General features: G+C 68.7%; 47 protein-coding genes and 2 tRNA genes (1 of these 49 running past the window's edge). 14 read left to right on the top strand and 35 right to left on the bottom strand.

Translation table 11 applies throughout. The features are described from left to right. Positions 1-21 precede the first annotated feature (21 nt). Entirely contained in the window at positions 22-1410 is a 1389-nt protein-coding gene (gene dinB, locus U4Y91_RS33415; protein ID WP_321808644.1) for a DNA polymerase IV, read from the bottom strand. A gap of 200 nt (positions 1411-1610) precedes the next feature. Here dinB and U4Y91_RS33420 point away from each other — a divergent pair, with 200 nt between their 5' ends. Beyond that, the gene (locus tag U4Y91_RS33420) at positions 1611-2303 is read left to right on the top strand and encodes an aspartate/glutamate racemase family protein (RefSeq protein ID WP_321808645.1); all 693 of its coding nucleotides are present in this window, start codon (positions 1611-1613) and stop codon (positions 2301-2303) included. 82 nt (positions 2304-2385) lie between these two features. Here U4Y91_RS33420 and U4Y91_RS33425 read toward each other — a convergent pair. Further along, positions 2386-2462, bottom strand: a tRNA-Met gene (locus U4Y91_RS33425). A gap of 181 nt (positions 2463-2643) precedes the next feature. On the opposite strand from U4Y91_RS33425, the gene xth reads away from it, so the two are divergent. Then, on the top strand, positions 2644-3420 hold the full coding sequence (xth, locus tag U4Y91_RS33430; protein WP_321808646.1) for an exodeoxyribonuclease III: 777 nt from the start codon (positions 2644-2646) through the stop codon (positions 3418-3420). Between the two features lie 25 nt (positions 3421-3445). Here xth and U4Y91_RS33435 read toward each other — a convergent pair whose 3' ends face one another. From U4Y91_RS33435 to glnA, 4 genes are all read right to left on the bottom strand, one after another. Beyond that, positions 3446-5563, bottom strand: a complete 2118-nt coding sequence (locus U4Y91_RS33435) for a prolyl oligopeptidase family serine peptidase (RefSeq protein ID WP_321808647.1) — start codon at positions 5561-5563, stop codon at positions 3446-3448. 80 nt (positions 5564-5643) lie between these two features. Next, a complete protein-coding gene (gene ntrC / locus U4Y91_RS33440) occupies positions 5644-7167 on the bottom strand; it encodes a nitrogen regulation protein NR(I) (protein ID WP_321808648.1) in 1524 nt (507 codons plus the stop codon). Positions 7168-7213: 46 nt separating this feature from the next. Then, entirely contained in the window at positions 7214-8356 is a 1143-nt protein-coding gene (gene glnL / locus U4Y91_RS33445; RefSeq protein ID WP_321808649.1) for a nitrogen regulation protein NR(II), read from the bottom strand. Between the two features lie 161 nt (positions 8357-8517). After that, positions 8518-9933 (bottom strand): type I glutamate--ammonia ligase, encoded by a 1416-nt coding sequence (gene glnA / locus U4Y91_RS33450; RefSeq protein WP_124557653.1) that lies wholly within the window; start codon positions 9931-9933, stop codon positions 8518-8520. Positions 9934-10338: 405 nt separating this feature from the next. Here glnA and U4Y91_RS33455 point away from each other — a divergent pair, with 405 nt between their 5' ends. Then, a complete protein-coding gene (locus tag U4Y91_RS33455) occupies positions 10339-10803 on the top strand; it encodes a rhodanese-like domain-containing protein (protein WP_321808650.1) in 465 nt (154 codons plus the stop codon). Positions 10804-10950: 147 nt separating this feature from the next. Here U4Y91_RS33455 and U4Y91_RS33460 read toward each other — a convergent pair whose 3' ends face one another. From U4Y91_RS33460 to hrpA, 5 genes are all read right to left on the bottom strand, one after another. Then, positions 10951-11766 (bottom strand): competence/damage-inducible protein A, encoded by an 816-nt coding sequence (locus U4Y91_RS33460; RefSeq protein ID WP_257771812.1) that lies wholly within the window; start codon positions 11764-11766, stop codon positions 10951-10953. Continuing rightward, positions 11763-12590, bottom strand: a complete 828-nt coding sequence (locus U4Y91_RS33465; protein ID WP_321808651.1) for an EI24 domain-containing protein — start codon at positions 12588-12590, stop codon at positions 11763-11765. Before U4Y91_RS33465 ends, U4Y91_RS33460 begins: the two co-directional genes overlap by 4 nt. A 111-nt stretch (positions 12591-12701) precedes the next feature. After that, the gene (locus U4Y91_RS33470; RefSeq protein ID WP_321808652.1) at positions 12702-13676 is read right to left on the bottom strand and encodes a sterol desaturase family protein; all 975 of its coding nucleotides are present in this window, start codon (positions 13674-13676) and stop codon (positions 12702-12704) included. A 16-nt stretch (positions 13677-13692) separates the two neighbouring features. Next, complete coding sequence (locus U4Y91_RS33475) at positions 13693-14682, bottom strand: beta-propeller fold lactonase family protein (RefSeq protein WP_321808653.1); 990 nt, start codon at positions 14680-14682, stop codon at positions 13693-13695. Between the two features lie 179 nt (positions 14683-14861). After that, on the bottom strand, positions 14862-19070 hold the full coding sequence (gene hrpA, locus U4Y91_RS33480) for an ATP-dependent RNA helicase HrpA (RefSeq protein ID WP_321808654.1): 4209 nt from the start codon (positions 19068-19070) through the stop codon (positions 14862-14864). Positions 19071-19093: 23 nt separating this feature from the next. On the opposite strand from hrpA, the gene argA reads away from it, so the two are divergent. Both argA and U4Y91_RS33490 read left to right on the top strand, forming a co-directional pair. After that, the gene (gene argA, locus U4Y91_RS33485; protein ID WP_321808655.1) at positions 19094-20473 is read left to right on the top strand and encodes an amino-acid N-acetyltransferase; all 1380 of its coding nucleotides are present in this window, start codon (positions 19094-19096) and stop codon (positions 20471-20473) included. A gap of 49 nt (positions 20474-20522) precedes the next feature. Beyond that, complete coding sequence (locus U4Y91_RS33490; RefSeq protein ID WP_006478357.1) at positions 20523-20798, top strand: oxidative damage protection protein; 276 nt, start codon at positions 20523-20525, stop codon at positions 20796-20798. Positions 20799-21107: 309 nt separating this feature from the next. On the opposite strand, the gene U4Y91_RS33495 is transcribed toward U4Y91_RS33490, so the two are convergent. From U4Y91_RS33495 to U4Y91_RS33505, 3 genes are all read right to left on the bottom strand, one after another. Next, a complete protein-coding gene (locus U4Y91_RS33495) occupies positions 21108-22520 on the bottom strand; it encodes an MFS transporter (protein WP_321808656.1) in 1413 nt (470 codons plus the stop codon). Between the two features lie 190 nt (positions 22521-22710). After that, the gene (locus tag U4Y91_RS33500; protein WP_321808657.1) at positions 22711-23940 is read right to left on the bottom strand and encodes a CoA transferase; all 1230 of its coding nucleotides are present in this window, start codon (positions 23938-23940) and stop codon (positions 22711-22713) included. After that, positions 23937-25691 (bottom strand): acyl-CoA dehydrogenase family protein, encoded by a 1755-nt coding sequence (locus tag U4Y91_RS33505; protein ID WP_321808658.1) that lies wholly within the window; start codon positions 25689-25691, stop codon positions 23937-23939. Before U4Y91_RS33505 ends, U4Y91_RS33500 begins: the two co-directional genes overlap by 4 nt. Positions 25692-25868: 177 nt before the next feature. On the opposite strand from U4Y91_RS33505, the gene U4Y91_RS33510 reads away from it, so the two are divergent. Further along, positions 25869-26771, top strand: a complete 903-nt coding sequence (locus U4Y91_RS33510) for a LysR family transcriptional regulator (RefSeq protein WP_124522172.1) — start codon at positions 25869-25871, stop codon at positions 26769-26771. 49 nt (positions 26772-26820) lie between these two features. Here the strand turns inward: U4Y91_RS33510 and U4Y91_RS33515 are convergent, their stop codons facing one another. The 4 genes from U4Y91_RS33515 to U4Y91_RS33530 all read right to left on the bottom strand — a co-directional run bounded on the left by U4Y91_RS33515 (position 26821) and on the right by U4Y91_RS33530 (position 31134). Next, positions 26821-28239: an amino acid permease gene (locus U4Y91_RS33515; RefSeq protein ID WP_321808659.1), complete on the bottom strand. Its 1419-nt coding sequence runs from the start codon at positions 28237-28239 to the stop codon at positions 26821-26823. Between the two features lie 92 nt (positions 28240-28331). Next, entirely contained in the window at positions 28332-29402 is a 1071-nt protein-coding gene (locus tag U4Y91_RS33520) for a porin (RefSeq protein ID WP_415750525.1), read from the bottom strand. Between the two features lie 100 nt (positions 29403-29502). Next, positions 29503-29889: a RidA family protein gene (locus U4Y91_RS33525; RefSeq protein ID WP_321808660.1), complete on the bottom strand. Its 387-nt coding sequence runs from the start codon at positions 29887-29889 to the stop codon at positions 29503-29505. Between the two features lie 30 nt (positions 29890-29919). Continuing rightward, a complete protein-coding gene (locus U4Y91_RS33530) occupies positions 29920-31134 on the bottom strand; it encodes an amino acid aminotransferase (RefSeq protein ID WP_321808661.1) in 1215 nt (404 codons plus the stop codon). Between the two features lie 191 nt (positions 31135-31325). Between U4Y91_RS33530 and U4Y91_RS33535 the strand changes: the two genes are divergently transcribed. Next, the gene (locus U4Y91_RS33535; protein ID WP_124488334.1) at positions 31326-31808 is read left to right on the top strand and encodes an Lrp/AsnC family transcriptional regulator; all 483 of its coding nucleotides are present in this window, start codon (positions 31326-31328) and stop codon (positions 31806-31808) included. An 83-nt stretch (positions 31809-31891) separates the two neighbouring features. Further along, positions 31892-31966 (top strand) — tRNA-Val (locus U4Y91_RS33540). Positions 31967-32123: 157 nt separating this feature from the next. On the opposite strand, the gene U4Y91_RS33545 is transcribed toward U4Y91_RS33540, so the two are convergent. From U4Y91_RS33545 to hutH, 10 genes are all read right to left on the bottom strand, one after another. Further along, a complete protein-coding gene (locus tag U4Y91_RS33545) occupies positions 32124-33560 on the bottom strand; it encodes an aspartate aminotransferase family protein (protein WP_321808662.1) in 1437 nt (478 codons plus the stop codon). A gap of 38 nt (positions 33561-33598) precedes the next feature. Further along, positions 33599-34936, bottom strand: coding sequence for a glutamine synthetase family protein (locus tag U4Y91_RS33550; RefSeq protein WP_321808663.1), 1338 nt, complete (start codon positions 34934-34936; stop codon positions 33599-33601). Between the two features lie 12 nt (positions 34937-34948). Beyond that, a complete protein-coding gene (locus U4Y91_RS33555) occupies positions 34949-35755 on the bottom strand; it encodes a gamma-glutamyl-gamma-aminobutyrate hydrolase family protein (protein WP_321808664.1) in 807 nt (268 codons plus the stop codon). A 728-nt stretch (positions 35756-36483) separates the two neighbouring features. Further along, positions 36484-37281 (bottom strand): N-formylglutamate deformylase, encoded by a 798-nt coding sequence (gene hutG / locus U4Y91_RS33560; RefSeq protein ID WP_321808665.1) that lies wholly within the window; start codon positions 37279-37281, stop codon positions 36484-36486. A gap of 60 nt (positions 37282-37341) precedes the next feature. Continuing rightward, positions 37342-38718 carry a formimidoylglutamate deiminase gene (locus U4Y91_RS33565; RefSeq protein ID WP_321808666.1) on the bottom strand — a complete coding sequence of 459 codons (1377 nt, stop codon included), beginning with the start codon at positions 38716-38718 and terminating at the stop codon, positions 37342-37344. Between the two features lie 151 nt (positions 38719-38869). Next, entirely contained in the window at positions 38870-40093 is a 1224-nt protein-coding gene (hutI, locus tag U4Y91_RS33570) for an imidazolonepropionase (RefSeq protein ID WP_321808667.1), read from the bottom strand. Between the two features lie 4 nt (positions 40094-40097). Further along, on the bottom strand, positions 40098-40709 hold the full coding sequence (locus U4Y91_RS33575) for a HutD family protein (RefSeq protein ID WP_321808668.1): 612 nt from the start codon (positions 40707-40709) through the stop codon (positions 40098-40100). Positions 40710-40711: 2 nt separating this feature from the next. After that, on the bottom strand, positions 40712-42400 hold the full coding sequence (hutU, locus tag U4Y91_RS33580) for a urocanate hydratase (protein WP_321808669.1): 1689 nt from the start codon (positions 42398-42400) through the stop codon (positions 40712-40714). Positions 42401-42439: 39 nt separating this feature from the next. Beyond that, entirely contained in the window at positions 42440-43135 is a 696-nt protein-coding gene (gene hutC / locus U4Y91_RS33585) for a histidine utilization repressor (protein WP_321808670.1), read from the bottom strand. A 4-nt stretch (positions 43136-43139) separates the two neighbouring features. Further along, entirely contained in the window at positions 43140-44663 is a 1524-nt protein-coding gene (gene hutH, locus U4Y91_RS33590) for a histidine ammonia-lyase (RefSeq protein ID WP_321808671.1), read from the bottom strand. A gap of 225 nt (positions 44664-44888) precedes the next feature. Between hutH and U4Y91_RS33595 the strand changes: the two genes are divergently transcribed. After that, the gene (locus U4Y91_RS33595; protein WP_321808672.1) at positions 44889-45809 is read left to right on the top strand and encodes a glutamate/aspartate ABC transporter substrate-binding protein; all 921 of its coding nucleotides are present in this window, start codon (positions 44889-44891) and stop codon (positions 45807-45809) included. Between the two features lie 21 nt (positions 45810-45830). Here U4Y91_RS33595 and U4Y91_RS33600 read toward each other — a convergent pair whose 3' ends face one another. Then, on the bottom strand, positions 45831-46583 hold the full coding sequence (locus U4Y91_RS33600; protein ID WP_321808673.1) for a 4'-phosphopantetheinyl transferase family protein: 753 nt from the start codon (positions 46581-46583) through the stop codon (positions 45831-45833). A 160-nt stretch (positions 46584-46743) separates the two neighbouring features. After that, complete coding sequence (locus tag U4Y91_RS33605; protein ID WP_321808674.1) at positions 46744-47805, bottom strand: alpha/beta fold hydrolase; 1062 nt, start codon at positions 47803-47805, stop codon at positions 46744-46746. A gap of 118 nt (positions 47806-47923) precedes the next feature. On the opposite strand from U4Y91_RS33605, the gene U4Y91_RS33610 reads away from it, so the two are divergent. The 3 genes from U4Y91_RS33610 to U4Y91_RS33620 all read left to right on the top strand — a co-directional run bounded on the left by U4Y91_RS33610 (position 47924) and on the right by U4Y91_RS33620 (position 50520). Next, positions 47924-48865, top strand: coding sequence for a LysR substrate-binding domain-containing protein (locus U4Y91_RS33610; protein ID WP_321808675.1), 942 nt, complete (start codon positions 47924-47926; stop codon positions 48863-48865). 309 nt (positions 48866-49174) lie between these two features. Next, positions 49175-50407: an MFS transporter gene (locus U4Y91_RS33615; protein WP_321808676.1), complete on the top strand. Its 1233-nt coding sequence runs from the start codon at positions 49175-49177 to the stop codon at positions 50405-50407. Further along, positions 50398-50520, top strand: coding sequence for a hypothetical protein (locus U4Y91_RS33620; RefSeq protein ID WP_321808677.1), 123 nt, complete (start codon positions 50398-50400; stop codon positions 50518-50520). The genes U4Y91_RS33615 and U4Y91_RS33620 overlap by 10 nt, the downstream gene beginning before the upstream one ends. Positions 50521-50560: 40 nt before the next feature. On the opposite strand, the gene U4Y91_RS33625 is transcribed toward U4Y91_RS33620, so the two are convergent. Then, positions 50561-52039 (bottom strand): deoxyribodipyrimidine photo-lyase, encoded by a 1479-nt coding sequence (locus U4Y91_RS33625; protein WP_321808678.1) that lies wholly within the window; start codon positions 52037-52039, stop codon positions 50561-50563. 394 nt (positions 52040-52433) lie between these two features. On the opposite strand from U4Y91_RS33625, the gene U4Y91_RS33630 reads away from it, so the two are divergent. Together U4Y91_RS33630 and U4Y91_RS33635 are read left to right on the top strand one after the other, a co-directional pair. Further along, positions 52434-52913, top strand: coding sequence for an SRPBCC domain-containing protein (locus tag U4Y91_RS33630; protein ID WP_321808679.1), 480 nt, complete (start codon positions 52434-52436; stop codon positions 52911-52913). 13 nt (positions 52914-52926) lie between these two features. Beyond that, positions 52927-53379 carry a nuclear transport factor 2 family protein gene (locus U4Y91_RS33635; protein WP_321808680.1) on the top strand — a complete coding sequence of 151 codons (453 nt, stop codon included), beginning with the start codon at positions 52927-52929 and terminating at the stop codon, positions 53377-53379. Between the two features lie 68 nt (positions 53380-53447). Here the strand turns inward: U4Y91_RS33635 and U4Y91_RS33640 are convergent, their stop codons facing one another. The 4 genes in view from U4Y91_RS33640 to U4Y91_RS33655 are tightly spaced (at most 40 nt apart) and all read right to left on the bottom strand, a layout consistent with a single transcriptional unit that may run on beyond the window. Then, a complete protein-coding gene (locus U4Y91_RS33640; RefSeq protein ID WP_321808681.1) occupies positions 53448-54434 on the bottom strand; it encodes an acetyltransferase in 987 nt (328 codons plus the stop codon). Between the two features lie 17 nt (positions 54435-54451). Next, complete coding sequence (locus U4Y91_RS33645; RefSeq protein ID WP_321808682.1) at positions 54452-55243, bottom strand: SDR family oxidoreductase; 792 nt, start codon at positions 55241-55243, stop codon at positions 54452-54454. A gap of 40 nt (positions 55244-55283) precedes the next feature. Beyond that, on the bottom strand, positions 55284-56477 hold the full coding sequence (locus tag U4Y91_RS33650; RefSeq protein WP_321808683.1) for a sulfotransferase: 1194 nt from the start codon (positions 56475-56477) through the stop codon (positions 55284-55286). Continuing rightward, positions 56474-57362 carry the 3' portion of a DUF1214 domain-containing protein gene (locus U4Y91_RS33655; RefSeq protein ID WP_321808684.1) on the bottom strand. Its footprint extends 221 nt past the window's final position, so only the last 889 of its 1110 coding nucleotides appear in the window; the start codon falls outside the window, past its right edge — the gene reads right to left on this strand; it ends in the stop codon at positions 56474-56476. The genes U4Y91_RS33650 and U4Y91_RS33655 overlap by 4 nt, the downstream gene beginning before the upstream one ends.

A 57362-nucleotide genomic window follows, 5' to 3' on the forward strand; every position in this document is an offset into this window, starting at 1 on the left:
TCGCTGCGGCGGTGCCTTTTTTCATGGCGCGGGGGAGTCGGTGTTGGCGTCGGTTGCGTCGGTTGCCCCGTTCGCGTGGTTCGCGTGGTTCGCGTGGTTCGCGTGGTTCGCGTCGTTCGCGTCGGTTGCCGCGTTGGCGTTGGCGTTGGCGTTGGCGTTGGCGTTGGCGTTGGCGTTGGCGTTGGCGTTGGCAGCGGCAGCGGCAGCGGCAGCGGCAGCGGCAGCGGCGTCAGGATCAGCCCCCTCGTCCGCATCGTCAGCTTCGTCATCGAACAGCGAGAATTGCCCGTGACGCTCGGCCGTGTCCTCGTCGATGCGCACGCCGACGCCGAGCAGCCGCACGGCCTGCGCGCGCCGTTGCAGCCCCTTCGCGAGCAGCGTGACGGCCGTCTGCGCATTCGTCGCGTCGGCCACGCACTCGACCGTCGTACGCTGAAAATCGGCGAAGCGGATCTTCACGTAGAGCTTGCGGATCGTGCGGGCCGCGCCCGCGCGCGCGATCCGCGCGTCGAGCTGCACGACGAGGCGGCGGATCTCGTCCGCGCATTGCTCGAGCGTCGTCAGGTCGGTCACGTAGGTCGTCTCGACGCTGACCGACTTGCGCTCCTGGTCGGCCCGCACCGGCCGCTCGTCGATTCCGCGCGCGAGCTGGTACAGCCGCCGGCCGAACGCGCCGAACTCGCGATGCAGGTCGATCAGCGACCAGCCGCGCAACTGCGCGCAGGTCTGGATGCCGAGCCGGTCGAGCCGCGCGGCCGTCACCTGGCCGACGCCGTGCAGCTTGCGCACCGGCAGCGCCGCGACGAACGCATCGACTTCATGCGGGCGCACGACGAACAGGCCGTCGGGCTTGTTCCAGTCGGACGCGATCTTCGCGATGAACTTGTTCGGTGCGACACCCGCCGACACCGTCACGCCGACCGTGTCGTACACGCGCTGGCGAATCTCCCGCGCAATCAGCGTGGCGCTGCCCTGGCACAGCTGCGAACCGCTGACGTCGAGGTACGCCTCGTCGAGCGACAGCGGCTCGACGTCGTGCGTGTAGTCGCGATAGATCGCCATGATCTGCCGCGACGCCGCGCGGTACTTGTCCATCGCGGACGGCAGGATCAGCAGGTCCGGACACTTGCGCATCGCGAGCGCCGACGACATCGCGGAATGCACGCCGTAGCGCCGCGCCTCGTAGTTGCAGGTCGCGATCACGCCGCGCTGGTCGGGCCGGCCGCCGACGGCGAGCGGCCGGTTGCGCAGCGACGGGTCGTCGCGCATCTCGACCGACGCGTAAAAGCAGTCGCAGTCGCAGTGGATGATCTTGCGCACGCGCGACGGCGCGTCGCCGGGCGGCGACCCGCGCGGATCGGCAGGCGGGATGATGGTCGGATTCACGGTGCCGATACTGTACAAAAACACAGTGCCCGTTTCAACTGTCGCGTGCTGCCGCGTTCGGCCGACGCCCGGCGCAGCCGGAACGCCTCGGATCGCCCCGCCGCTCGCCGGCCACCTCCGACCGGCAATGCCGTACCGGTCCGCTTCGCGCGGATCGTACCGCCGCGCGCCCGGGCCGGCCCCTATACTCGTCTGCCACGACATATGAAACGCACAGGTGACGGATGAAAACGATCGGACTCATCGGCGGGATGAGCTGGGAATCGTCGGCCGAGTACTACCGGATGATCAATCGCCATTCGAAGGCGCTGCACGGCGGTCATCACAACGCGAAGAGCGTGCTGGTCACGGTGGATTTCGCGGAGATCGAAGCGCTGCAGCGCGCGCAGGACTGGGCCGCGCTCGGCGAACGGATGGCCGATGCCGCGCGTCGGCTCGAAGCGGCCGGCGCCGATCTCGTCGTGCTGACGACCAACACGATGCACCGCGTGCACGGCGCGATCGAGGCTGCCGTATCGCTGCCGTTCCTGCACATCGCCGATCCGACCGGCGCCGCGCTGCGCGCCGCGGGCGTCGAGCGCGTGGCGCTGCTCGGCACGCGCTACACGATGGAGCTGCCGTTCTATGCGGAGCGCCTGCGCGACAAGTTCGGCCTCGACGTGCTGGTGCCGGACGAATCCGCGCGCAACGACGTGCACCGGATCATCTACGACGAGCTGTGTCATGGCGTGATCGATGCCGGGTCGCGCGCGACCTACGTGTCGATCATCGAGGAACTGGCGAAACGCGGCGCGCAGGCGGTGATACTCGGCTGTACGGAAATCACGCTGCTGATCGGCGCGGACGATGTGCCGCTGCCGGTGTTCGATACGACCGCGCTGCATGCGAAGGCGGCGGTCGAGTGGGCGGCGGGCTGAAAACAAAAAACCCGGCACGGGGCCGGGTTCCTGTCGACGAAGCGCGCATCGGTCACTTGCGCTGCACATCGTCTGGTGTGCTTGGTTGCGGGGGTAGGATTTGAACCTACGACCTTCGGGTTATGAGCCCGACGAGCTGCCAGACTGCTCCACCCCGCGTCAGAGAAATAAATTATAGGGTGATGAAGCACTCACGTCAACACTTTTGTCACAAATTCTTCTCAGGCCGCAGATATCGCGACGCACGGCACCGGCTTCGCATCGTGTGTCGCGCGCGTTCGCGCCCCGTGCTCGCGGTAAGATGGCGGCCTTCGCATTCACCCCGCACGCATTCCCGTTCATGAAAATCGCCACCTGGAACGTCAACTCGCTCAACGTCCGCAAGCAGCACGTGCTCGACTGGCTCGCGCAAAGCGGAACCGACGTGCTGTGCCTGCAGGAACTGAAGCTGCCGGACGAGAAATATCCGCGCGCCGATCTCGAAGCGATCGGCTACCGCAGCTGGTTCGCGGGCCAGAAGACCTACAACGGCGTCGCGATCCTCGCGCGCGACACGCTCGCCGTCGACGAATCGGACGTCGTGCGCAACATCCCCGGCTTCGACGACGCACAGCAACGCGTGGTCGCCGTAACGGTCGAAGGCGTGCGCATCGTGTCCGCGTATTTCCCGAACGGCCAGGCACCCGACTCCGACAAGTTCGTCTACAAGATGCAGTGGCTCGACGCACTGCAGGCGTGGCTGGGCACCGAGATGCAGCGCTACCCGAAGCTCGCGCTGCTCGGCGACTACAACATCGCGCCGGAAGACCGCGACGTGCACGACCCGGCGAAATGGGAAGGCCAGAACCTCGTGTCGCCGCAGGAGCGCGCGCACTTCGCGAAGCTGATCGAACTCGGCTTCGTCGATGCGTTCCGCCGCTTCGAGCAGCCCGAGAAGACCTTCACGTGGTGGGACTACCGGATGTTCGCGTTCCGCCGCAACGCGGGGCTGCGCATCGACCACATCCTGCTGTCGCCGGCGCTCGCCGAAACCTGCACGTCGTGCGAGGTCGATCGCGTGCCGCGCACGTGGGAACAGCCGTCCGACCACACGCCCGTCATCGCGGTCGTCAGCTGAACGCCCTGCCCGCTCGCGCCTGCGCTCAACCGCGCGCCGGCGCGGGCCCGAGATGCGCCCACAGGAAGCCGAATTCCGCCGCATCGGATTCGGCACGCTCCAGATCGTCGGCGCTGCCGTGGCCGCCGTCGGTGTTCTCCCAGTACCACACCCGTTCGTGTCCGAGCGCATGCATGCGCGCGGCCATCTTGCGCGCATGCGCGGGATGCACGCGGTCGTCGCGCGTCGACGTCGTCAGCAGCAGCGGCGGATACGCAACGCCTTCTCGCACGCGGTGATACGGCGAGTAGGCGGCGAGCGCCGCGCCCTCGCGCGCATCGTCCGGATCGCCGTACTCGTCGAGCCACGCGGCGCCCGCGTGCAGCTTCGGATAGCGCCGCATGTCGAGCAACGGTACGCGGCACAGCACCGCGCCGAACAGTTCCGGACGCTGCACCATGCATGCGCCGACCAGCAGTCCGCCGTTGCTGCCGCCCTCGATGCCGAGTTGCGCGGCCGTCGTCACGCCGGTGCGGATCAGGTCCTCGGCCACCGCGATGAAGTCGTCGAACGAGCGCTGCCGATGCTCGCGTTGCGCGTCGACGTGCCAGCCCGGTCCGAATTCGCCGCCGCCGCGGATGTGCGCGAACGCCGCGACGCCGCCGCGTTCGAGCCATGCGATGCCGAGTGCATCGCTGTAGCCCGGCAGGTTCGGAATCGCGAAGCCGCCATAGCCTGACAGCAGGCACGGCCGCGCGACGCGGGCGCTGCCGTCGGGATGCGCCAGGCCATCGAGCGCGTCACGCGGCCCGATCAGCGTGTACGGCACGACCGTGCCGTCGCGCGAGCGGGCATTCGCGCGACGCACGACGAGCCCGGCCGCATCGAACCGCACCGGCGGCCGGTCGAGCAGCACGCGGCGCGACGGCGCATCGGCCGCGCGATCGGCCAGATCGGCGAGCCAGCATTCGGGCGGATCGAGATAGGTATCGACGTCCACGTACACGTCGTCGTTCAGCGTCGACTCGACCGGCTCGACGTCGATCTGCGCGTCGCCCGGCCATTCGAACGGCCGCGCGTCCCACGTCCATGCGCCGTCCTCACCCTGGCGCGGCTGCCACAGCATCGTGCGGTTGTGCACGTCGTCGAGCCAGCTCGCGATCAGCAGCGTGCGCGTGTGCGTCCACGTGCAAGCGGACGTCGTCGGTCGCGGCTCGAACAGCGTCGTGAGCTCGCGCGCCCCGGCGAGGAACGCCTGCTCGCGGATCGCGAGCAGCGAGCCGCCCGCGTGACGCACGCCGCCGCAGTCCCAGTCGAGCCGCGGCTCCAGCATCAGCCAGCCTTCCCAGAAACCGACGTCGACATGCGTCGGCACGTCGTAGCGCGCCCACTCGCCCGCGTCGGTCAGCCGGTATGCATGCGCGTCGAAGAAATCGACACTGCGCCACGCGACGTGGCGGCCGTCGATCGGATCGAACCCCGCGCCCGCGCTGATGTCGTCGGGTTCGCCGCGGAACACCACCGGCGCATCGGCGAGCGGCGTGCCGCGTACCCAGCGGCGCGCATCGTACGGATAGCCGGCGGCGGTCGTATAAGCCTCGCCGCGATCCCAGCTCACGTAGACGGTATCGCGGTCGATCCAGCCGACCGTGTGATTCCCGGGCACGTCGATCGTGAAGCCGCCGTCGACGAAACGGCGCTGCACGAGGTCGAATTCGCGCACGACGACCGCGTCGGCGCCGCCCGGCGACAACGACAGCAGCGCGCGGTCGCCGTCCGGGTACAGGATCGCGTCCTGCTCGAACACCCACGACTCGCCCTCTTGCGCGCCGAGCGCGTCGACGTCGAGCAGCGTTTCCCACTCGGGCCGGCCCGCGCGCCAGTCGTCCCAGCGCGCGCGGCGCCACAGTCCCTTCGGATGGAGATCGTCCTGCCACAGGTCGTACGCCCAGTCGCGCCAGCGGGTCGGAATCACCGGGCGTTCGCGCGGCAGATACGCCTGCGCGAGCCGCGCGGTCAACGCGCGATACGCATCGTCGTCGCGCAGCGCGACCCGCGTGCGCGCGTTCTGCTCGTCGACCCACGCACGGGCACGCTTGCTGTCGAGCGCTTCGAGAAAACGGAAGGGATCGGCCCCGGCGGGCCAGCGGAAGGAATCGGACATGACGGGAGCGCACGTGACGGCAAACCGCGATTATGTCCGATCGCGGCATGCGCGACGCACGCGCATGCCGCGACAGAGGCTTACGGCTCCAGATGCAGTTCCTGGATCTTGCGCGTGATCGTGTTGCGGCCGATGCCGAGCCGTTCCGCCGCCTCGACCTTGCGGCCGCGCGTGAAATCGAGCGCCTCGCGGATCACGGCCGCCTCGAAGCGGCGCGCGAGCTCGTCCATCACGTCGGCCGAATTCTCGCGCAACAGCCGCGCGACTTCCGTGCGCAGCCCGCTTTCCCACATCGGATAGCCGGCCGGCGCGCCGTTCGGCGCGGCCGCGACGGGCGCAGCCGTCAACGGCGCACCCGCCGCCGGCTGCACGCGTGCGATGTCGCCACCGCCCACGCCGGTGCCGGCGTGCGCATCCACGCCGTCGGCCGTCGCCGTCACCGGCGCGCCTGCCGGCACGAGGTCGGGCGGCAGGTCCTTGATCTCGACCGTCTGCGCGGGCGCCATCACGGTCAGCCAGTTCGCGAGGTTCTCGAGCTGGCGCACGTTGCCGGGAAACGTGAGCGACGTCAGATACGCGAGCGCTTCGTCGGACACGCGCTTCGGCTCGACGCCGAGATCGCGCGCGCTCTTCTGCAGGAAGTGGCGCGTGAGCAGCGCGATGTCCTCGCTGCGTTCACGCAGCGGCGGCAGCCGCAGCCGGATCACGTTGAGCCGGTGGTAAAGGTCCTCGCGGAACAGCCCCTGCCGCACGCGCGACTCGAGATTCTGGTGCGTCGCGGCGATCACGCGCACGTTCGCACGCAGCGGGTTGTGGCCGCCGACCCGATAGAACTGGCCGTCCGACAGCACGCGCAGCAGGCGCGTCTGCAGGTCGAACGGCATGTCGCCGATTTCGTCGAGGAACAGCGTGCCGTTCTCGGCCTGCTCGAAGCGGCCCTGGCGCGTCGTCTGCGCGCCGGTGAACGCGCCGCGCTCATGGCCGAACAGCTCGGATTCGAGCAGGTCCTTCGGAATCGCCGCGGTGTTCAGCGCGATGAACGGCCCGTTCGCGCGCGGGCTGTGACGGTGCAGCGCCCGCGCGACGAGCTCCTTGCCGGTGCCCGACTCGCCGGTGATCAGCACGGTCGCGGCCGAGTGCGACAGGCGGCCGATCGCGCGGAACATGTCCTGCATCGCGGGCGCCTGGCCGAGCATCTCGGGCGCTTCGGCCACACGCTCGTCCTGCGGCGCGCCGCCGCGCAGGCTCTCCTCGACCGCGCGGCGGATCAGCTCGACCGCCTTGTCGACGTCGAACGGCTTCGCGAGATATTCGAACGCGCCGCCCTGAAACGCCGCGACGGCGCTGTCGAGATCGGAGAACGCCGTCATGATGATGACGGGCAGGCCCGGCAGGCGCTCGTGCATCGCCTGCAATAGCTCGAGGCCGGAGCCGCCCGGCATCCGGATGTCGGACACGAGCACCTGCGGCGTCTCGTGGTCGAGCGCGGCCAGCGCGTCGCGCACGTTCGCGAAGCTCTTCGTCGCGAAGCTGTCCCGGGCGAGTGCCTTTTCGAGCACCCAGCGGATCGATTGATCGTCGTCTACTATCCAGATCGGCTTCATAGGTCGGTCAGGTATGGGTGAATCCGGTGAATCGCCATGCCGCCGCTCAATGATCGAGCGGCAGCAGGATCTGAAATTCGGTACGACCGGGCCGGCTCTCGACCTCGATCATCCCGTCGTGCTGCTGCACGAACGTCTGCGCGAGCGTGAGGCCGAGGCCGCTGCCGTCGTCGCGCCCGGACACGAGCGGGTAGAAGATCCGGTCGCGGATCTCCTCCGGAATGCCGGGCCCGTTGTCGACCACGTGCAAGTCCAGTGCCAGCTTGTACAGGCGCTTCGCGATCGTCACCTTGCGCGCGATGCGCGTGCGCAGCTCGATCTTCGCATCGCCCTGCGCGATCCGCTCGCGCAGCGCCTGCGCCGCGTTGCGCACGATGTTCAGCAGCGCCTGGATCAGTTGCTCCTTGTCGCCGCGCAGGTCCGGCACGCTCACGTCGTAGTCGCGCTCGATGGTGAGCCCGCGCGGAAATTCCGCGAGCATCACCGCGCGCACGCGTTCGCACACTTCATGAATGTTCACGTCGCCGACGATGTGCGGATGCCGGTGCGGCTCCAGCAATCGGTCGACGAGCGTCTGCAGGCGGTCGGACTCCTTGATGATCACCTGCGTGTATTCGCGCAACTCGCCGCGCTCGCGCTCGCTCAGTTCGAATTCGAGCAGCTGGGCTGCGCCGCGAATGCCGCCGAGCGGGTTCTTGATCTCGTGCGCGAGGTTGCGGATCAGTTGCTTGTTGACCGCGGTCAGGTCGTGAATGCGCTCCTCGCGATCGGTGCGCGACTGCCGTTCGTTCTCGAACAGCTCGACGAGCACGAAATCGGGCGCGGTCTCGAGGAAGCCGACGATCGCATGCACGTGCAGCGGCTCGCGGCCGGGCCGGTCGAGCACGGTATCGAGATGCGTCGCGTGAAAGCGCTCCTCGCCGATCGCGGTGATCGTCGACGCGAGTTCGTTCGCATTCGGGAAAATCTCGCCCCACGGACGCTGCGCGAGCTGCCGGCGCGAGATGTCGAGCATCGCCTCCGCGGACGGGTTCGCGAACGCGACCCGCAGCGTCTTGCGGTCGAGCACGATCACGACCGTCGGCAGCGCTTCCAGCCCCGCAAGCAGGCCCGAGCGCGCGAGCCGCTCGTCTTCCGTCAGTCGCTCGGGCTGCCCCGTCTTCGCCTTGATGAGATTCTTCAGAGCCATCGTGCGTGTCGTCGCGCGTTACCGGGTCGGAAATTGGAAATTTTCGGAACAAAAAAGGGACGGCTGGACGCCGTCCCCCTTCAGACTCCGCGGTTCCCGCCGCAGGCCGCGCGACGGGAACGAACCGGCATGACGGCGCTGAATCGAAGCGCCATCGCCGATTACAGCGAGTAGTACATCTCGAACTCGATCGGATGCGTCGTCATGCGGAACTTCGCCAGCTCCTGCTCCTTCAGCGCGAGGTACGCGTCGATCATGCCGTCGGTGAACACGCCACCGCGCGTCAGGAACTCGCGATCCTTGTCGAGCGCTTCCAGTGCCTGGTCGAGGCCTGCGCAGACGGTCGGGATCTTTGCATCCTCTTCCGGCGGCAGGTCGTACAGGTTCTTGTCCGCCGCTTCGCCCGGATGGATCTTGTTCTGGATCCCGTCGAGGCCGGCCATCATCAGCGCCGTGAAGCACAGGTACGGGTTCGCCATCGGATCCGGGAAGCGCGTTTCGATACGGCGACCCTTCGGGTTCGACACGTGCGGAATGCGGATCGATGCCGAACGGTTGCGTGCCGAGTACGCGAGCTTGACCGGTGCTTCGAAGTGCGGGACCAGACGCTTGTACGAGTTCGTCGTCGGGTTCGTGATCGCGTTCAGCGCACGGGCGTGCTTGATGATGCCGCCGATGTAGAACAGCGCCAGTTCCGACAGGCCCGCGTAGCCGTTGCCCGCGAACAGGTTCTGGCCGTCCTTCCAGATCGACTGGTGAACGTGCATGCCCGAACCGTTGTCGCCGACGACCGGCTTCGGCATGAACGTCGCCGTCTTGCCGTACGAGTGCGCGACGTTGTGGATGATGTACTTCGACCATTGCGTCCAGTCGGCGCGCTGCACCAGCGTCGAGAACTTCGTGCCGATTTCGTTCTGGCCCTGGCCAGCCACTTCGTGGTGGTGCACTTCGACCGGGATGCCGAGCTGTTCGAGCAGCAGGCACATTTCCGAACGGATGTCCTGGAACGTGTCGACCGGCGCGACCGGGAAGTAGCCGCCCTTCGTGCCCGGACGGTGGCCCGTGTTGCCGCCTTCGAACTCCTTGCCAGCCGACCACGGTGCTTCTTCCGAGTTGATCTTCACGAAGCAGCCCGACATGTCCGTGTTCCACTGGACCGAGTCGAAAATGAAGAATTCCGGTTCCGGACCGAAGTACGCGGTATCGCCGATGCCCGTGCTCTTCAGGTACGCTTCGCCGCGCTTCGCGAGCGAACGCGGGTCGCGCTCGTAGCCCTTGCCGTCGGCCGGCTCGACCACGTCGCAGGTCAGCACGAGGGTCGACTCTTCATAGAACGGGTCGACGAATGCGGCGCTCGGGTCCGGCATGAGCAGCATGTCCGACGCCTCGATGCCCTTCCAGCCGGCGATCGACGAGCCGTCGAATGCATGGCCGCTTTCGAACTTGTCTTCGTCAAACGCCGAAACCGGCACCGACACGTGCTGTTCCTTGCCGCGCGTATCCGTGAAGCGGAAATCGACAAACTTGACGTCCTCGTCCTTCACGAGCTGCATGACGTCGGCGACGGTTTTACTCATAACCTCTTCTCCTGATTGAACAATTCCGGCGGACTGGGAACCGCCTCGTTTATCGAGCTGCCCGGAGTCTGGCTTTGGCGCAGCGTGCCCCGGGTCGACCGAATTCTATATAGCAGCTTCCGTGCCAACCATCGCAAAACCGACGCGAATCACGCCGACCCGCGCCGTAGCGGGGCCTGGCTGCGCGATTCCGGGGCCGGGCACCGCACCGACGGCGGCACACTCGCACCGCAGCGGTGCAATCTCGAGGAAGCGACGGCGACACCGAATCATTCTGGTGCATTCGTGCCATTCTGCACTCTTTTGGTGAGCGCGTGGGCGGTGCATGCGCCACCGGGCACGCGGACATCCGCGCGGCGCCGCCGCGCTAGAATGTTCGTTTGACCGATACGGAGACCTCCTGCCATGAGTACGCTCGACCAGCTTTACGCGAAGGCCGAAGAACGCCGCGCCCAAGGCGCGCTCAACTATGCCGGCGCCCTGCTGCCGGTCGAGGCGTTCGAACTGCTGCAGCTCGACCCGTCGGCGCGCCTCGTCGACGTGCGCACCCGCGCCGAGCTCGACTGGATCGGCCGCCCGCTCGTCGGCGACGGCCAGTACCTGCACCTCGAATGGACGCGCTATCCGGGCGGCGTGCCGAACGCCGAATTCGTCGATCAACTGAAAGCGGCCCTCCCGGCCGACACACCCATCCTGTTCCTGTGCCGCAGCGCCGCGCGCTCGAAGCTCGCCGCGGTCGCGTCGACGCAGGCCGGCTTCACGAAGGCCTTCGACCTGCTCGAAGGCTTCGAGGGCGGCAAGGATGCCGAAGGCCATCGCAAGACGGTCGACGGCTGGTGCTTCCGAAAACTGCCGTGGATCGGCGCCTGACGGCGCATCCGCCCAGGCACGCCCGACTGCCACATCGTCGAGCCGGGCGATGACATCCCGATGACGGGCCGCGTTGCGCGGCCCGTGGTTTTTGTGCGGCCGTTCCACGGCCCGCATGCGCGATCGATGCGCGCGGCCTTCAGGCCTTCAGGCGCGCGGCGCCTCCGGTTCGACCACGTCGCCGCCGAGCAGGTGCACGCCTTCGCGCAGCTTCACGAATGCGGCCGCGACCGCCTCCGGCTCGCCCTTCACGCCGAGGTCGATATGCCGGCGCGCATAGATCCCGCCGCGCTCGGCATCGCCGACGCTCGGCAGGCTGAACACGCGCACACTCGGGAAATCGCGCTCGATCTTCTCCATCAGCGGCGTGAGCGTCGACTCCGGCAGTTCGAACACGTACAGCGAGCGCTCCGCGTGCGGCGTCGCGTGATGCAGATGCTCGTATTTCGTGTCGAGCACCCATTCGATCATCGGCCACGCCATCACCGGGAAGCCCGGCACGAAATGGAGATCGCCGACCGAGAAACCGGGAATCCGGTTATAGCCGTTCGGGATGATCGTCGCGCCCGCCGGAAACACGCCCATGTTGAAGCGGTGCTGGTTTTCCGGCGATTCGAAGTCGACCGGCGTGGCCGCATCGGTGTGCGTCTCACGAATGCGCTCCGAGATCAGCGCCTTCGCTTCCGGATGCAGCGCGAGCGGCACGCCGAGCGCGGCGGCCGCGCACTGGCGCGTGTGGTCGTCCGGTGTCGCGCCGATCCCGCCCGTGGAGAACACGATGTCGCCCGACGCGATCGCGCGCGCGAGCGTCGCAGTGATCCGCGCCGGATCGTCGCCGACGTATTCGGCCCAGTCGAGCGCGAGGCCGCGCGCGCCGAGCAGTTCGATGACCTTCGCCAGGTGCTTGTCCTGCCGGCGGCCCGAAAGGATTTCGTCGCCGATGATGATGATGCCGATGCTCATGCCTGCCCCATGTCGATTGCGGTGGCGCGCGACTTCGCGCGCAGGTCGTCCAGCGCGCGCAGGCAATAGTGCCCGAACCACAGCGCCGAGAAGACGAGGATGAAAGCGTAAACCCAGATCATGGCCGCCGCCACGAACGGAAACAGCACCATCATCCAGACCGACGACACCCACACGAAGGTCGGCACGGTGCCGAGCAGCCCGGTCGCGACGCCGATGCCGATCAGCGGCCAGCGATGCTGGCGCACGAGCGCGCGGCGTTCGTCACGGCTCGCGTGCTGCGCGAGCGCGTCGTAGGTCATCACGCGGTACGTGAGCCAGCCCCAGATCACCGGCGGCAACAGCGCGAAGAACGGCGGGATCAGCCACAGCGGAATCGTGACGACGAGCAGCACGACGCCCACGATCGCGGCGCCGAGCGAATTGAACACGCTGCCGAAGAACGTGCCGCCCCGCTTCGCCTCCAGCGCGGCGAACTGCCGGTTCGACAGGTGCCTGATCACGACCGGCATCGAGATCGTCGCGATCAGCAGCAGCACGGTCAGCACGATCAGCGGAATCGCGAGCGACACGACGACGAACGGCGCGACGACCGCATGCAGCTGCGACATCCCGAGCGCGTCGAACGCGCGGTACAGCGCGGCGGTCAGCACGAAGCCGTCGAGCGCGCCGCGCGCGGCGTCGATCAGCGTCTGCCACGAGAACCACAGCACGACGCCCCACAGCAGCGCGGAGACGACGAACGGCATCAGGGTGAGCCACAGCATGCGCGGGTGCAGCGCGCTGGCGAACGCCCGGACGAAGGAGCGCAGCAAGTCGTTCATGCGAACCTGTATCGACGATGAAAAACGGGAAAAGGATAAACCACACGGCCCGCATGCGCCAAAGCGCATGCGGGCCGTGCGGGAAAGCCGTTCAACGGGAAAGTGACGCGCTCAGGCGGACGCCGCGCCGCGCTTCGCGGGAACGAGGCGCCGGAAGATCCGCACGAACGCGAGGCCGTGCTGCGCCCAGAAGCCTTCGCCGTAGGACACGCCTTCGACCTGCTCGCGGATGCCGGTCGGCTCGACCGTGCGGTTCCACGACGCGGTGCCGAACATCATGTCCCACCACGGGAACAGCACGCCGAAGTTGCAGCCGTACTTGGTGCCTTCGTGGCCGTAGCCGACCGCGTGGTGGCGCCGGTGGAAGGTCGGGCTCACGAGCAGGCGCTCGCCGAGCCAGCCGAACGACAGCCGCGCATTCGTATGCTGGATGCTCTGCATGAAGTTCGTGACCGCGGTCAGCACGACGAACTGCGACGGCGTCACGCCGATCACGAGTGCGATCGCCGCAAAGAAGCACGATTGCAGCACGTCGTCGAGCAGGTGGTTGCGGTCGTCGCACCACAACGACATCTGCCGCTGGCTGTGATGCACCGCGTGCAGCTCCCACCAGATGCCGAACTTGTGCTGCCAGCGGTGATACCAGTAGCCGGCGAAGTCGAGTACGACAAGGTAGATCGCGAACGCGACGATCGGCTGCGAGGTCACGCCCGGCCACAGATAGTCGAGATTGACGTTCGCAACGCCGTGCATTCGCAGCCACGCCTGGAAGTTGTCGAACACCGGCTGCAGCGCGAAGAAGAAGAACAGCGTGTAGATGCCGAGCTTCGAGATCGCGGTATAGATCACGTCGACCCGCACCGCGCGGCGGTTCTTCCAGCGCTCGACGGGCGCGAGCGCCTCGAGCGGGCGCAGCAGCGCGAACATCAGCACCATCTGGAGCGCGCCGATGATCACCCAGTACAGCGCGTCGTAGGTGTCCTCGTCATAGTCCATCAGGTTGAACTTGAAGAGGAGCGGCTGCACGACGTCGACGTACAGCCAGGTCTGGATGTCCGACACGAACGCATCGATCAGGTGCAGCATCGTCCGCCTCCGCCCGTCACGCGCCGTTCGCAGCCTTCCACGGCGCGCGGTCGTAGAAGTAGATGCCGTGCGGCGAACGGCCGACGGAGATCGTCTGCACCAGCTTGCGCGACGCCAGATCGATGATCCCGACCTTCTTCGCGAAGCGGAACGTCACCCACAGCGTCTTCTTGTCGGCGGACAGCTCCATGTCGTCCGGGCCCGGCAACAGGCCGGTGATGTCGCCGACTTTGGTGAGCGAGATCTCGTCGATGATGCTGATCGTGTTCGCGACCCGGTTCGTGATCGCGACGTGCGTGCCGTCGGCGAGCGAGCGGAAGTTGTGCGCGCCCTTGCCGGTCTGGATGGTCTTCACGACCTTCTGATTGCGCCAGTCGACGACCGCGACGTAATCGGCGCCCGTCATGCCGACCAGCAGGTATTTGTCGTCCGGCGTCATCCACAGGCCCGCCGGCACGTTGCCGACCGGCATCTTCCACTTGACCGTCTGCGTCGCGAGGTCGACCGCCGCGATCTCGCCGGACACCTGCAGCGACACGAGCACGGTCTTGCTGTCTTTCGTGAACGCGATGTGGCTCGGCATCACCGCGAGCGGCAAGCGCTTCACGAGATGCAGGTCGCGGCCGTCGTAGCTGTAGATGTCGAGCCGGTCGAGGCGCAGCCCGGTCGACACGAACCACTTGTTGTCGGGCGAGAAGCCGAGCTGGTACGGATCCTCGATGCCTTCGACGGTGCGCTGCAGCTTGCCCGTCTTCGGATCGACGAACATCAGGCTGTTCGAGACCGAATTCGCGACGATCAGCGACGAATTGTCCGGCGTCGCCATCAGGTGGTGCGGCTCCTTGCCGGTCGGCATCGTGCCGACGACCTGGCGGGTCTGCTGGTCGATCAGGGAAAGCGTCGCTTCGGCCGAATTGAGGATGATCACGTTATTCGCGTGCGCGGCGGGCGCCAGCACGGCGGCGGCCAGCGCAAGCGTGCGGCCGAAGGAAAGGAAAGTGCGCATGAAGACTCACGTCGTGGAACAGCAGTCATTGTAAAACGCTCGACCGGCCCTGCCGGTTGACGAGAGTCGGCCTTGCGCCACTTCGACGCACGCCGCGGCCGCCATGCGGCCCGCCGCGGCAGGCGCCGCGCGCCCGGCCGGGCCGGCAGCCGGTGCGGGCCCGGACAACCGCCGTTGCGCTAGCGCTGCATCGACTCCCAGACCTTGTGCAGACGCTTGACAGAGACAGGCATCGGCGTGCGCAGTTCCTGCGCGAACAGCGAAATTCGCAGTTCCTCCAGCAGCCAGCGGAATTCCGCGAGCCGCGGGTCGGCGACGCCGCCGCGCTGCGACACCGCGCGCTGGTACTGCTGAACGAGCGGCAGCAGCTCGCCGGACTGCTTCGCGTCGCGCGCCGGGTCGGCCTTCAGCTTGTCGATCCGCAGCGCGATGCCCTTCAGGTAGCGCGGGAAGTGTGCAAGCTGCACGTAAGGCGTGTCGATCACGAAGCGCTTGCCGACCAGCGCGGCGAGCTGCTGCTGCAGATCCGCGTGGGCCTGCGCGAACGGCTTCGCCTGCGCGAGCTTCTTCGCGAGCCCCGCGTACTCGGCGAGGATCTGCCCGACGAGCCGCGCGATCTCCTGCGCGAGCAGGTTCAGGCGGCTGCGGCCTTCGTCGCGGCGCGCGTGGAAGCTCGCGTCGTCGTCGGGCAGCGGATCCTGCAGGCACGCGCGGTCGAGCGCCGTGTCGATCAGCTGGTCGCGCAGCTCGTCCTGCGTGCCGAGCGACATGTACTGCATCGCCATCTCGCGCAGCCCCGGCAGGTTCTTCTCGAGGAACTTGATCGGCTCCTTCAACTGCAGCGCGAACAGCCGCCGCAAGCCGGCCCGGTGGATCCGCGCGGCCTCCTCCGGCGAGTCGAACACCTCGACGTCGCAATGCGTGCCGCGATCGACGAGCGCCGGATAGCCGTACAGCGTCTGGCCGCGGCGGCGGATCTCCAGCAGCTCGGGGAGCTTGCCGAAGTTCCACGTCGTCAGGTTCTCGTACAGCGCGGTCGCGCCGGCTTCCGCCGGGGCGGCCGTGTGCGGTGCGACGCCCTTGCCCGGCTTGCCGCCCTTCGCCGCCGAAGCCGCGGAACCCGCTGTGGCGGCCGGCGCCGGCGTGGTGCCTGCGTCGTCCGCGCCGGCTTCGCCGCCGCCGGGCGCGATCGTCGACGCCGCCGCGATCTTCTGGAACTGTTGCTGCGCCTGCGCGCCGAGTTCCTGGCGCAGTTGCGCGAGATTGCGCCCCATCGCGAGCTGGCGGCCGTGCTCGTCGATCACCTTGAAGTTCATGAACAGGTGCGCGGGCAGCGTCTCGAGCTTGAAGTCGGCCGTCTTCATCGCGACCTGCGTCTCGCCGCGCACGTCGGCAATCAGCGCCTCGACGAGGCCGCCCGCGCCGAAGCGCTCGCGGCCCGTGCGCTCGACGAAGCCGGCCGCGTACTCGGGCAGCGGCACGCAATGCCGGCGCAGCTTCTGCGGCAGCGACTTCAGCAGCAGCTGCACCTTTTCCTTCAGCATCCCCGGCACGAGCCATTCGCAGCGGCGCGCGTCGACCTGGTTCAGCGCATAGAGCGGCACCGCGAGCGTCACGCCGTCGCGCGGCGTGCCGGGTTCGAAATGGTAGGTCAGCGCCATCTCGACGCCGGCCATCGTCGCGCGCTTCGGAAACAGCTCGGTCGTCACGCCAGCCGCCTCGTGGCGCATCAGGTCGTCGCGCGACAGGTACAGCAGGCGCTGCTTGTCTTCCGCCTGGCCGCCCTGCTTCACTTCGTCCCGATACCAGCGCTCGAACGCGACGCCCGTGTGAATTCCTTCCGGGATCGCCTGGTCGTAGTACGCGTAGATCAGCTCGTCGTCGACCAGCACGTCCTGCCGGCGCGACTTGTGCTCGAGCTGCTCGATGTCGGCGAGCAGCTTGCGGTTGTGCGCGAAGAACGGCAGCTTCGTGTCGAATTCGCCTTCGACCAGCGCGCCGCGGATGAACAGCTCGCGCGCCCGCGCCGGATCCTGCTGGCCGAACGCGACGCGCCGGCGGTGGTAGATCGGCAGCCCGTACAGCGTCGCGCGCTCGAACGCGCTGACCTGCGCGGGACGCTTTTCCCAATGCGGCTCCGACAGCGATTTCTTCAGCAGGTGGGCGCCGATCTTCTCGACCCACTCCGGCTCGATCTTCGCCAGGCAGCGCGCATACAGCCGGCTCGTCTCGACGAGTTCGGCCGCCATCACCCAGCGGCCGGCCTTCTTCGCGAGCGCGGAGCCCGGCCACAGGTAGAACTTGATGCCGCGCGCGCCGAGGTAGTGCGGATCGTCGTCGGCCTTCATCCCGAGGTTGCCGAGCAGGCCCGTCAACAGGGCCAGATGCACCTGTTCGTAGGTCGCCTCGACCTCGTTCAGACGCCAGCCGTGCTCGCGCACGACCGTCAGCAGCTGCGAATGGACGTCGCGCCATTCGCGCAGCCGCAGGTGCGACAGGAAGTTCTGCCGGCACGCGTCGATCAGCTGGCGGTTCGACTTCTTGTGCGCGACGGCCTCTTCGAACCACGCCCAGATCTTCAGCCACTGCAGGAATTCGGAGCGCTCGTCGGCGAACCGGCGGTGCGCCTGGTCGGCCTGCTCCTGCGCTTCGATCGGCCGGTCGCGCGGGTCCTGCACGGACAGCGCGCTCGCGATGATCAGCACCTCGCGCAGCGACTGCTGGTCGCGCGCGGCGAGAATCATCCGGCCGACGCGCGGGTCGAGCGGCAGCCGCGCGAGTTCGCGGCCGAGCGGCGTCAGCGCGTTGTCGTCGTCGACCGCGCCGAGTTCGTTGAGCAGCTGGTAGCCGTCCGCGATCGCGCGGCCGGGCGGCGGCTCGAGGAACGGGAACGATTCGATCGCCGTCAGGTGCAGCGATTTCATCCGCAGGATCACCGACGCGAGCGACGAGCGCAGGATTTCGGGATCGGTGAAGCGCGCGCGCGCCTGGTAGTCGCTTTCCTCGTACAAGCGGATGCAGACGCCGTCGGCCACCCGGCCGCAGCGGCCCGCGCGCTGGTTCGCGGCGGCCTGCGAGATCGACTCGACCTGCAGCTGCTCGACCTTGTTCCGGTACGAATAGCGCTTCACGCGCGCGAGGCCGGTGTCGACGACGTAGCGGATGCCCGGCACCGTCAGCGAGGTTTCGGCCACGTTGGTCGCGAGCACGATGCGGCGCGCGTTCGACGCCTTGAACACCTTGTCCTGGTCGGCCGCCGACAGCCGCGCGAACAGCGGCAGGATCTCGGTGTGCGGCGGGTGGTGCTTGCGCAACGCCTCGGCCGCCTCGCGGATCTCGCGCTCGCCGGGCAGGAACACCAGCACGTCGCCGGGGCCTTCGCGGCACAGTTCGTCGACCGCGTCGACGATCGCGTCCATCAGGTCGCGCTCGGCCTCGCGCGCGGTCTTCACGCGATCGCGGCCGCCCGTACCTTCCGCATTCTTCACGGCCGGCCGATCTTCGGCTACCGGCCGATAGCGCATCTCGACCGGATACAGCCGCCCGCTCACCTCGATCACGGGTGCCGGGCGCTCGTCGGTGCCGAAATGGCGCGCGAAGCGGTCGGCGTCGATCGTCGCGGACGTGACGATCAGCTTCAGGTCGGGCCGCCGCGGCAGGATCTCCTTCAGGTAGCCGAGCAGGAAGTCGATGTTCAGGCTGCGCTCGTGCGCCTCGTCGATGATCAGCGTGTCGTACGCCTTCAGCAGCGGATCGGTCTGCGTCTCGGCGAGCAGGATGCCGTCCGTCATCAGCTTGACGGATGCGCCCGGCGCGAGATTGTCGGTAAAGCGCACCTTGTAGCCGACCACCTCGCCGAACGGCGTGCCGAGTTCCTCGGCGATCCGGCGGCCGGTCGATGATGCGGCCAGGCGCCGCGGCTGCGTATGGCCGATCAGGCCCGTGCCGCCGGCGCCGAGGCCGCGGCCGAGATCGAGACAGATCTTCGGCAACTGCGTGGTCTTGCCCGAACCCGTCTCGCCGCAGACGATGACAACCTGATGACCGGCGATCGCGCGCGCGATTTCGTCGCGCTTGCCCGACACGGGCAGGCTTTCGGGGTAAGTGATCGGCGGAACGGGATTCGGCGGGACGGTGGCGCGCGGCGGACGCTCGCGGCGCGGAGCGCGCTCGCCGGTGGCCTGCGGTGCGCCCTTCGCGGACGGCTGGCGCGCATCGCCACGCCGTTCGTCGCCGCGCGGCGCGTGGGCCGGCTTGCCCGCCGGCTTTTCCTGCTGCTGGCGCGGCGGCTGGCCCTGCTGCTGACGCGCATCGGCCGCACCATCCGGGTGCTTCGCCGACGGCGCTTTGGCCCGCGTCGGCGCGGGACTTTTAGGTACATTCGACATGGGGGCGCATTATAATCCCGCCCATGAATTCCCAAACCGACCTCCCTCCCGCCCAGACCGGCGCCGCGACGCCGCCGGCCGCCGACGATTCGGCCGCCAGCCACGCGCAGTTCGTCGACTGGATGCGTTCCGTCGCGCCCTATATCCACAAGTTCCGCAACAGCACGTTCGTCGTGGGGTTCGGCGGCGAGGTGGTGCAGCAGGGGCTGCTGAACGCGCTCGTGTCCGACATCGCGCTCTTGCAGGCGATGGGCATCCAGATCGTGCTGGTGCACGGCTCGCGGCCGCAGGTCGAGGAGCAGCTGAGCCTGCATGGTGTCGAATCCGAGTTTTCGCACGGGCTGCGCATCACCGATGCGCGCGCGCTCGAATCCGCGAAGGAAGCGGCCGGCGAAGTGCGTCTCGACATCGAGGCCGCGATCAGCCAGGGTCTGCCGAACTCGCCGATGGCGCACGCGCACATCAGCGTCGTGTCCGGCAACTTCGTGACCGCGCGGCCGGTGGGGATTCTCGACGGGGTCGATTTCGCGCACACGGGCATCGTGCGCAAGATCGACGCCGAATCGATCCGTCATTCGCTCGCGAGCCGCAAGCTCGTGCTGCTGTCGCCGCTCGGCTTCTCGCCGACCGGCGAGGCGTTCAACCTGTCGATGGAAGACGTCGCATCGGCCGCCGCGATCGCGCTGCGCGCCGACAAGATCATCTTCCTGACCGAAGCGCCCGGCATCGTCGACGACGAAGGCGGGCTGATCCGCGAAATGTCGCTCGACGCGGCCGCCGAGCTGCTCGATTCCGGCAACGTCCAGGGCGACGACGCGTTCTTCCTGAAGCACTCGATCCGCGCGTGTCGCGGCGGCGTGACCCGGGCCCACCTGATTCCGCAGTCGCTCGACGGCAGCATGCTGCTCGAGCTGTTCCTGCACGACGGCGTCGGCACGATGATCTCGTACGAGAACCTCGAAAGCCTGCGCGAAGCGACGCCGGACGACGTCGGCGGCATCCTGTCGCTGATCGAGCCGCTCGAGTCGGACGGCACGCTGGTGCGGCGCGGCCGCCACCAGATCGAACGCGACATCGACCACTTCTCGGTGATCGAGCACGATGGCGTGCTGTTCGGCTGCGCGGCGCTGTATCCGTACCAGCAGGAAAAGATCGGCGAGATGGCGTGCCTGACGGTCGCGCCGGAAGCGCAGGGCTCGGGCGACGGCGAACGCCTGCTCAAGCGCATCGAGCAGCGCGCCCGGGCGCGCGGCCTCACGCACATCTTCGTGCTCACGACGCGCACCGAGCACTGGTTCCTCAAGCGCGGCTTCGTCAAGGTCAGCGTCGACGACCTGCCGGAAGACCGCCGCAAACTCTACAACTGGCAGCGCAAGTCGCTCGTGCTGATGAAGCAGCTCTGAGCGCAGGCACGACTGCCCTCCCCCAGACCGATTACAGGAGAAGTACACGATGGCTCGAATGATCCAATGCGCGAAGCTCGGCAAGGAAGCCGAGGGTCTCGATTTCCCGCCGCTGCCGGGCGAACTCGGCAAGCGCATCTACGAAAGCGTGTCGAAGGAAGCGTGGCAAGGCTGGCTCAAGCAGCAGACGATGCTGATCAACGAGAACCGCCTGAACATGGCCGACCCGCGCGCGCGCCAGTACCTGATGAAGCAGACCGAGAAGTATTTCTTCGGCGACGGCGCCGACCAGGCGTCCGGCTACGTGCCGCCGACGGAAGGCTGAAGCCGCGCGGCGAATCGTCCGGGCCAGGCCGGCCGCGCCGGCCTCGCGCGAAGCAACGCAAAGCAAACGGCACCGTGTATCGCACGGTGCCGTTTGCTTTTGGGACGCGTGATTTGGCGCGAGTCAAGGCCACGCGACGCACGATCCGTCCGGCGCGCGATGCCTCCGGAGCGCGATGCCTCCGGAGCGCCGAATTACCGCCTCACCGAATTACCGAATTACCGAATTACCGAATTACCGAATTACCGAATTACCGAATTACCGAATTACCGAATCGCCAGCGTGCCGAATCACGCCGGCCTCCCCGGCTCACCCCGCCGGTTTCAACGCACCGCGGTCGCCCGGCTGCGCGGTCTCGCCGGCCGGACTTTCAGCGCTCGCGCCTTCGGTGCCCCACTCGGCCGCATCGCTGCGCTCGGCCGTCGACAGCTCGTCCGCGCGGTAGCCGGTGCGATTCAGCAGCGCGAGCATGCACGCGAGCGACACGAGCGCGTACAACCCCGACGCGATTGCGACGCCGACGATGCTGCCGGTCGCGTTCAGGATCGCCTGCGCGAGCACCGGCGTGCCGCCGCCGACGACGAGCGCGCTCAGCTGGTACGCGAGCGACAGGCCCGTATAGCGGATGTTGGCTGGAAACACGCGCGCGAGCACGCCGCCGACCGCACCGTAGAACATCGCCGACGGAATCGTCGAGATGCACATGCCCGCGACGGCGACCCAGTACGAACGCGTCGCGAGCGCATGGAACATCACCGGCATCAGCACGATCTCCGGGATCAGGATCCAGCACATCGCGCGCCGCATGTCGACTTTCGACACGAACCACGCGCCGACCGGCTGCATCAGGAACTGCACGACGAGCGAGATCGACAGGATGCCGAGGAACGTGCCCTGCGCATAGCCGAGCTCCCTGGTTGCCCACGACAGCGCGAACGTGCTGCGGAAATACGTGACGTTGATCACCGGCAGCGTGCCGGCCGCGAGCAGCACGACGGGCCAGTGGTCGCGCACGACGTCGCGCAGCGGCAGCTTCACCGTGCGCTTGCGCGCGAGCACGCGCTGCATGTCGATCGATTCCTCGAGCCGCAGCCGGATCACCATCCCGATGATCACGAGCACCGCCGACAGCAGGAACGGAATGCGCCAGCCCCACATCAGGAACGACGGCGTCGGCAGCGCGCTCAGCGCGAAGAAGGCGGCGGTGGCGAGCAGGTTGCCGGTGGGCGAACCCTGCTGCGCGAACGCCGCATACAGGATGCTGCGATGCTTCGGCGCGTTCTCGCTCGCGATCAGCACCGCGCCGCCCCACTCGCCGCCGACCGCGATGCCCTGCAGCACGCGCAGCACGACGAGGCCCGCGGGCGCCCACACGCCGATCGACGCATAGCCGGGCAACAGGCCGATGCCGGTCGTGGCAAGCCCCATCATCACCAGCGTGATCACGAGCGCGGTCTTGCGGCCGACGCGATCGCCGAGATGCCCGAACACGATGCCGCCGAGCGGCCGCGCGGCGAAGCCGGCCCAGAACGTGACGAACGCGAGCAGCGTCGCGACGCCGGGATCCATCGTGCTCGAAAAGAACACCTTGCCGAACACGAGCGCGGCGGCGGTGCCGTAGATGTAGAAGTCGTACCACTCGATCGTGGTGCCGACGAACGCCGCGAGGGCGGCACGGCCCGGACGCGGCTGCGCGGCGGACGGGGATTGCGGACGGCTCATCGATGTCTCCATGTTTGTGATCGGCGGTGCGACTGTCGCGCGCGTTGCCGGATGGCCGGCCTTGCGCCGCCGGCTGGCGGGGTTGCGTTACGAGCGATTGCTCGACGCGGGGCTGCTTTACGCTGCCCCACGTCGCTTTACGTCGCGATCTGTCGGTCCAGGTCGCTCACCTGCAGGGCCACTCGTCCGGTCACGTCGGGTCCGGCGCGACCTTCAGCACGCCCGCGTCGAGCAGCTGCTGCTGGAGCGCGGGATCGACGCCGAGGCGGTCGAGCACCGCGCGCGTGTCGCGGCCGAGCGCGGGCGGCGGCGAACGATAGGTCGCCGGCGTGCGCGACAGCTTCACCGGCGATGCGGTGCCGCGATACGCGCCGATCTCGACGAACAACTCGCGGTGCAGCGCATGCGGGTCACGCGCGACGTCGGCGACCGTACGCACCGGCCCGCACGGCACGCCCGCCGCCATCAGGTCGCGCGCCAGCGGCTCGCACGGATGCGCGGTGAGCCGAGCCTCGAGTTCGGCCTTCAGTTCGGGCCGGTGCGCGCAGCGGCTGCGGTTGTCGACGAAGCGCGGATCGCCGGCGAGCGCCGGCGCGCCGAGATGCGCGACGAGCCGCGCGAACTGCCGGTCGTTGCCGACCGCGAGGAAGATCGGCACGGTGGCCGTGCGATAGCTGTCGTACGGCGCGATGTTCGGATGCGCGTTGCCGCTGCGCTCGGGCACGCGCCCCGAGCCGAAGAAGTTCGGCAGGTGCGGATGCAGCAGCGACACGCCGCAGTCGTACAGCGCGATGTCGATCGACTGGCCCTGCCCGCTCTGCTCGCGCTCCGCGAGCGCGAGCAGGATGCCGGCAAGCGCGTTGAGCCCGGTGACCATGTCGACGATCGGCAGGCCGATGCGCGTCGCGTCGCCGTCGCGCTCGCCGTTCACGCTCATCAACCCGGCCATCGCCTGGATCACCGCGTCGTAGCCGGGCAGCCCGCCGAGCGGGCCGTCGTCGCCGAAGCCCGTCACCGCGCAGTGGATCAGGCGCGGGAAACGCGGCTGCAGGTCGCGCGCGTAATCCATGCCCCAGCGCGCGAGCGTGCCCGGCTTGAAGTTCTCGACGAGCACGTCGGCGCTCTCGAGCAGGCGCCACAGGATCGCGCGCCCTTCGTCGCGGGACAGGTCGAGCGCGACGCCCTCCTTGTTGCGGTTCACGCCCATGAAGTACCACGCTGTGTCGCCGAGGAACGGCGGCCCCCAGCCGCGCGTCTCGTCGCCGTCGGGCGGCTCGATCTTGATCACCGTCGCGCCGTGGTCGGCGAGCGCCTGCGTGCAGTACGGGCCGCCGAGCACGCGGCTCAGGTCGACGACCTTCAGGCCGTCCAGTGCGCCGCGTGTCGCGTTGGTCGCATTCATCGCTTCCGTCGTGCTCATCGTTCGACCTCCGGCAGCAGGTCGAGCGCCATGTCGAGCGGTACCGGCGTGCCGCGCAGCAATGCATCGAACGCCGCTGCCTCGTCGTCGCGCGACGCCGGCGCGAGCGGATCGACCGGCAACAGCTTGTGACGCACGATCAGGTGCGCGAGCGCGAGGCGCCGGTAATCGGGCGCGAGCTGCGCGCCCTCGCATGCCATCAGCACGGCCGCGCTCGCGTAGTACAGCGCCGACGCGGCCTGCCGCACGCGCGCGTCGTCGCCTTCCGCCGCGACCCGGTCGAGCGCATCGCACGCGCGCGCGAGAATGCGCCGCAGTGCCGCGCGGCTCGCGTCGGGCAGCGGCGCCGCGCCGAGCCGGTCGCCGAGGAACGTGCGCAGCGCATCGAGCGCCTGCTCGCGCTGCGCGGCGCGCGCGACGTCGAGCGCGACGATGTTGCTGGTGCCCTCCCAGATCGAGCCGAGATGCGCATCGCGCACGAGGCGCGCATCGCTCCATTCCTCGATGTAGCCGGTGCCGCCGCGCACCTCCATCGCGTCGCCCGTCACACGGCGTGCGTCGCGGCACGCGCGGAACTTGATCAGCGGCGTCAGGATGCGCACGCAGCACGCGGCCTGCTCGTCGCCCGCATCGGCCTGCGGCAGCAGCAGCGCGATCTGCATGAACATCGCGCGTGCGGCCTCGGCGGGCAGCAGCATCTTCATCAGCTGGCGCTGCATCAGCGGCATCTCGATCAGCTTGCGGCCGAATGCGGCGCGGTGGGCGGCCACGTGCAGCGACTCGTTCAGCGCGCGCCGCATCAGGCCCGCCGCGCGCACGCCGTTCGACAGCCGCGACATGTTGATCATGTCCGCCATCTGGTGAAAGCCGCGGCCGATCTCGCCGATCAGCCAAGCCTGCGCGCCTTCGAGCGCGATCTCGCCGCTCGCCATCGAACGGCTGCCGAGCTTGTCTTTCAGCCGCACGATCCGGTAGCGGTTGCGCGTGCCGTCCGGCAGCGTCTTCGGCAGCAGGAACAATGCGAGCCCCTTGATGCCGTCCGGCGCGCCGTCGGGCCGCGCGAGCACCATCGCCAGATCGGCGTCCGCGTTCGAGCAAAACCACTTGTCGCCGTACAGGTGCCACACCGCCTCGCCCTGCGCGTCGGCTTCGCGCACCGCGCGCGTCGCGATGCGGCCAACGTCGGAGCCGGCCGCCTGTTCGGTCATGAACATCGCGCCCTGGAACAGCGTGTCGAAATCGCGCGATGCGAGCATCGGCAGATAGCGCTCGACGAGTGCCGGGTCGCCGAAGCGGCGCAGCGTGCGCGTCAGCGAATCGGTCATGCTGACCGGGCAGCACAGCCCGAATTCGGCCTGCACGAACAGGAACGTCAAAGCGTACTTGACGAGCGGCGCGACCGCCTCGGGCTGGTGGCTCAGCGACGCAAGCCCGAGTTCCGCATACGCGACGCGTTCGAGCGCGATGTATGCCGGGTCCTTGTCGATTCGCTGCACGGCTTCGCCGCGCCGGTTGCGGTGCTCGAGCACGGGCGGGTGCTTGTCCGCGCGCGACGCCCATTCGTCGAGTTCGCCCGACACGCGCGCGCCGAGCGTCAACAGCTGCGGTTCGAGTTCCGCGTAGCGTGCTGCGCCCAGATGCAGTTTCAGCAACGCGCCGAGATCGGGATCGGCCGTGAAGAAATTGATGCCTCGGCTATCGGGGATGTTGTTGGCCGTGCCGGTGTCCGGCGTGCGAGTGGTGTCGTTCATGCATGCGTCTCCAGGGTGGCCCGGCTGCCGGCCGGCGCCCGCGCCGTGGCGGGCGGCGCGGCCGGCTGATGCCAGGCGTTCAGCAGAGCGTAGGCGCGCGATCGATAAGCGTCCAATACAGGATTTATCCGGTACGATAGACAACGCTTATCGACGCCGATGCGGGAAGGAGACAGCATGGAACTGAGGCAGTTGCGCTACTTCGTGGCGGTCGCCGAGGAACTGCATTTCGGGCGCGCGGCGAAGCGCCTGTTCATCTCGCAGCCGGCGTTGAGCTTCGACATCCGCAAGTTCGAGGACGCGCTCGGCGTGCAGCTCTTTTCGCGCACCAACAAGACGGTCGCGCTGACCAACGCAGGCGCAGTGCTGCTCGGCGAAGCGCGCCGGCTGCTGCTGCAGGCGGCCGAGGCCGAGCGCCTCACGGTGCGCTCGGCGTCCGGCCTCGCGGGCCGGCTGCGGATCGGCTTCGTCCATTCGATGCTGTATCGCGGGCTGCCCGATGCGGTGCGGCGCTTCGAGGCCGATTACCCGGGCGTCGAGATCGTGCTGAGCGAGATGAACACGCAGGCGCAGGTGCAGGCGATCCAGCGCGGCCAGATCGATCTCGGCTACGCGCACTGGGGCCACTGCCCGCCCGAGGTCGAATCGGCGCCCGTCTACGCGGAACCGTTCGTCTGCTGCCTGCCGGCCGCGCATCCGCTCGCGCGGCGCCGTCAGGTCGCGCTCGCCACGCTGGCCGAGGAACCGTTCATCCTGTTTCCGCGCGACGCGGCGCCGCACTATCACGACCTGATCATCGCGCAATGCGTGAACGCGGGATTCAGCCCGCTGATCCGTCACGAGGCGCGGCTGTGGCAGACGATCCTGTCGATGATCGAGTTCGGCATGGGCATCGCGCTGGTGCCGCGCGTGCTGCAGCAGGTGAAGAGCGACCGGCTCGCGTTCCGGCCGCTGAAGGATGCGTCACTCGAATCGCGCACGCTCGAACTGAAGCGCAGCGGCACCGCCGAACCGGTCGCGCTGCGCTTCGCCGACTACGTGCGCGCATCGATCGACGCGCTGCCCGCACTCGCGGGCTGAGCCGGCGCGCCCGCATTTCGCGCCGGCATTTCGCGCCGGCACTTCCCCGTTACTTCGCTTCCGGCTGCAGCACCGGCTGCGCGCGTCGGTACCACACCGCGTACACGACGGACAGCGCGATCAGGAACGGAATGCCGAAGATCAGCGTCATGTGGAATTCGGCCGTGAAGTAGGTCGTCACCATCACCGCGAGCATCAGCGCCGCGCCGAGCAGCGTCAGCAGCGGAAAGCCGCGCATCCGGAACGCGGACGCCGGCAGGCCGAGCGCCGCGCGACGCCGCCGGAAGCAGTAATGCGTGACGAAGATCATCATCCACGTGAACAGCGCGCCGAACATCGACACCGCCATCATGATCGTGAACGACGCGTCCGGGTACAGCACGCTCAGGACCGTCGCGAGCGCGATGCCGAGCGTCGACAGCAGCAGCGCGCCGAACGGCACGCCGCGCGCGTCGACCTCGCCGAGCGCCTTCGGCGCATAACCCGCGCGCGACAGGCTGAACATCATCCGCGTCGTGATGTAGAGCTGGCTGTTCATCGCGGACAGCGCGGCGATCAGCACGACGAAGTTGATCAGCCCGGCCGCGCCCGGCAGGTGGATCGCCTCCATCACCTTCACGAACGGGCTCTCGTCGCGCCCCGCCGCCGTCCACGGCACGATCGCGAGCATCAGCGCGAGCGTGACCAGGTAGAACAGCACGAGCCGCACGATCGTCGAGCGGAACGCGCGCGTCACCGCGCGCTCGGGATCTTCCGCCTCGCCCGCCGCGACCGCGATCATCTCGATGCTCAGGTAGCTGAAGATCGACACGATCACCGCGACCCACATCCCCCACATGCCCTTCGGGAAGAAGCCGCCGTGCGCGGTGTAATGGTGGAAGCCCGCGCGGGCCGCACCGTCGCCGACCAGCGCCGGATTGCCGAACACGACGTACGCGCCGAGCACGATGAAGCCGACGATCGCCGCGATCTTCACGACCGAGAAGCCGTATTCGACCGCGCCGAACACGTCGACGCTGCGTGCGTTGACGAACACGAGCAGCGCCGAGAAGCCGACGATCCACAGCCAGCCCGGCACGCCCGGGAACCAGTACTTCATGTACAGCGCGATCGCGGTGACTTCGGTGCCGACCGCGAGCACGATGCACGCCCAGTACGCATAGCGCACGAGGAACCCGGCCCACGGGCTCACGTAATGTTCGGCGTATGCGCCGAACGACCCGGAGGTCGGATGCGCGACCGTCATCTCCGCGAGACAGCCCATCAGCAACAGCGAGATGAACGCGCCGATCGCGTAGCTGACGAGCACGCTCGGGCCCGCGAAGCCGATCGCGAACCCGCTGCCGAGAAAGAGACCGGTGCCGATCGCACCGCCGATCGCGATCATCGCCATCTGCCGTGCGGAAAGTGTACGGCGCAGACCCTGCTCGCGCGCCGCGATGTGCTGGAATTGCCCTTCTGGTTGCATCGAATGACCTCGTTCGAAAGCGTGGGTCCGGCCGAAACGTCGACGGCGCACGGACCGGTGCCGGACCGCACCGGCCACCGCGCGCCGCATGCTCAGAACAGGTGGCGCAAGCCGGCCGCGATACCCGTCTGGTTGCCGCGTCCGGGCATTTCGGTGAACGCGCCGCCGGTCACCCGGTTGTAGTCGACCGTCGCGTAGACCTGGGTTGCCTTCGACAGCGCGTACTCGGCCTCGAGCACGCCCGTGTAGCGCTTTCCGCCGTTACCGGCGATGCCGTTGATGTTGCGGATGTCGTCGTAGTACGCGACGCCCGTCACCGAAACCGCGGGCGTGATCTGCACGCTCGCGCCGGTATAGAAGATCATGTCGCGGCGCGGGTTGTCGGCGAACGAACCGTAAGTCACGTCGCGGCCCGGTGCGTTCAGCAGTTGCCGGTCGAGCATGCCGGTGCGGTCGATGCCGCCGAGATAGCCCGCGTACAGCGTCGCCGCGCCGAACGCATAGCGTGCGCCCGCGCCCCACGCCTGCTGCGCGCGGCTCGTCAGGTCGCGCACCTGCTGGTAGGTCGCGCCGACCATCAGCCCGCCGAGCGTGTACGACACGCGCGTGCCCCAGTACGCATTCGCGCCGAGGCTGCCCGCGACGCCGCCGAAGCCGTAGCTCGCGCCGACGTTCAGCCCGCCGAACGTGCCGTCGTAGCTGACCACGTTGCTCGCGCGGCCCTGCGTGAGGAAGTACGGCCACATGTTGGCCGTGTAGTTGCCGACCGTCAGCGGATCGAGATCGCCGAACAGGTTGAACGCCTCGGTCGCCTGCCGGCCGAGCTTCACGGTGCCCCAGTCGCTCGCCAGGCCGACATACGCGTAGCGGCCGAACAGCGCGCCGTCGAGCTGCCCGTTCTGCGGCTCGAAGCCGCTCTCGAGCCGGAAGATCGCCTTCAGCCCGCCGCCGAGCGCTTCGCTGCCCTTCAGGCCCCAGCGGCTGTTGGTGATCGCGCCGTTGGTCATCTGCACGCTCGCGTCGTTCGACGCGTTCGCATGCGTCGTGTAGCGAATGCTCTGGTCGACGATGCCGTACAGCGTCACGCTGCTCTGCGCCATCGCGCCGCTCGCGGCGAGCAGGCCCGCCATCGTCGGTAGTGCGAATCGATTGATGCTCCTCATCTTCGTCTCCATCCTTGTCTGAATTGTTGATGTTTGCTGGGGTGTGTTGGTGCTTGTCGGGAATCGTGGGTGCTGCAATCCTCGCGAAGTCGCGTGCCGGCTAGCCGCGTGCCGCCGGCAACGCGACGTACGCGACGAGTTCGACGCGCATGGCGGGATGCGCGAAGCCCTGCACGCCCACGCACGTGCGGTTCGGGTACGGTTCGCGGAAGTGGCGCCGGTATTCGGCATCGAATTCGGGCATCGCCTTCACGTCGGACAGGTAGACGAGCACCTGCGCGACGTCGTCCATCGTCGCGCCGGCCGCCACGACGGCCTTCGCGAGATTGCCGAGCGTGAGGCGCGCCTGTCCGGTCATCGTGTCGCCTGCGATCGCGCCGGACGCATCGACCGGGCCGTGGCCGGTAAACATCAGCCCACCGGCGCGGGTCGCCCACGAGAACGGCTGCGCGAGTTGCGGCAAGTCGACCGGGATCGTGTCTGCCATCGTATCCTCCTTCGGTTCGGGATCGGCCGCTCAGGCAGCCTGGCGCGACGTGCCGCCGAGCACGTCGGCGATCGCGTTGGCGACGTGGTCGACGTTCGCGTCGTTCAGGCCCGCGATGCACATGCGGCCCGAACGCAGCAGGTAGACGCCGTGCGACGCGCGCAGCCGGTCCACGTCGGTCGCGGCGATGCCCGTGTAGCTGAACATGCCGCGCTGCGTGACGAGCGCGTCGAACGCGGGCCCGGCCAAGCGCGCGTCGAGCCGCGCCTTCAGCGCACCGCGCATGCGCTTGATGCGCATGCGCACCTGGGCCACCTCGTCTTCCCAGCACGCACGCAGGACGTCGTCGTTCAGCACCGCCGACACGAGCTGCGCGCCGAACAGCGGCGGGCTCGAGTAGGTGCGGCGCACGCCGGCCTGCAACTGGCTCAGCACCGTCGCCGCTTCGCCCGCACTCGCGCAGACGATCGACAGGCCGCCGACGCGCTCGCCATACAACGAGAAATTCTTCGAGAACGAGTTGCTGACGATCGCCGGCAGCCCGGCTTCGACGATCGCGCGCACGGCCCATGCGTCGTCGTCGAGACCATCGCCGAAGCCCTGGTACGCCATGTCGAGGAACGGAATCAGCCCGCGGCGCGCGAGCACGTCGATCACCGCGCGCCATGCGTCGCGGTCGAGGTCGAGGCCCGTCGGGTTGTGGCAGCACGGCTGCAGCAGCACGATGCTGCGCGCGGGCAGCGCGTCGAGCGCCGCGAGCATCGCATCGACGCGCAGGTCGTTGCGCGCGGCGTCGTAGTACGGATACGTGTGCACGTCGAGGCCGGCCGCCGCGAAGATCACGCGATGGTTGTCCCACGTCGGATCGCTGATCCAGATCGCGCTGTCGGGGAAATAGCGCTTCACGAATTCCGCGCCGAGCCGCAGCGCGCCCGAGCCGCCGAGCGTCTGCAGCGTCGCGATGCGTCCTTGCGCGAGCGCCGCGCATTCGGCGCCGAACACGAGGCGCTGCACGCCCTGCCGATACGCAGCGAGCCCTTCCATCGGCAGATACGTATGCGGCGCGCCGGCTTCGCGCAGACGCTCGGCCGCGAGGCGCGTGCTCTCCAGCACGGGGATCCGGCCCGCGTCGTCGTAATAGAGGCCGATGCTGAGGTTGACCTTGTGCGGATGGGCATCCTGCTGGAACGCCTGGAACAGCGACAGGATCGGGTCGCCCGGATAGGCGGGAATGTGTTCGTACATGGCGGAATGACGGTCGGGGTTGAAGGCGGCGATACGGCCGGCGGCGTGACAGCACGTCAGGCCGTGCGGTCGAGGCATGGGGCGCATGTTATCGAGGACGAAATAGAATGAGCTTCACTTTTCGATGACGAATCCCGCCGATTGCAGTAGAGTCTGCGCCTACCATCTCAAAAATGACGGGATTCTGCGAAATGAATCTGGATCGAACCGACATGCGGATCCTCCGGCACCTCGAGCGGGACGGACGCATCAGCAATCAGGACCTCGCGAACGCGGTCGCGCTGTCGCCGTCGGCGTGCCTGCGGCGCGTGAAGCTGCTCGAGGAACGCGGCGCCATTTCCGGCTACCGCTGCACGATCGAGCCGAAGAAGGTCGGCGTCGCATTCGAGGCGCTCGTGCACGTGTCGATGCGGCCGGACGTGCCCGAATGGCACGACCGCTTCGTGGAGGCGATCCAGCAGTGGCCGGAAGTCATCGCCGCGCAGATCGTGACGGGCGGCTCGAACTACGTGCTGACGGTGCGGGCGCGCGACCTCGACCACTACTCGGACTTCGTGATCAACCGGCTGCATCGCGCGACGGGCGTGATGTCGATCAATTCGAGCATCGTGCTCGCGACGCTCAAGCGCGACGGCTCGATTCTCGATCTCGTCGAGCCGTCGACGGCCGGCTGACGCACCTTTTGCACCGGCCTGAAAAATATTTGAAGAAAGTGCTTTACGAACCCGAAAAGCTCTGACATAATTTCAGCTTCTTTGGGCGGTTAGCTCAGCGGTAGAGCACTGCCTTCACACGGCAGGGGTCACTGGTTCGATCCCAGTACCGCCCACCAAAGAATTCAAGGGCCTGCGTCTCACGACGCAGGCCCTTTTCGTTTTGCGGCCGCGTTTCCGCGGCTCGCCTCCCCTGCCCGCTTCCTTGCGCGCGCGAACGCGTTCGACGGGCAACGACGCATCGGCCACATGCAATCGAAGCGTCGCGACGACTCGCTACCCTGCCCGCCCGACCCGTTCCGCCGTCGCATCGAACGCGCGCTTCGCCTTGTCGACGATCTCGTCGACCTCCGCCTCCCGGATCACGAGCGGCGGCGACAGCAGCATCCGGTCGCCGGTTGCGCGCATGATCAGATTGCCGTTGAAGCAGAAGTCGCGGCAGATCGTGCCGATATCGACGCTGGCGTCGAAACGCTCGCGCCGCGCGCGATCGCGCGCGAGCTGCACGCCTGCGACGAGCCCTGCCCCGGCAATCTCCCCGACGATCGGATGATCCGCGAGCGCGTCGCGCAGCCGGCGCTGGAAATACGGCCCGATGTCGTGCTTCACGCGCTCGACGATCCCCTCGTCGCGCAGCAGCTTCAGGTTCGCGACCGCCACCGCCGCCGCGACCGGGTGCCCCGAGTACGTGAGGCCGTGATTGAATTCGCCGTTGTCGATGATCGGGCGCGCGATGCGTTCGTGGATGCCCACCGCGCCCATCGGCACGTAACCCGAGGTCAGGCCCTTGGCCATCGTGATCAGGTCCGGCTCGAAGCCGAAGTGCTGGTGCGCGAACCATTCGCCGGTGCGGCCGAAGCCGCCGATCACTTCGTCGGCGACGAGCAGGATGTCGTACTTGCGGCAGATCCGCTGGATTTCCGGCCAGTACGTCGACGGCGGGAAGATCACGCCGCCCGCGCCCTGGAACGGCTCGCCGATGAACGCGGCGACGTTCTCCGCGCCGAGTTCGAGGATCTTCGCTTCGAGCTGCTGCGCGCGTGCGAGGCCGAATGCTTCCGGCGTTTCGCCGGCTTGCGCTTCGCCGAAGAAATACGGCTGGTCGATGTGCACGATGTTCTCGACCTTCGACGGCATCTGCTCGTGCATGTAACCCATCCCGCCGAGCGTGCCGCCCGCGATCGTCGAGCCGTGATAGCCGTTCCTGCGCGAGATCACGAACTTCTTCTGCGGCTTGCCCTGCACGCGCCAGTACTGGTGCACGAGGCGCAGCACGGTGTCGTTGCCTTCCGAGCCGCTGTTGCAATAGAAGAAGTGGTTGAAGCCGGCGGGCGTGACTTCGGCGAGCATCGCGGAAAGCTCGATCACCGGCGGGTGCGTGGTCTTGAAGAACGTGTTGTAGAACGGTAGTTCCTGGAGCTGGCGATATGCGGCGTCGGCGAGCTCCTTGCGGCCGTAGCCGACGTTCACGCACCAGAGGCCGGCCATCCCGTCGATGACCTTGTTGCCGTCCGAGTCCCACAGGTAGACGCCGTCGGCCTTCACGATCACGCGGCTGCCCGCGCGGTTGAGCGCACCCATGTCCGAGAACGGATGGATGTGGTGCGCGGCGTCGAGCGCGCGGTATTCGGCGGTCGAGCGTGCCTGCGTCGTGCGCGGTGCGGCGGCCGGCGCGGCGGGCTGGATCCACGCGGATTCGTTGCGGTAAGTCATGTTTCCTCCGTCGTTCCTTGATGCGGTCGTGCACACGCTCACACGTGCAGCAGCAGATGACGGCGTTCCCACGAACTGATCACGCGGAAGAACGCCTCGTATTCGGTTTCCTTCAGCGCCAGGTACGCCTTCACGAACTTGTCACCGAGAATGCCGGCGAGCGGCGTGCACGCGGCCATCAGCGAGATGCCTTCCTCGAGGTTGCGCGGCAGCTGGTACGGCAGGTCGTAGCCGTCGGACGCGATCGGTTCGGTCGGCGCGAGCTGCTGCGTGAGACCGAGATAGCCGGCGGCAAGCGTCGCCGCGAACGCGAGGTACGGGTTGCAGTCGACGCCCGGAATGCGGTTCTCGATGCGCCGCGCGACCGGCGTCGACTGCGGGATGCGAAAGCCGACCGTGCGGTTGTCGTAGCCCCACTGCACGTTGATCGGCGCGGCCATGAAGCGCGACAGGCGGCGATACGAGTTGATGTACGGTGCGAAGATCGGCATCAGCGCGGGCGTATATTTCTGCAGGCCCGCAAGATAGCTGTGGAACATCGGCGATACGACGCCGCCGTCGTCGGCGAACAGGTTGCGGCCGGTGTGCACATCGGCGAGGCTCTGGTGGATATGCATCGCGGAGCCCGGCTCGTTTTCCATCGGCTTGGCCATGAACGTCGCATACATGTTGTGGCGCAGCGCCGCCTCGCGCACCGTGCGCTTGAACAGGAACACCTGGTCGGCCAGCGACAGCGCGTCGCCGTGCACGAAGTTGATCTCCATCTGCGCGGCGCCGACCTCGTGGATCAGCGTCTCGATGTCGAGGCCCTGCATCTCGCAGTATTCGTAGATGTCCTCGAACAGCGGATCGAACTCGTTGACCGCCTCGATCGAATACGACTGACGGCCGGTTTCCGCACGCCCCGTGCGCCCGACCGGCGGACGCAACGGCAGGTCGGGGTCGGCGTTCATGTCGACCAGATAGAACTCGAGCTCGGGCGCGACCACGGGCTTCCAGCCCTTTTCCTTGTACAGGTCGAGCACGCGGCGCAGCACGTAGCGCGGCGAGATCTCGACCGGCGAGCCGTCGAAATGCACGCAATCGTGGATCACCTGCGCGGTCGGATCGACGGCCCAAGGAATCAGGCAGATCGTCGACGGATCGGGCACGCACACCATGTCGGGATCGGTCACGCCGGTCAGCGTGCCGTCCTCCGGATAGTCGCCGGTGACGGTCTGCACCATCACGGCCTGCGGCAGGCGCATCGATTCGCCGGACTCGAATTTGTTGCGCGGAATGATCTTGCCGCGCGCGATGCCGGCCATGTCGGGAATGATCGCCTCGACTTCGGTGATGCGGTGCTGGCGCAGGAATTCGCTCAGTTCGGGTTGCATGATCGGCCTCGTTCAGTCGATGTCGGATGCGGCCGGCGACGGCATGGTGCCGCCGGCCGCATGAATGCGGTGTGACATGCGCGCGCGGCACGCCGCGCCGAATGCCGCGAAGATGTCGCGCGACAGCGGTTGCTCCGCGTGGCGCCATTCGGGATGCCACTGCACGCCGAGCGCGAACGCACGCGCGCCGCGCACGCTCACGGCCTCGATCAGCCCGTCGGGCGCGCTCGCCTCGACCGCGAGTCCCGCGCCGAGCCGCGCGATGCCCTGGTCGTGCAACGAATTGACCAGCGCGTCGTGCGCGCCGCGCGCGATCCGTTGCAGCAGGCCGCCCGGCGCGAGCTGCACGCGGTGCGCGGGGCCGTACTGCCGCTCGAGCGGATCGCCGTCACGCTCGCGATGATCGTGGAAGCCGGGGCTCGCATGCAACCGCTGATGCAGCGTGCCGCCATACGCGACGTTCAGCTCCTGCATGCCGCGGCAGATCGCGAGCACCGGCACGCCCGCATCGATCGCCGCGCGGATCAGCGGCAGCGCGGTCGCATCGCGCGCGGGATCGTGCAGGGTATCGGGCGCGCTCGCCGGGCCGCCGTAGTGATGCGGCTCGACGTTCGAATAGCTGCCGGTCAGCAGCAGCCCGTCGATCGCCGCGACGATCGCGTCGACCGGCTGCCGCGCACCCAGCGCGGGCAGCACGAACGCCAGCGCGCCGGCACCGTCGACCAGCGCGACGAGATACTTCTCCCCGGCCGTGTGGTTCGGATGGGCGCCGCGCATGACGCGATCGGCGGTGACGGCTACGAGCGGGCGCGGTCGCATGATCGCCTCCGCGATAAATGCGCGATGCGTGCGGATGCGCAGGACGATGGCAGCCCGCGATGGTGCTGCACGCGTCCACGAGCGATCGTGCCGCTCGGACGTTGCGGCAACAGGCGGTGCGATCCGATGCGAAAGCGGAAAAGGACGCTAGGGCAACAATGAAGCGCTGCCGTCGCACTGCACCGCGCTGAACACGTGCGCGGTCACGACATTGAAGCGGCGCAGGCCGCAATGGGGCACAGCGAAGAAGCGGGGCTCGCGTATGGGGGCGGCGCGCGTGCCGCGATCAGCATGCCGGATCGGCCCGGCCTGAGGCGGCGCGCCCGCCGACGGACTTCGGGTCCGGCGTATCGAAGGGCTGGCGGCTTTCACGATCGTACTCGACTGACTGATGAAGGCAGGACACGTGTCGCGATGAAGCGGGGGCGGCAATGCCGCGCGACGACACGTCGGCAAGGTGTCTCGCAACGGATTCCGGCGCGGTGCGACGCTGATCGACGCCGTCGCGGCCGGTGCGCGCGTGACGACTTCCTGACATTCAGCTTATATCACCTAAAAATTGCGTCAAATTTTCAGGTACCGATCCCGACATCGATCAGACGAAAAAAAACGGCATCGACCGCTCGGGTCGATGCCGTTTTGTGCGATGCATCAATGCGCTCATGGCCCGCCGGCAGGCCGTGGCGCGACATCGCACCGCGCCGCCGCACGCAGCGCGCGCCGACGGATCAGCGATGCGCGAGCGCGGTTTCGACGAGCGTCTGCAGCAGCGGCACGATCCGCGCGGCGCGCGCTTCGTCGTACGCATACGGACGCGTCTCTTCCATGTAGGTGATCTGCGACAGCTCCAGCTGCAGGGCTTCGACGCCGGTCGCGGGCACGCCGTAGTGACGCGTGATGTAGCCGCCCTTGAAACGCCCGTTCGCGACGGCCGTATAACCGCCGTGCGCGCTCACGCATGCGGCCAGCGCCTCGGCAAGGCCCGGTGCGGCGCTCGCGCCGCTCGACGTGCCGAAGTTGAAGTCCGGCAGGCGGCCCTCGAAGAAGCGCGGCACGTGCGAGCGGATCGAATGCGCTTCCCACACGAGCACGCGGCCGTGCTCGCGCTTCAGGCGCGCGATCTCGCCTTGCAGCGCGTCGTGATACGGGCGCCAGTAACGGTCGCGGCGGCGCATGATCTCGTCGTTGCCGGGCAGCGCGCCCGCCGGATACAGCGGTGCCTTGTCGAACGTATCGACCGGCACGAGCCCGGTCGTGTCCTGCCCCGGATACAGGTTCTCGTTGTCGGGCGGACGGTTCAGGTCGACGACGTAACGCGCGTGCGACGGCACGAGGATCGACGCGCCGAGCGTCGCCGCGAACCCGTACAGCCGCTCGAGGTGCCAGTCGCAATCGTCGACGAAGCGCGCGTCGGGCGTCATCGTCGCGGCGATGTCGTCGGGGATGTGGGTGCCTGCGTGCGGAATCGAGATCAGCAGCGGCAGCGTGCCCTGCTTCAGCGTGAATACAGCCGGTTGTTCAGTCATGTCGCATCACCGTAAAAGTCGGCCGGCGCACGCGCGCGGCGTGCGCCGGGTGCCGCGCATTCAGCGCAGCAGTTGCGCCAGCGCGGCGCGGTAGTCGGCATAAGCTGCGGCTTCGTCGCGATGGCGGCGGCCGCTCACGACGCGCTCGCCGCCGGTATAGACGTCGAGCACCGGCGTGTCGCCGTGCTCGGCGAACACCGCGCCCGACAACCATGCCGTGCTGTCGTGCTCGGCGATCGCCGGATGATCGGGATCGAGCACGAGCCAGTCGGCGCGGCAGCCTTCGCGCAGCGCGCCGATGCGCCGTCCGCTCGCCTGCGCGCCGCCCGCGAGCGACGCGTCGAACAGCCGGTCGGCGACATGCGCCTGCGTGTCGCTCGCGAGCACGTTGCGCGCGCGATGCACAAGCCGCTGCCCGTATTCGAGCAGGCGCAGTTCCGAGCGCCAGTCGACCGACGCATGACTGTCCGAGCCGACGCCGATCACGCCGCCCTGCGCGAGATAGTCGACCGCCGGGAACACGCCGTCGCCGAGGTTCGCCTCGGTGGTCAGGCACAGGCCGGCCACCGCGCGACGCTTCGCGAGCGCGGCCGTTTCGGCCGCATCGACGTGCGTCGCGTGCACGAGGCACCAGCGCGCATCGACGTCGAAACGATCGAGCAGCCATTGCACGGGACGCGCGCCATAGGCGCGCACGCAATCGTCGACTTCGGCCGTCTGTTCGGCGATATGGATATGCACCGGCGCGTCGTCGGGCAGACCTTCGAGCAGCACGCGCAAGCCGCTCTCGGACACCGCGCGCAGCGAGTGCGGGGCGACGCCGTAGCGCAGGCCGCCGTGCTCGGGTGCGACGCGGCGCATCGCGTCCAGCAGTTCGAGCAGGCCGTCCGGCGTGTTGATGAAGCGGCGCTGGTCGTCGCGCGGCGGCTTGTTGCCGAAGCCGGCGAACTGGTACGACACGGGCAGCATCGTGATGCCGATGCCGGCCGAGCGCGCGGCATCGACCACGCGCGTGCCGAGTTCCGCGATCTGCGGATAGCGCGAGCCATCCTGCGTGTGATGCACGTAGTGAAATTCGCACACCGACGTGTAGCCGCACTTCAGCATCTCGACGTACAGCCAGCGCGCGATCGCCGCGAGCGCGTCGGGCGTGATCTTCAGCGCGAAGCGGTACATCAGGTCGCGCCAGCTCCAGAAGCTGTCGGCGGGATTCGCGCGGTATTCGGTGAGCCCCGCCATCGCGCGCTGGAACGCGTGCGAATGCAGGTTCGGCATGCCGGGCAGCACGGGCCCGGCCGCGCGCGCGACGCCGGCCGGCGCATCGGTGTCGGGCGTCACGTCGGTCAGCGTGCCGGCCGCGTCCCAGCGCAGCAGCACGTTGCGGCGCCAGCCATCGGGCAGCCAGGCATGGTCCGCGAACAACATAGAGTCGGTCATCGTGAGTCCTTGTTGACCGGATTCGGCGCGCTGAAGCGTCGGTCCGGTCCCGTGCCCCGGTTGGCAGGAGTCGGCGCTTCAGCGCCCGCTTCCGCCCCGTGGCGATCGACCGGACCGACGCTTCGGCGCCGCGTCCGGCCCTCCACTAAAACTAGCCGTTCATCCGGCGAAACACCGTCGCGCCGCCGCGCACGACCTGCTCGCACAGCGGCCGGCCGATCCAGTACGCGAGCTCCGACAGCGAGCCGACCGACCAGACCGCGAAATCGGCCTGGCGGCCGATCTCGAGCGCACCGTGACGATCCGCGCGGCCGAGCGCCGCCGCCGCATGGCGCGTCACGCCCTGCAGCACCTCGGGCACCGTCATGCGGAACAGCGTGCAGCCCAGGTTCAGCGTCAGCAGCAGCGATTCGAGCGGCGAGGTGCCGGGGTTGTGATCGGTCGCGAGCGCGATCGGCACGCCATGCTTGCGCAGCAGCTCGATCGGCGGCAATTGCGTTTCGCGAATGAAGTAATACGCGCCGGGCAACAGCACGGCGACCGTGCCGGCCGCCTTCATCGCCTCGATGCCGGCTTCGTCGAGAAATTCGAGGTGGTCGGCCGACAGCGCGCGATAACGCGCGGCAAGCGCGGTGCCGCCCGCGTTCGACAGCTGCTCCGCGTGCAGCTTCACCGGCAGCCCGCGCCGCGTCGCGGCCTCGAACACGCGATCGGTCTGCGCGAGCGAGAAGCCGATGCGCTCGCAGAACACGTCGACCGCGTCGACCAGGCCTTCGTCGGCGAGCGCCGGCAGCATCCGGTTGCACACTTCGTCGATGTATTCATCCGCACGGCCCGTATATTCCGGCGGCAGCGCGTGCGCGCCGAGGAACGTGGTGTAGACCGTGACCGGGAAGCGCTCGCCGAGCTGGCGCGCGACGCGCAACATCTTGCGCTCGCTCGCGAGGTCGAGCCCGTAGCCCGACTTGATCTCGATCGCCGTCACGCCGTCGGCGAGCAGCGGCTGCAGGCGCGCGGCGGCCTGCACGAACAGCGTCGTCTCGTCGGCCGCGCGCGTCGCGCGCACCGTCGACACGATCCCGCCGCCCTGCCGCGCGATCTCCTCGTAGCTGACGCCGGCGAGGCGCTGCGCGAACTCGTCGGCGCGCGTGCCGCCGTACACGAGGTGCGTATGGCAGTCGACGAGGCCCGGCGTCACCCACGCGCCGTGCAGGTCTTCCCGCTGCCAGTGCGCATAACCGTGCGGCAGCGCGGACAACGCGCCGAGCCACACGATCGTGCCGGTTTCATCGACGGCGATCGCCGCGTCGTCGATCGTTTCGTCGGGATGGCCGTGCGGACACAGCCTCAGGTGATGCCAGACAGTCGGTTTCATGCGTTCAGTCTCGTTCGCCGACGGCGAGCGAGACGGCGAGCAGCGCGCCGCCTCCGCTCACGACGACGTCAAACGCACACCGCGGCCCGTCGAGCCGCAGCGTGTCCATTTCTTCCAGTGCGTAATGCGTGCCGTCGATGGCGACACCGACGGCGCCCGTCGCGCAGAACAGCAGCACGGTATCGGCGCGCTCGACGCGGTGCGAGCCTTCGGGCCACACGTCGAGCGTCCCGCGCGCGGCCGAACGGCGCGTCATCAGGTTGAAGTCGCGCGTCGCGCCGTCGTGCAGCGTCGCGTCGATCGCCGTTTCGCCGGCGAAGTCCGCACGCGCGAGCGGCGCGTCGAGCACGTGGCGCGCGCCCCCTTCTTCCGCGAGCGTCATGCCCGCGCCGGACAGCAGCACGAGCGTGCGATCGATCCCGTCGAAACGCGAGAACGGGCCGGCCGCGCCGACGTCCGCGACGCTCACGCGCCATGCGAACGCATCGAGCGCGGCGCCAGGAGGAAACGCACCGATCTCACGCGTCACGCCGCCGCCGTTCTTCCACGGCGACGCAACGAGATCCGCCGCGCGGATCATCGTCGCGTTCACCGGCGCCTGGTCGAGCGCCGTCATGCTCAGCGGCCGAGCATCGGCAGCTTCAGGCCGGCCTCGCGGGCCGTCTGCTGCGCGAGTTCGTAGCCGGCATCCGCATGGCGCATCACGCCCGTCGCCGGATCGTTCAGCAGCACGCGGCCGAGACGCTCGTGCGCTTCGGCGGTCCCGTCTGCGACGATCACGACGCCCGAGTGCTGCGAGAAGCCCATGCCGACACCGCCGCCATGGTGCAGCGACACCCACGATGCGCCGCCTGCCGTGTTCAGCAGTGCGTTCAGCAGCGGCCAGTCGCTCACGGCGTCCGAACCGTCCTTCATCGATTCCGTCTCGCGGTTCGGGCTCGCGACCGAACCCGTGTCGAGGTGGTCGCGGCCGATCACGATCGGGGCCTTCAGCTCGCCGTTCTTCACCATCTCGTTGAACGCCTGGCCGAGGCGATAGCGATCCTTCACGCCGACCCAGCAGATCCGTGCCGGCAGGCCCTGGAACGCGATGCGCTCACGTGCCATGTCGAGCCAGTTGTGCAGGTGCGGATCGTCGGGGATCAGTTCCTTCACCTTCTGGTCGGTCTTGTAGATGTCTTCCGGATCGCCCGACAGCGCGACCCAGCGGAACGGGCCCTTGCCTTCGCAGAACAGCGGGCGGATGTACGCCGGCACGAAGCCCGGGAAGTCGAACGCGTTCTCGACGCCCATTTCCAGCGCCATCTGGCGGATGTTGTTGCCGTAGTCGAGCGTCGCCGCGCCGCGTTCCTGCAGATCCAGCATCGCCTGCACCTGGACGGCCATCGACTGCTTCGCGACCTTCACGATGCTCTGCGGATCGACCTTCTGCGCTTCGCGCCATTGCGCGACGGTCCAGCCTTGCGGCAGATAGCCGTTGATCGGGTCGTGCGCGCTCGTCTGGTCGGTCACGCAGTCCGGCGTGATGCCGCGCTTGACGAGTTCCGGGAACACGTCGGCCGCGTTGCCGAGCAGGCCGATCGACACGGGCTTGCCCGTGCGCTTCGCTTCGTCGATCATGCCGAGCGCTTCGTCGAGCGTCGTCGCCTTCTTGTCGACGTAGCGCGTCTTCAGGCGGAAGTCGATGCGCGTCTCGTCGCATTCGACCGCGATCATCGAGAAGCCGGCCATCGTCGCGGCGAGCGGCTGCGCGCCACCCATGCCGCCGAGGCCGCCCGTCAGGATCCAGCGGCCCGACGGATCGCCGTTGAAGTGCTGGTTCGCGACCGAGAAGAAGGTCTCATAGGTACCCTGCACGATGCCCTGGCTGCCGATGTAGATCCAGCTGCCGGCCGTCATCTGGCCGTACATCATCAGGCCCTTGCGGTCGAGTTCGTGGAAGTGATCCCAGGTCGCCCAGTGCGGCACCAGGTTCGAGTTCGCGAGCAGCACGCGCGGCGCATCCTTGTGCGTGCGGAACACACCGACCGGCTTGCCCGACTGGATCAGCAGCGTTTCGTTCTCTTCGAGATCCTTCAGCGACGCGAGGATCTGGTCGTAGCATTCCCAGTTGCGCGCCGCGCGGCCGATGCCGCCGTACACGACGAGCGCGTGCGGATGCTCGGCGACTTCCGGATCCAGGTTGTTCTGGATCATCCGGTAGGCCGCTTCGGCCAGCCAGGTCTTGCAGACCTTCTCGCTGCCGCGCGGCGCGCGGATCGTGCGGGTCGGATCGAGACGGGGATCGATGTGTTTCGGATGGTTCATGACGACTGCTCCCGAGGGAAATTGAATATCAAATAGGAATCAGAAATGCCCGGTGAAGCGATAACGGCTGCCGGGGTGCCACAGATTCGCCACCGAGGCGACGACGCCCTGCGACCAGGTGCGCCGATGTAAAACCAGACACGGCTCGACGTCGTCCATCCGCAACTGCTCGCGCCGCTCGGGCGCCGGAGCCGCCGCTTCGATCCGATACTCGACGCGCTGCAGCGGTGCCGCGCGCATCAGGTACAGGTTCGGCGTCGTGTTCGTGAAATCCTGCTCGGCATAATCCGGCGCGACCGCCGGATTCACCCACCGTTCTTCGAGCTGGACGGGTTCGTCATTCTCGAAGTGCAACACCTGCGAATAAAACAGCTTCGCGCGCACGGCCATCTGCATCTCGTCGGCGAGCGCCTCGTCGGCGCGGATCGTCTCGAGGCCGAGCACGCTGGCGTGGTACCCATGCCCGCGCGCGCCGACCTCTTCCGAGATACTGCGGATCGCCACCAGCGTCGACTCGTACTTCGGCCGCGCGACGTAGGTGCCGGCGCCCTTCATGCGCGTCAGCACCTGCTCGGCCGTCAACTCGCGCAGCGCGCGGTTGACGGTCATGCGCGCGACCTTGAACTCGCGGGCCAGTTCGTTCTCGGAGGGCACCTGGTCGCCCTCCGCCCACTCGCCGGCGTGAATGCGGCCCAGGATGAAATCCTTGATCTCCTGGTAGACCGGCGCGCTCATGGGCTTACTGTTCCGATGCGAACGAGAACGGCGCGACCTTCGCGAACGCGCGCTCGCCGACGAGCTTCGCGATCACCGCGATGTCCGGTGCGAAGTAGTGGTCGAGCTCGTAGTGCGCAACCTTGCCGCGGATCGTTTCCATCACCGGCGCGAGCTTCGGGCTCGTGTGGTACGGCGCGCGCAGGTCGACGCCCTGGGCGGCGGCCAGCAGTTCGATCGCAAGGATGTGCTTCGTGTTGTCCGCGATGTCGGCGAGCTTGCGTGCGGCGAACGTCGCCATCGACACGTGGTCTTCCTGGTTCGCCGAGGTCGGCAGCGAGTCGACCGACGCCGGGTGCGCGAGCGTCTTGTTTTCCGATGCCAGGGCGGCCGCCGTCACGTGGGCGATCATGAAGCCCGAGTTCACGCCGCCGTCCTTTACGAGGAACGGGGGCAGGCCCGACAGCGTCGCGTCGATCAGCAGCGCGATGCGGCGCTCGGCCAGCGCGCCGATTTCCGCGGCGGCGAGCGCGAGGTTGTCGGCCGCGAATGCGACGGGTTCGGCGTGGAAGTTGCCGCCCGACAGCACTTCGCCGGTATCCGGGAAGATCAGCGGGTTGTCCGACACGGCGTTCGCTTCGACCAGCAGCACGGCGGCTGCATGGCGCATCTGGTCCAGACACGCGCCCATCACCTGCGGCTGGCAGCGCAGGCTGTACGGATCCTGCACCTTGTCGCAGTCGCGGTGCGACTGGTTGATCGGCGAGCCTTCGAGCAGGTCGCGATACGACGCGGCTGCGTCGATCTGGCCTTGATGGCCGCGCAGTTCGTGGATGCGGGCGTCGAACGGCTTCACCGAGCCGGCCGCCGCGTCGACCGACAGCGCGCCCGCGACGAGCGCGGTGCGGTACAGGTCTTCGATCGCGAACATGTTGTCGAGCGCCAGCGCGGTCGACGCCTGCGTGCCGTTCAGCAGCGCCAGGCCTTCCTTCGCCTGCAGCGTCAGCGGCGCGAGGCCCGCGACGCGCAGACCGTCGAGCGCGCTCGCGCGCTCGCCGCGGATGAACACTTCACCGACGCCCAGCAGCACGGCCGACATGTGCGCGAGCGGCGCGAGGTCGCCCGATGCGCCGACCGAGCCCTTCACCGGGATCAGCGGCAGCACGTCGGCGTTGAACAGCGTGATCAGCGCGTCCATCACTTCGCGACGGATGCCCGAGTGGCCGCGGCCGAGGCTCGACAGCTTCAGTGCCATCAGGAGGCGCACCGACGAGCGCGCCATCGGCTCGCCCACGCCGACCGCATGCGACAGCACCAGGTTCTTCTGCAGCAGCTCGAGCTGGTCGTGCGGGATGTGCGTGCTGGCCAGGCGGCCGAAACCCGTATTGATGCCGTATGCCGGCTCGCCCTTCGCCGCGATGTCGGCGACGGCCTTCGCGCCGGCGTCGATCTTCGCGAAGCTCGCCGGGTCGAGCTTGAGCTGCACCGATTCGCGAGCGATCTTGCGCAGTTGCGGAAGGGTCAGGTGGCCGGGGGTCAACGTAATCATGTGAGCAATCCTGTCTAGACAAGTTCGGGATGGATTGCAGTGTAGCCATCGCGACTTGTCTAGACAACCCGTTTTTCATAATTCCGACTCGGGAGTTTCCCTGATGTCCGGCGCGGCCCGCCGGACCGGCCCGACAGGCCTCGCAATTAACATATGTTGCAATTATTTTTTCTTTGGCAACATACGAATCGACACTTCCCTACGATCCGCCCACGGAGATCCGCCATGACCATCCCGCCCCGGTTGACCACCCTCCTCGGCCGCAGCCTGCTCGTCGCCGCGTGCGCGCTCGCGTGCGGCGCATCGCTCGCCGCGGAACCGCTGTCGGGCACGCTCGAGAAGGTGCGCCAAAGCGGCCTGATCTCGATTGGCCATCGCGAGACGTCGGTGCCGTTCTCCTATGTCGACGCGAGCGGCAAGGTGATCGGCTTCTCGCAGGACCTGTGCGACCGCGTGATCGCCGCCGTGAAGGCGCGCACCGGCAAGCCCGACCTGCAGGTGCGCTTCATCCCGGTCACGTCGCAGAACCGCATCCCGCTGGTGCAGAACGGCACCGTCGATCTCGAATGCGGCGTGACCACCAACCTCGCCGCGCGTCACGCGCAGGTCGCGTTCTCGACCACCTTCTTCGTCGCGACCACGCGCCTGCTCACGCGCACGAACTCGGGCATCCGCGACTTCCCCGATCTCGCCGGCAAGACGGTCGTGACGAACCAGGGCACGACGTCCGAACGCCTGCTGCGCAAGATGAACGAGGAAAAGAAGATGAACATGCAGATCATCAGCGCGAAGGACTACGGCGAGGGACGCCTCACGCTCGAATCGGGCCGCGCGGCCGCGTACATGATGGACGACGTGCTGCTCGCCGGCGTGCGCCAGCTCGCGGCGAAGCCGGCCGACTGGGCGATCGTCGGCACGCCGCAATCGTCGGAAGCGTACGGGTTCATGCTGCGCAAGGACGATCCGCAGTTCAAGGCGCTCGTCGACGGCGTGCTCGTGGAGCTGATGAAGAGCGGCGAGATCAACGCGCTGTACGACAAGTGGTTCATGAAGCCGGTGCCGCCGAAGGGGCTCGCGTTCGACTTCCCGATGAGCGACGTGATCAAGGCACGCTACGCGGCGCCCAACGACGTACCGCTCGAATGAGCGTCGCGCGCTGAAACGGGGTCAGCGCGCCCACGCGACGCACGCCGCGTAGCCGGGCGCCGCGTCGAGCCAGCCCGCGTCGAACGCGGCCACGCCGGCGGCGGGCGCGGCCGGCTCGACGATCGTCGTCGCGGGCGTCGCCGCATCGCGCGGCGGCACGACCGCGAACGCGCGCAGCCCGCCGACGATGCCGGTGCCGAGCGCCTTCAGCAGCGCCTCCTTCGCGGCCCACACGCGCATGAACGCGTCCGCGCGGGCGGCGAGCGGCAGGCCGTCGAGATACGCGGCCTCGGCGGCCGCGCACACTTCGCGCGTCAGCGCACGCCAGTCGGTCGTGCGGTTGCAGCTTTCGATATCGACGCCGACGCGCCCCGTTGCCGCCCACGCGATGAGCGCGTGATCGCCCGCGTGCGACACGTTGAAATCGAGCGACGCGCGATGCGCGGGATCCAGCGACGGCCGTCCCGATGCGTCGACGACGATCGCGATGTCGTTCGGCGCGATGCCGAGCGCCGCGCCGAGCACGTCGCGCAGCGCGGCGCGCGTCGCGGCACTGCGCACCGCATCCTCGTGCCGCAGATAGCGCCCGACACGCGCCCGCTCCGCGTCGCTCAGTGCCGCGTAGGCGGGCGATGCGAGCGGCACGCGCCAGTCGAAATCGACGCGCGCGACCTGCACGCCGGCACGCGACGCGGCAGGCGGCACATCGAGCAGGTGCACGCGCCACGCGCGGGACAGGTCGTCGGAAATCTCGGAATCGGGTGGAATGGACATCGGCACGCGGCAGCCAGGCGAACGAAACGTTCGATGTTAATCGAACGCACGGGAGGAAGACCGACGCATCGCGACCGCGATCGTCGGCAGCGACAGCGGCAACGGCAGCCGGTGCGACCGTCTCATCGACGCGATGGCCGGGCTGCGCGCGCGTGCGCGTTCACCCGTGCGCGACGGCACCCGGCACGCCGCTTCCCGCCAGCCGCGCACGCTGCGCCGGATGGCGCGCGTGGACGCGGCCCGGCGCATCGGCCGGCAGCGCGCCGTGTTGCAGCCAGTACAGCGCGATGGGCCACAGCGTGTCGGTGAAGCGGCTGTGGAAGAACGCGAAGTGGCCGATCGCGTCGACGCCGATGTCGCGCGGCGCGATCCGCAGGTGCGTGACGTCGCTGCCCGTGTAGTAGCCGACCAGCCGTTCGATCGCGTCGACGGTACCGAACCCGTCGTCGTCGAGGCCGATCGCGAGCATCGGCGCCGGCAGCCGCGCGAAGCGGGCCGGCAGCGCGGCACGGCTCGCCGCGGTTTCGGCGAGCGGGCCGTGCGTGTAGGCATCCTCGAAGCGCGGTTGCGCGCGCACCCACGACAGCGCGACGCCGCGCGGCGTGTCTTCCATCCAGCCGAGCCGCTTCGCGGGCACGTAGCCGAACACGGCCGCGAGCGCCGGCATCGCGACGTGCCATTTCCACCACATGCGCCGCCGCTCTTCCGGCCGATAGTCGCGCCAGTACGCATACTGCGCGCCCACTGTCACCACGTGACGCACGTACGCGTTCGACGCCGCGAGCCCGAGCACGCAGCCGCCGATGCTGTGCGCGACGACGTCGAGCGGCTGGCCCGGAAATGCGTCGCGCGCGTACTGCAAGGCGGCCTCGCAATCGAGCCGCCCCCAGTCGAGCCAGTTCGCGCGCAGCTTCGCGAGCCGCGCGGGGCGCGAGCCGCCGATCCCTCGATAGTCGTACACGAGCACGTCGCGCCCCTGCGCGAACAGCCAGGCTGCGAAACGGAAGTAGTAGTCGCAGCGCACCGACGTCGCGCAATTGACGACCGTCACGGGCCGCACGGTGCCGCCGCGATGCCGCCACACGTAGCCGCGCAGCGCATAACCGTCGGCCGCGATCAGCGTCACGGGCTCCGGCGGCAACGCGCCCGCCGGGCGCCCGGCCGCCTGCTCCGGCGCGCGCGTGCTGCGCGCGGCCCCGCCTGCTTCGTTCGAAATCGTCATCGTGTCTCCTGTGCGGCGCCGCCTGCCCGACGCCCGCCCGATCGGCCAGCCTCCATTGAACTTGACGCGCCGGACGTTCTCAACCAATCTTGCTGCTCCGTTCGCATGAGCCCTACGCATGTCAACGCCGCTCGTCCGTCTTCCGTCGCTGGACCTCGTGCGCGGCTTCGTCGCCGTCGGCCGCCGCATGAGCATCACGCTCGCCGCGCAGGACCTGTGCGTCACGCAGTCGGCGGTCAGCCGCCAGGTGCACGCGCTCGAGGCGCATCTCGGCGTCGCGCTGCTGCAGCGCGGCTATCGCAAGATCGCGTTCACGCCGGAAGGCGAGCGGCTGTTCCGCGCCGCCGACGCGGCACTGCTCAGCCTGCAGGACACCGTCGCGTCGCTCGCCGCCGCACGCGAGCGGCAACCCGTCACGATCACCGCGAGCATCGGCGTCACCGCGCTGTGGCTGCTACCCAGACTCGGGCGCCTGCAGGCGCGCCTGCCCGACATCGACTTGCGCGTGGCCGCGAACGACAAGGTACTCGATTTGCGCGCGGAAGGCATCGACCTCGGGATCCGCTACTGCCCGCGCGAGCGCGCGCCGGCCGGCGCGCTGCACCTGTTCGACGAGATCGTCGTGCCGGTCGCGCACCCCGCGCTGGCCGCCCGGCCCGTCACCGACGCGGCCGCGATCGCCGAGCACGTGCTGCTCGAATTCGACGGGCCGCCGCAAACCCGACTGCAGTGGCGTGCGCACCTGCACGCGGCCGGGCTCGGCGACGCGCGCCCGAAGGGCGTGCTGCGTTTCAACCAGTACGACCAGGTCATCCACGCCGCGATCGCCGGCCGGGGCGTCGCGCTCGGCAGGCTCGCGCTCGTCGCGCCGATGCTCGCCGACGGCCGGCTCGCGGTGCTCGGCCCGCACTCGCAGGCGTTGTCGGATGCGTACGGCTACTGGCTGTTCCGGCACGATCCGGCACCGCGCCGCGAAGTCGCCGACGTGCGCGACTGGATCCTCGCGGAAGCGGCCGAGTGCGACGCGGCGATGCGGGCGTACGACGTGGCGCAGCGGTAGCCGCGAGCGAAATTCCGCATCGAGCCGACGCCGGCGCGGCCTTGCGCACGTCTATGAACGCCGCCACGGGCGCTGCACTGACGCCCCGCCCCCGCTGCGTCGGCCGCCTGTCACGCCGGCTGCATACGGCGCAGCGGCTTCACGCACCCGGCGCGTACAGCCCCCGTCACCGGCATCGCGTCCGCGCCGCATCGCATTCCCCGCACGCATGCGAACGCGACCGAATGATCGCTTGAGCGCCCCGGCACAGGATCGTCTAATCGGATCGAACGCGGCCGCCGCGCCGCACGCACTCATCCGGAGACACGCATGACCCCGATCGAACAAGACGCCCGGCGCCATTGGCTGCCGGTGCTCGCGGGCGGCCTGATCATGGGCGCCGCGCTCGGCATCCGCCACGTGCAGGGACTGTTCCTCGCCCCCGTCACGCTCGACCACGGCTGGTCGCGCGAAGCGTTCGGCCTCGCGCTCGCGCTGCAGAACCTGATCTGGGGCATCGCGCAACCGTTCACCGGCATGATCGCCGACCGCTTCGGGTCCGTGCGCGTGATCGTCGCCGGCATGCTGCTGTACGCGGCCGGGCTCGTCACGATGGCGTTCGCCGCGTCGGCCGGCGTGTTCACGGCCGGCGCGGGGTTCGTGATCGGCGTCGCGCTGTCGGGGTCGGCCTTCGCGTCGATCTACGGCGCGCTGAGCCGCCTGTTTCCGCCCGACCGGCGCGGCTGGGCGCTCGGCGTCGCCGGCGCGATCGGCGGGCTCGGCCAGTTCTGCATGGTGCCGGTCGCGCAGGTGCTGATCGGCGGCATCGGCTGGCAGCATGCCTTCGTCGCGCTCGCCCTCGTCGCCGCGCTGCTCGCGCCGCTCGCCGTGCTGGTGCGCGACCGGCCCGCGCAGGCCGCGAGCCGCGCGGACGGCCCCGATCAGTCGATCGGCGCGGCGGTGCGCGAAGCGTTCGCGCATCGCGGCTTCTGGCTGCTGAACGCGGGATTCTTCGCGTGCGGGTTCCAGCTCGCGTTCATCGCGACCCACCTGCCCGCCTACCTGCTCGATCACGGCCTGCCGGCGCGCCACGCCAGCGTCGCGCTCGCGCTGATCGCGCTGACCAACGTGGCCGGCACCTATGCATGCGGCCATCTCGGCGGCCTGCTGCGGCGCAAGTACGTGCTGTCCGTGCTGTACCTCGTCCGCGCGCTGGCGATGGCCGCGTTCGTTGCGGCGCCGTTGTCGCCCGCGAGCGTCTACGTGTTCGCGGCCGTGATGGGCTTCACGTGGCTCGGCACGGTGCCGCTGACCAACGGCGTGATCTCGCAGGTGTTCGGCGTGCGCTACATCGCGACGCTGTTCGGCTTCGTGTTCTTCGGGCACCAGCTCGGCAGCTTCTTCGGCGTATGGCTCGGCGCGCTCGTGTACGACGTGACGCATTCGTACCTGCCGCTGTGGATCGGCTCGATCGCGCTCGGCGTGCTGGCCGCGCTGCTGCACCTGCCGATCGACGACGCGCGCATCGCGCGGCCGGTGCCAGGCAAAGCCGCATGGGCGTGATGCGTGCGGCGCTGGCCGCCGGCGCGCTCGCGTTCGTCGCGTGGTGCGGCGCGGCCTACTTCGATTCTGGCGTCGCGCTTGCGCTGCTCGAGCGCGCGGCGTTCTGCGACTGACTCGGCGAACCGTGCCGCGCGCAGCGACGGCCGGTCACGCCTAGCGACGCTTCGGCAACGAGGCCAGCGCATCGAGCGCACGACGGCGCGCGCCGTCGTGATCGACGATCGGCGCCGGATAGTCGACGTCGAGCCGCACGCCGGCCGCCGCAAGCTCCATCGGGGACGCCTCCCACGGCGCGTGGATCGTCGCCGCGTCGAGGCCCGCGAGTTCCGGCACCCAGCGGCGCACGTACGCCCCTTGCGGGTCGAACTTCCGGCCCTGCGTCACCGGGTTGAAGATGCGGAAATACGGTGCGGCGTCGGCGCCGCAGCCGGCCACCCATTGCCAGTTCGCCGGGTTGTTCGCGGCATCCGCGTCGACGAGCGTGTCGTGAAACCAGCGCTCGCCGGCCCGCCAGTCGATCAGCAGATGCTTGACGAGAAACGACGCGACGACCATCCGCACGCGGTTGTGCATCCAGCCGGTCGTCCACAGCTCGCGCATCCCCGCATCGACGAGCGGATAGCCGGTCCGCCCGCGCTGCCACGCGCGCAGCGCGGCAGGATCGTCGCGCCACGGCATCGCGTCGAACTGCGCGCGGAAGTTGTCGGTCGCGAGCGCCGGGAAGTCATACAGCAGCACGTGGCTGAATTCGCGCCAGCCGAGTTCGCTCAGGAACTTCTCGGCGCCGGCCGCGCAGGCCGCACCGCCCGCCTGTGCCGCACCCTGCACCGCATGCCACACCTGTCGTGGCGACACGTTGCCGAAGCGCAGGCACGGCGACAGCCGGCTCGTCGCCGCCCGGTCGGGCCGGTCGCGCGTATCGGCATAGCCGGCCAGCGACTCGACAGAAAACGCGTCGAGCCGCGCCTGCGCGCCGGCTTCGTCGGGTGCCGGCCAGGCGTCGCGCAGGCCGCCCGCCCAGTCCGGCGCGTGCGGACGCAACCCGAGCGCGTCGAGCGTCAGCGCGCGTTCGCGCACGCCGGCCGGCCACGGATGAAACGCGATCCGCTCAGGCTCCGGCAGCGGCGCCGCCACCGTGCGATCGCGCCGCACCGCGCGCCAGTACGCGGTGAACACCTGGAACGGCGTGCCGGCGCCCGTCAGCACGTCCCACGGTTCGTTCAGCAGGCTGCCGTTGCTGCTCTCGACCTCGAGGCCGCGCGCCTTCAGCGACGCCTTCAACGCCGCATCGGCATCGCGCTGCGGCTGCGCGTAGCGGCGGTTCCAGTACACGGCTGCCGCGCCCGTGTCCTGCGCGACGCGTTCGATCTCGCGCGGCGCATCGCCGCGCAACAGCAGCAGTCGTCCGCCATGACGCGCGAGCGCCGCATCGAGTCCGGCGAGCGACCCATGCAGCCACCAGCGCGCCGCACCGCCGAGCGCGCGCCCCGCACCTTCGCCCGTGTCGTCGACGTACACGCATACGAGCGGCCGGCCCGACGCGACCGCGCGCGTCAGCGCGGGCTGGTCGGTCACGCGCAGATCGTCGCGGAACCACACAACGGCAGGAGCAACGGACGACTTCGCTGGCACGGGCACCTCGGGCAGGAAACTGAAGCGTGACCGGTATTGTCGCGGCAGGTCGGCGCGATGTCGACGTTCGAACCGCACGGCGTACCCGCGCGTGCGTCGCATACCGACGCCGACTCCGGATCGCCGGCCCGGTGAAACGCCTTAGTCCGTTCCGACGATTCTTCGCCGCACGCACCGGCCTACGCTCGATGTCGGGTTCGCCGCGATGTGCGGCACGCGCCGGCCGCCGGTCAGCCCCATGCATTGCACGGCGCGTCCGCCATGCCCGCCGGCGCCGGCGCGGCCCGTTTCGGCTGACGCGGCCCGTTTCGGCTGACGCGGCGCGTGCCCGCCCGTGCGGGCACAGTCGCGGTTCCCTCCGCTCCCTCACCCTCATTCTCATTCGATACCCGCCATGACCAAACCAGCCAATCTCGTTACCTCGATCACCGTCGCGATCGACGCCCCCGCTGTCGTCGTCTGGGAAGTGCTGACCGACTTCCCGCGCTACGGCGAATGGAACACGTTCTGCGTCGGCCTCGAGACGACCGGCCGGATCGGCGACTTCGTGTACATGCAGGTGCGCATTCCCGGCACGGAGACGGTGATTCCCGTCAACGAAATCCTCGTCGCGTGCGAGCCCGAGCGCCTGCTGTCGTGGGAGCAGCGCCCGACCGACGACAACAAGGACGCCGCGCGCCGCGACCAGTACGTCGAAGCCGACGGCGCCGAGCGCTGCCGCTACTTCACGACCGACCAGTTCCTCGGCCTCAACGCGGAAACGATCATGCGCGAGCACGGTGGCTGGGTGAAACAGGGGTTCGACCAGTGCGCGCGCGACGTGAAGCAGCGCGCGGAAGCGCTGCATGCCGCCCGCCGGCGCAAAAGCGCATGACGGAGCGCAACCGATGCCCGATCTGCAGACCCTCTCCGATCATCACGACATCCGCGAGTTGATCGTCGCGTACTCGAGCGCGATCGATGCGCGCGACTTCGACGCGCTCGATGCCGTGTTCAAGCACGACGCGACGATCGACTATCGCGCGATGGGCGGCATCGCCGGCACCTATCCGGACGTCAAGGCGTGGCTGCGCACCGTGCTGCCGCAGTTCCCGCAGTACCAGCACATGGTCGGCAACCTGTCGATCACGCTCGACGGCGACACCGCGCGCGGCCGCACGATCTGCTTCAACCCGATGGAAGTCGCGCTGCCCGACGGCGGCACGCAGGTGATGTTTCTCGGGCTGTGGTACGTCGACCGGTTCGTGCGCACCGCGCAGGGCTGGCGCATCGCCGAGCGCGTCGAGGAACGCTGCTACGGTCACAACGTGCCGGCCGTGCTTGCGAACGCGACCGGCTGAACACCGACACGTCGCACGACGCGCGCGCCGTGGCATCGTTGCACGGCGCGCGTGTCGCGGACGCTCGGTCAGTCGAGACGGAACGCCGCTTCGAAACGCGCGGCGAACGCGTCGAACTCGGTTTCCGGCAGATGGTTGATGCCGCCCGCGCGCTTGCGCCCGCCGCCGGTCGGGAAGCCGCGGCAGAATTCGTCCGCGCCGAGCGCCCGGCCGTCGGGCACGCGCACGCTGACCACGAACCCGCCCTGCGCGCGCGGCGACAGCACCGCGAGCGCCGCATGCGGCGCATTGCGCATCCGCTCGTTCGCGAGCATCCCCGTCGCGCGCCGCGCCCACGGATGATCCGGCATCCTGATCAGCGTCGCGCCCGGCACGTCGCGCAACGGCGCGAGTGCGCACGCGAGCGCCATGTCGTCGCGATAGCCGTCGCGCAGCGCGGCGAATACCGGCGTGTCGCGCACGAAATCGAGCGGATCGACGCATGGCAGCATCGCGTCGGCCAGCACCGCCGGATCGAAATGCAGGTCGCCGACGCATTCGCCGTAGGCGTTGTAGTTCAGGTAGAGCCCGAGTTCGGCCAGCGTGCCGCGTTCGGCTGCGTCGATCCCGTATTCGCGCGCGAGCGCGTCGCCGAGCGCCGGCAGTTCGTCGCCGAACGCCGCGACGATCGCCCAGCGCACATGCCGGCCGCCGAGATGGCGGTTCACGAGCGCGCTCGTGCAGACGTCGGCGGCCGTGTCGATATACGCATCGAAACGCGGATCGCCGGGCAGCTCGCCCGCGAAGTGATGGTCGAAGTAGCGAACCGCGGCGCCGTCGCGCAGCAGCCGCGCGCATGCGTCGCGGTTCTGGTCATGCGACACGTCGAGCACGGTCACGCGGTCGCCGGCCCCCGCGTCGATTCGCTCGAGCAGCCTGATGTCGCGCTTCACGCCGGTCACGAGCGTGCCGCGTTCGCCTTCCGCGAGCCGCAGTTGCTGCAGCGCGCACAGGCCGTCCGCGTCGCCGTTGAACGCGAAGAAATGCCGCCCCTGTTCCTGTTGTTGTTCCTGCATGATCCGTTGCTCCGTCCTCAGGGCATGAAATCGCCGCCGTTCGCATCCAGCGTCGCACCGGTCACCGCGTTCGCGTAATCCGACGCGAGGAACAGCGCCGCGCGCGCGCAGTCGTCGTCGGTCGGCAGCTTCGCGAGCGCGATGTTCGACGCGATCGGCGCGATGATCGCCTCCTCCGTCGTGCCGTACTCGGCGGCCGCCTGCCGGAAATACGTCTGCGTCGGCACGCCCCACATCCAGCCCATGTGGATGCTGTTCGCGCGGATCCCGTGCACGCCGAGCTCGCGCGCCAGGTATTTTGCCGCAACCGCGAGCGCGCCCTTCGATACAGCGTAGCCCGATTCCCCTGCAAACGGCTTGCGGGTCGCCTGCGAGTTGATCATCACGATCGCGCCGCGCTTCTGCCGCTTCATGTGCGGGACGATTTCCTGCGTGAGCGTCATCGTGCCGAACACGTTGGTGTCGAACACCGCGCGCCAGCCGTCGAGATCGGCGTCCTCGACCGCCTCCGGGAACGTGCCGTGCACGAACGCGCTGTTCACGAGCGCGTCGATCCGGCCGAAGCGCTCGACCGCCTGCGTCGCGAGCTGCCGGCACTGCGCGCGCTCCGCGATGTCGGTGCGCACCTTCAGCACGTCGCACGCGACGCCGAGTGCGCCGATCCGTGCTTCCGCATCGTCGAGCTTTTCCATCGTGCGTGCCGCGACGACCACGCCGCGCGCGCCCTCGCGCGCGGCCTCGACGGCGAGCTTCACACCGAGCCCCGGCCCGATCCCTGAAATCACGACGATCTTGTCCTTCAGCAACATGGGTTGTCTCCTGGTTGTCGTTCGTCTCGCGGGCGCGCCGTCAGCCGGCCGCCCGCAGGTGCCGCGCGCGATACGCGGCGAAGTCATGCGCCAACTGCGCATCCGTGAAGCCGAAGCGCGCGATCGAGTAGTCGTGCGCGGCGCGCTTGTCGCGGCCGTTGCGCGCCATCCAGTCCGTCATCGCCGCGCGCTGCCGCGCATCGAGCGACATCCCCGCGAAGCGGTACACGGCTTGCGCGACGCCGAGCGGATCCGACACCGTATCCTCGAACCGCACGTCGAGAAACCGCTCGGCCGGCAACGCGTCGCGTGCCGCCATCGCCGCGCCGATCGCGCGCGCCATCCCCGCGTTCCACTGCGCGCCGACCGTGCGCGGATCCGGGTCGTCCGCATACATCTGCCACAGCGTGTGCGCCATGCTCGCCATCGACGGAATCGTCTGCGCCGGGTCGCGGTGCGTGAGCACCACCTGCGCGCGTGGGAACACGCGGCACAGCACGTCGAGCGCATGCAGGTGCTGCGGCGTCTTCAGCAGCCAGCGCGCGGCCGGCGCAACGCCGCGCTGCGCCTTCTGCCACTGCAGGAACTGCAGCATCCGCTTCAGGTACGTATAGACCGGCGTCAGGTCCTGCTTCGCGAGCCACGCCGTATAGCCCGGCACGTTCGCGTACGAATCCATCGCGCACACGAACGAATGCTCCATCAGCATGAACTCCTCGTCGGCGAGCATCGCGTCGAGCGGATGGATCGCGAGGATCTGCGGAATGCAGTCGATCATCGTCGCGACCTCGGCCTGCGCGCGCGCGATGCGCACGCTCGGCGCGTCGAGCGTCTCGCCGGCGAGCGGCGCCGGATAGCGCGTTTCCCACCACGCGGCCGAATGAAAGCGCGGATCGACCGCGAGCAGCCGCTGCAGCAGCGTCGTGCCGGTGCGCGGCAGCCCGACGATCACGAGCGGATCGTCGATCTCGATGTCGGCGATCTCCGGATGACGGCCGAAGTAATCCTCGATAACGAGCCGGTTCACGAGCTGGCCGACGAGCTTCTCGCGCATCATCGCCACGCCGCGCGCCGACAGCTTCGCTTCGTCGATCAGCGACGCGCACATCACGTCGAGCGCCTCGCGATACGGGCCGTCGCCGAACGCGGTGAGGCCGCCGGTGCGCGACACGGCCTCGGCGATCAGCGCGTCGGCGTCGAGCTGGGTGCGGATCGGGTCGAGCGGCGCGTTCATGCGGCCTCCTTCAGCGCGGCGAGCTTGACGACGCGCGTGCGCGGATGCACCGGCTGCGCGGCGCCGACCCAGCGCCAGCAGATCGTGCCGGTGCGATGCCCGGCCGTGTCGAGCCAGTTCGCGCCGCCCGGCCGCGACGCGGCGACCACCACCGTCACGCCGCCGTCGGCATTCAGCCGCGCGCTGTGCTTGTTCACGCAGATGTCGAAGTGCCGATAGTCGAGCGACTCCATCCAGTAGTTGTTGAGCTGCACGTTCCAGAAATCGCAGTCGGGCACGGTGTCGACGTCGATCACGAGCGCCTCGTCGTCGGCGAGCGACCAGCACGAGTGGTAGTAGTAGATGTTCGGATCGCCGCCGACCGACTGGCACAGCGCCTGGTCCGCGGGCGGCAGCGCGTTCACGTGCGAGCCGTAGCTCGCGGCCCAGTCGGCGAACAGCTTCGCCGTCTGCTCGACGAACTGCGCGGCGCGCGTGAGGCCGCCCTGCAGCGCGAGCGGGTCGAGCGGCGCCGGGCGATCGTGCGCGCCGATGCGTTCGATCTTCAGTTGCGCGGGCGTCTCCGCGCGCCGGTCGAGGAAGGTCTGGCGCACCAGCAGCGCGTTCGTGCCGGGCTCCATGCGCACCCAGTTGCCTGCGCGCGGCGTTTCGCTCAGCACGATCTCGAAGCTGCCGTCCGGCGCGAGCTCGAGCTGCTTCGCGTCGAGAAAACCCGTCTGCAGCATCTTGCCGTCCGTCTCGTAGCCGCCCTTCTGCGTGCCGAAGCTCAGGTACGCGACCGTGCCGCGGCGCCCCGTCACGCGATATTCGCAGCGGCCGTCGAGGCGCGCGTACTGGTACAGGTTGTCGGGATTGTCGGCGCCGATCTTCGCGGTCTCGTGCGAC

This window comes from Burkholderia sp. BCC1993, from assembly GCF_905339865.1.
Taxonomy (GTDB): domain Bacteria; phylum Pseudomonadota; class Gammaproteobacteria; order Burkholderiales; family Burkholderiaceae; genus Burkholderia.

Bases quoted from the DNA above. Each gene is read 5' to 3' on its own strand.
- U4Y91_RS33565 (WP_321808666.1), bottom strand. From the start codon at position 38,718: ATGACCGACTCTATGTTGTTCGCGGACCATGCCTGGCTGCCCGATGGC.
- U4Y91_RS33470 (WP_321808652.1), bottom strand. From the start codon at position 13,676: ATGCTGCACCTGATCGATGCGTTCGTGTCGGACATCCAGACCTGGCTG.
- xth (WP_321808646.1), top strand. From the start codon at position 2,644: ATGAAAATCGCCACCTGGAACGTCAACTCGCTCAACGTCCGCAAGCAG.
- hutH (WP_321808671.1), bottom strand. From the start codon at position 44,663: ATGATTACGTTGACCCCCGGCCACCTGACCCTTCCGCAACTGCGCAAG.
- U4Y91_RS33460 (WP_257771812.1), bottom strand. From the start codon at position 11,766: ATGAGCATCGGCATCATCATCATCGGCGACGAAATCCTTTCGGGCCGC.
- U4Y91_RS33620 (WP_321808677.1), top strand. From the start codon at position 50,398: ATGGGCGTGATGCGTGCGGCGCTGGCCGCCGGCGCGCTCGCGTTCGTC.
- hutC (WP_321808670.1), bottom strand. From the start codon at position 43,135: ATGAGCGCGCCGGTCTACCAGGAGATCAAGGATTTCATCCTGGGCCGC.
- U4Y91_RS33530 (WP_321808661.1), bottom strand. From the start codon at position 31,134: ATGTACGAACACATTCCCGCCTATCCGGGCGACCCGATCCTGTCGCTG.
- U4Y91_RS33645 (WP_321808682.1), bottom strand. From the start codon at position 55,243: ATGTTGCTGAAGGACAAGATCGTCGTGATTTCAGGGATCGGGCCGGGG.
- U4Y91_RS33635 (WP_321808680.1), top strand. From the start codon at position 52,927: ATGCCCGATCTGCAGACCCTCTCCGATCATCACGACATCCGCGAGTTG.
- U4Y91_RS33575 (WP_321808668.1), bottom strand. From the start codon at position 40,709: ATGACGGCGCTCGACCAGGCGCCGGTGAACGCGACGATGATCCGCGCG.
- U4Y91_RS33650 (WP_321808683.1), bottom strand. From the start codon at position 56,477: ATGAACGCGCCGCTCGACCCGATCCGCACCCAGCTCGACGCCGACGCG.
- U4Y91_RS33630 (WP_321808679.1), top strand. From the start codon at position 52,434: ATGACCAAACCAGCCAATCTCGTTACCTCGATCACCGTCGCGATCGAC.
- U4Y91_RS33520 (WP_415750525.1), bottom strand. From the start codon at position 29,402: ATGAGGAGCATCAATCGATTCGCACTACCGACGATGGCGGGCCTGCTC.
- U4Y91_RS33465 (WP_321808651.1), bottom strand. From the start codon at position 12,590: ATGAACGACTTGCTGCGCTCCTTCGTCCGGGCGTTCGCCAGCGCGCTG.
- U4Y91_RS33525 (WP_321808660.1), bottom strand. From the start codon at position 29,889: ATGGCAGACACGATCCCGGTCGACTTGCCGCAACTCGCGCAGCCGTTC.
- U4Y91_RS33610 (WP_321808675.1), top strand. From the start codon at position 47,924: ATGTCAACGCCGCTCGTCCGTCTTCCGTCGCTGGACCTCGTGCGCGGC.
- U4Y91_RS33495 (WP_321808656.1), bottom strand. From the start codon at position 22,520: ATGAGCCGTCCGCAATCCCCGTCCGCCGCGCAGCCGCGTCCGGGCCGT.
- U4Y91_RS33420 (WP_321808645.1), top strand. From the start codon at position 1,611: ATGAAAACGATCGGACTCATCGGCGGGATGAGCTGGGAATCGTCGGCC.
- U4Y91_RS33595 (WP_321808672.1), top strand. From the start codon at position 44,889: ATGACCATCCCGCCCCGGTTGACCACCCTCCTCGGCCGCAGCCTGCTC.
- hutI (WP_321808667.1), bottom strand. From the start codon at position 40,093: ATGAAACCGACTGTCTGGCATCACCTGAGGCTGTGTCCGCACGGCCAT.
- U4Y91_RS33500 (WP_321808657.1), bottom strand. From the start codon at position 23,940: ATGAGCACGACGGAAGCGATGAATGCGACCAACGCGACACGCGGCGCA.
- argA (WP_321808655.1), top strand. From the start codon at position 19,094: ATGAATTCCCAAACCGACCTCCCTCCCGCCCAGACCGGCGCCGCGACG.
- hrpA (WP_321808654.1), bottom strand. From the start codon at position 19,070: ATGTCGAATGTACCTAAAAGTCCCGCGCCGACGCGGGCCAAAGCGCCG.
- U4Y91_RS33510 (WP_124522172.1), top strand. From the start codon at position 25,869: ATGGAACTGAGGCAGTTGCGCTACTTCGTGGCGGTCGCCGAGGAACTG.
- hutG (WP_321808665.1), bottom strand. From the start codon at position 37,281: ATGACTGAACAACCGGCTGTATTCACGCTGAAGCAGGGCACGCTGCCG.
- U4Y91_RS33515 (WP_321808659.1), bottom strand. From the start codon at position 28,239: ATGCAACCAGAAGGGCAATTCCAGCACATCGCGGCGCGCGAGCAGGGT.
- U4Y91_RS33550 (WP_321808663.1), bottom strand. From the start codon at position 34,936: ATGCAACCCGAACTGAGCGAATTCCTGCGCCAGCACCGCATCACCGAA.
- U4Y91_RS33535 (WP_124488334.1), top strand. From the start codon at position 31,326: ATGAATCTGGATCGAACCGACATGCGGATCCTCCGGCACCTCGAGCGG.
- U4Y91_RS33475 (WP_321808653.1), bottom strand. From the start codon at position 14,682: ATGCGCACTTTCCTTTCCTTCGGCCGCACGCTTGCGCTGGCCGCCGCC.
- glnL (WP_321808649.1), bottom strand. From the start codon at position 8,356: ATGGCTCTGAAGAATCTCATCAAGGCGAAGACGGGGCAGCCCGAGCGA.
- U4Y91_RS33640 (WP_321808681.1), bottom strand. From the start codon at position 54,434: ATGCAGGAACAACAACAGGAACAGGGGCGGCATTTCTTCGCGTTCAAC.
- U4Y91_RS33435 (WP_321808647.1), bottom strand. From the start codon at position 5,563: ATGTCCGATTCCTTCCGCTGGCCCGCCGGGGCCGATCCCTTCCGTTTT.
- glnA (WP_124557653.1), bottom strand. From the start codon at position 9,933: ATGAGTAAAACCGTCGCCGACGTCATGCAGCTCGTGAAGGACGAGGAC.
- U4Y91_RS33505 (WP_321808658.1), bottom strand. From the start codon at position 25,691: ATGAACGACACCACTCGCACGCCGGACACCGGCACGGCCAACAACATC.
- ntrC (WP_321808648.1), bottom strand. From the start codon at position 7,167: ATGAAGCCGATCTGGATAGTAGACGACGATCAATCGATCCGCTGGGTG.
- U4Y91_RS33605 (WP_321808674.1), bottom strand. From the start codon at position 47,805: ATGACGATTTCGAACGAAGCAGGCGGGGCCGCGCGCAGCACGCGCGCG.
- U4Y91_RS33545 (WP_321808662.1), bottom strand. From the start codon at position 33,560: ATGACTTACCGCAACGAATCCGCGTGGATCCAGCCCGCCGCGCCGGCC.
- U4Y91_RS33455 (WP_321808650.1), top strand. From the start codon at position 10,339: ATGAGTACGCTCGACCAGCTTTACGCGAAGGCCGAAGAACGCCGCGCC.
- U4Y91_RS33600 (WP_321808673.1), bottom strand. From the start codon at position 46,583: ATGTCCATTCCACCCGATTCCGAGATTTCCGACGACCTGTCCCGCGCG.
- U4Y91_RS33490 (WP_006478357.1), top strand. From the start codon at position 20,523: ATGGCTCGAATGATCCAATGCGCGAAGCTCGGCAAGGAAGCCGAGGGT.
- hutU (WP_321808669.1), bottom strand. From the start codon at position 42,400: ATGAACCATCCGAAACACATCGATCCCCGTCTCGATCCGACCCGCACG.
- U4Y91_RS33555 (WP_321808664.1), bottom strand. From the start codon at position 35,755: ATGCGACCGCGCCCGCTCGTAGCCGTCACCGCCGATCGCGTCATGCGC.
- U4Y91_RS33615 (WP_321808676.1), top strand. From the start codon at position 49,175: ATGACCCCGATCGAACAAGACGCCCGGCGCCATTGGCTGCCGGTGCTC.